General features: G+C 64.5%; 54 protein-coding genes (1 of these 54 cut by a window edge). 28 read left to right on the forward strand and 26 right to left on the reverse strand.

Features of this window, described 5'->3' with window-relative positions:
* From EJ078_RS18425 to EJ078_RS18450, 6 genes are all read left to right on the forward strand, one after another.
* A partial coding sequence (locus tag EJ078_RS18425) for an FCD domain-containing protein (RefSeq protein WP_208720764.1) occupies positions 1-378 on the forward strand: 378 nt, incomplete at its 5' end.
* A gap of 56 nt (positions 379-434) precedes the next feature.
* On the forward strand, positions 435-1598 hold the full coding sequence (gene dgoD / locus EJ078_RS18430) for a galactonate dehydratase (RefSeq protein WP_245299514.1): 1164 nt from the start codon (positions 435-437) through the stop codon (positions 1596-1598).
* Between the two features lie 2 nt (positions 1599-1600).
* Positions 1601-2377, forward strand: a complete 777-nt coding sequence (locus tag EJ078_RS18435) for an SDR family oxidoreductase (protein WP_066990055.1) — start codon at positions 1601-1603, stop codon at positions 2375-2377.
* Positions 2378-2462: 85 nt separating this feature from the next.
* Positions 2463-3455 (forward strand): substrate-binding domain-containing protein, encoded by a 993-nt coding sequence (locus EJ078_RS18440; RefSeq protein ID WP_245458862.1) that lies wholly within the window; start codon positions 2463-2465, stop codon positions 3453-3455.
* 64 nt (positions 3456-3519) lie between these two features.
* Positions 3520-5040 carry a sugar ABC transporter ATP-binding protein gene (locus tag EJ078_RS18445; protein WP_127403895.1) on the forward strand — a complete coding sequence of 507 codons (1521 nt, stop codon included), beginning with the start codon at positions 3520-3522 and terminating at the stop codon, positions 5038-5040.
* Positions 5037-6026, forward strand: a complete 990-nt coding sequence (locus tag EJ078_RS18450) for an ABC transporter permease (RefSeq protein ID WP_127403894.1) — start codon at positions 5037-5039, stop codon at positions 6024-6026. Before EJ078_RS18445 ends, EJ078_RS18450 begins: the two co-directional genes overlap by 4 nt.
* A 12-nt stretch (positions 6027-6038) precedes the next feature.
* On the opposite strand, the gene EJ078_RS18455 is transcribed toward EJ078_RS18450, so the two are convergent.
* From EJ078_RS18455 to EJ078_RS18465, 3 genes are all read right to left on the reverse strand, one after another.
* A complete protein-coding gene (locus EJ078_RS18455) occupies positions 6039-7394 on the reverse strand; it encodes a glutamine synthetase family protein (RefSeq protein WP_067319031.1) in 1356 nt (451 codons plus the stop codon).
* A gap of 287 nt (positions 7395-7681) precedes the next feature.
* A complete protein-coding gene (locus EJ078_RS18460) occupies positions 7682-8380 on the reverse strand; it encodes a GntR family transcriptional regulator (protein WP_066990043.1) in 699 nt (232 codons plus the stop codon).
* 205 nt (positions 8381-8585) lie between these two features.
* Positions 8586-9395: a helix-turn-helix transcriptional regulator gene (locus EJ078_RS18465; protein WP_095783587.1), complete on the reverse strand. Its 810-nt coding sequence runs from the start codon at positions 9393-9395 to the stop codon at positions 8586-8588.
* A 118-nt stretch (positions 9396-9513) separates the two neighbouring features.
* On the opposite strand from EJ078_RS18465, the gene EJ078_RS18470 reads away from it, so the two are divergent.
* The 5 genes from EJ078_RS18470 (at position 9514) to EJ078_RS18490 (ending at position 14317) form a co-directional block, all read left to right on the forward strand.
* Complete coding sequence (locus EJ078_RS18470; RefSeq protein ID WP_067319026.1) at positions 9514-10650, forward strand: ABC transporter ATP-binding protein; 1137 nt, start codon at positions 9514-9516, stop codon at positions 10648-10650.
* Positions 10631-11794 (forward strand): spermidine/putrescine ABC transporter substrate-binding protein, encoded by a 1164-nt coding sequence (locus tag EJ078_RS18475; protein WP_095800622.1) that lies wholly within the window; start codon positions 10631-10633, stop codon positions 11792-11794. The genes EJ078_RS18470 and EJ078_RS18475 overlap by 20 nt, the downstream gene beginning before the upstream one ends.
* Before the next feature lie 74 nt (positions 11795-11868).
* Positions 11869-12732 carry an ABC transporter permease gene (locus EJ078_RS18480; protein WP_095800661.1) on the forward strand — a complete coding sequence of 288 codons (864 nt, stop codon included), beginning with the start codon at positions 11869-11871 and terminating at the stop codon, positions 12730-12732.
* Positions 12732-13544 carry an ABC transporter permease gene (locus tag EJ078_RS18485; RefSeq protein WP_095800621.1) on the forward strand — a complete coding sequence of 271 codons (813 nt, stop codon included), beginning with the start codon at positions 12732-12734 and terminating at the stop codon, positions 13542-13544. Before EJ078_RS18480 ends, EJ078_RS18485 begins: the two co-directional genes overlap by 1 nt.
* An 11-nt stretch (positions 13545-13555) precedes the next feature.
* Positions 13556-14317, forward strand: a complete 762-nt coding sequence (locus EJ078_RS18490; RefSeq protein WP_066990027.1) for a glucose 1-dehydrogenase — start codon at positions 13556-13558, stop codon at positions 14315-14317.
* A gap of 19 nt (positions 14318-14336) precedes the next feature.
* Here EJ078_RS18490 and EJ078_RS18495 read toward each other — a convergent pair whose 3' ends face one another.
* Positions 14337-14777: a GFA family protein gene (locus tag EJ078_RS18495; protein WP_127216895.1), complete on the reverse strand. Its 441-nt coding sequence runs from the start codon at positions 14775-14777 to the stop codon at positions 14337-14339.
* Positions 14778-15276: 499 nt separating this feature from the next.
* Here EJ078_RS18495 and EJ078_RS18500 point away from each other — a divergent pair, with 499 nt between their 5' ends.
* On the forward strand, positions 15277-16650 hold the full coding sequence (locus tag EJ078_RS18500) for a glutamine synthetase family protein (protein ID WP_127403893.1): 1374 nt from the start codon (positions 15277-15279) through the stop codon (positions 16648-16650).
* Between the two features lie 2 nt (positions 16651-16652).
* Entirely contained in the window at positions 16653-17945 is a 1293-nt protein-coding gene (locus EJ078_RS18505) for an FAD-binding oxidoreductase (RefSeq protein ID WP_164757349.1), read from the forward strand.
* A gap of 81 nt (positions 17946-18026) precedes the next feature.
* Here EJ078_RS18505 and EJ078_RS18510 read toward each other — a convergent pair whose 3' ends face one another.
* The 6 genes from EJ078_RS18510 to EJ078_RS18535 form a co-directional block, all read right to left on the reverse strand.
* Positions 18027-18533: an L-2-amino-thiazoline-4-carboxylic acid hydrolase gene (locus EJ078_RS18510; protein WP_127241440.1), complete on the reverse strand. Its 507-nt coding sequence runs from the start codon at positions 18531-18533 to the stop codon at positions 18027-18029.
* Positions 18530-19309, reverse strand: a complete 780-nt coding sequence (locus EJ078_RS18515; RefSeq protein WP_127403892.1) for an ATP-binding cassette domain-containing protein — start codon at positions 19307-19309, stop codon at positions 18530-18532. Before EJ078_RS18515 ends, EJ078_RS18510 begins: the two co-directional genes overlap by 4 nt.
* On the reverse strand, positions 19306-20184 hold the full coding sequence (locus tag EJ078_RS18520; RefSeq protein WP_127217526.1) for an ABC transporter ATP-binding protein: 879 nt from the start codon (positions 20182-20184) through the stop codon (positions 19306-19308). Before EJ078_RS18520 ends, EJ078_RS18515 begins: the two co-directional genes overlap by 4 nt.
* Positions 20181-21011: an ABC transporter permease gene (locus EJ078_RS18525; RefSeq protein WP_127404163.1), complete on the reverse strand. Its 831-nt coding sequence runs from the start codon at positions 21009-21011 to the stop codon at positions 20181-20183. The genes EJ078_RS18520 and EJ078_RS18525 overlap by 4 nt, the downstream gene beginning before the upstream one ends.
* Positions 21008-21994, reverse strand: a complete 987-nt coding sequence (locus tag EJ078_RS18530) for an ABC transporter permease (RefSeq protein WP_208720765.1) — start codon at positions 21992-21994, stop codon at positions 21008-21010. Before EJ078_RS18530 ends, EJ078_RS18525 begins: the two co-directional genes overlap by 4 nt.
* A gap of 116 nt (positions 21995-22110) precedes the next feature.
* A complete protein-coding gene (locus EJ078_RS18535) occupies positions 22111-23721 on the reverse strand; it encodes an ABC transporter substrate-binding protein (protein WP_127404165.1) in 1611 nt (536 codons plus the stop codon).
* Between the two features lie 342 nt (positions 23722-24063).
* On the opposite strand from EJ078_RS18535, the gene EJ078_RS18540 reads away from it, so the two are divergent.
* Both EJ078_RS18540 and EJ078_RS18545 read left to right on the forward strand, forming a co-directional pair.
* The gene (locus EJ078_RS18540; RefSeq protein ID WP_127216777.1) at positions 24064-25254 is read left to right on the forward strand and encodes a Xaa-Pro peptidase family protein; all 1191 of its coding nucleotides are present in this window, start codon (positions 24064-24066) and stop codon (positions 25252-25254) included.
* A gap of 183 nt (positions 25255-25437) precedes the next feature.
* Positions 25438-25845 (forward strand): nuclear transport factor 2 family protein, encoded by a 408-nt coding sequence (locus EJ078_RS18545; RefSeq protein ID WP_067318995.1) that lies wholly within the window; start codon positions 25438-25440, stop codon positions 25843-25845.
* A 142-nt stretch (positions 25846-25987) separates the two neighbouring features.
* On the opposite strand, the gene EJ078_RS18550 is transcribed toward EJ078_RS18545, so the two are convergent.
* The 3 genes from EJ078_RS18550 to EJ078_RS18560 are packed head-to-tail and all read right to left on the reverse strand — an operon-like array spanning position 25988 to position 28487.
* Positions 25988-26410 carry a cupin domain-containing protein gene (locus EJ078_RS18550; protein ID WP_067318993.1) on the reverse strand — a complete coding sequence of 141 codons (423 nt, stop codon included), beginning with the start codon at positions 26408-26410 and terminating at the stop codon, positions 25988-25990.
* Positions 26411-26414: 4 nt separating this feature from the next.
* Positions 26415-27278, reverse strand: a complete 864-nt coding sequence (locus EJ078_RS18555) for a phosphoenolpyruvate hydrolase family protein (protein ID WP_127216776.1) — start codon at positions 27276-27278, stop codon at positions 26415-26417.
* Between the two features lie 12 nt (positions 27279-27290).
* Positions 27291-28487 carry a Tm-1-like ATP-binding domain-containing protein gene (locus EJ078_RS18560; RefSeq protein WP_127847300.1) on the reverse strand — a complete coding sequence of 399 codons (1197 nt, stop codon included), beginning with the start codon at positions 28485-28487 and terminating at the stop codon, positions 27291-27293.
* A 118-nt stretch (positions 28488-28605) separates the two neighbouring features.
* Between EJ078_RS18560 and EJ078_RS18565 the strand changes: the two genes are divergently transcribed.
* The 7 genes from EJ078_RS18565 to EJ078_RS18595 all read left to right on the forward strand — a co-directional run bounded on the left by EJ078_RS18565 (position 28606) and on the right by EJ078_RS18595 (position 35316).
* Positions 28606-29295, forward strand: a complete 690-nt coding sequence (locus EJ078_RS18565; RefSeq protein ID WP_127847301.1) for a TetR/AcrR family transcriptional regulator — start codon at positions 28606-28608, stop codon at positions 29293-29295.
* Positions 29296-29647: 352 nt separating this feature from the next.
* Positions 29648-30964, forward strand: a complete 1317-nt coding sequence (locus tag EJ078_RS18570) for an extracellular solute-binding protein (protein WP_066989980.1) — start codon at positions 29648-29650, stop codon at positions 30962-30964.
* A gap of 67 nt (positions 30965-31031) precedes the next feature.
* Complete coding sequence (locus tag EJ078_RS18575; protein WP_095780122.1) at positions 31032-31937, forward strand: sugar ABC transporter permease; 906 nt, start codon at positions 31032-31034, stop codon at positions 31935-31937.
* A 1-nt stretch (position 31938) separates the two neighbouring features.
* Positions 31939-32895, forward strand: a complete 957-nt coding sequence (locus EJ078_RS18580) for a carbohydrate ABC transporter permease (protein WP_066989974.1) — start codon at positions 31939-31941, stop codon at positions 32893-32895.
* Positions 32892-33113, forward strand: coding sequence for a hypothetical protein (locus tag EJ078_RS18585; protein WP_066989971.1), 222 nt, complete (start codon positions 32892-32894; stop codon positions 33111-33113). Before EJ078_RS18580 ends, EJ078_RS18585 begins: the two co-directional genes overlap by 4 nt.
* A complete protein-coding gene (locus tag EJ078_RS18590; protein WP_127216769.1) occupies positions 33110-34213 on the forward strand; it encodes an ABC transporter ATP-binding protein in 1104 nt (367 codons plus the stop codon). Before EJ078_RS18585 ends, EJ078_RS18590 begins: the two co-directional genes overlap by 4 nt.
* Positions 34213-35316: an ABC transporter ATP-binding protein gene (locus EJ078_RS18595; RefSeq protein WP_127404033.1), complete on the forward strand. Its 1104-nt coding sequence runs from the start codon at positions 34213-34215 to the stop codon at positions 35314-35316. Before EJ078_RS18590 ends, EJ078_RS18595 begins: the two co-directional genes overlap by 1 nt.
* A gap of 33 nt (positions 35317-35349) precedes the next feature.
* On the opposite strand, the gene EJ078_RS18600 is transcribed toward EJ078_RS18595, so the two are convergent.
* Both EJ078_RS18600 and EJ078_RS18605 read right to left on the reverse strand, forming a co-directional pair.
* Entirely contained in the window at positions 35350-35781 is a 432-nt protein-coding gene (locus EJ078_RS18600; RefSeq protein WP_095800605.1) for a DUF4437 domain-containing protein, read from the reverse strand.
* Positions 35782-35891: 110 nt separating this feature from the next.
* Positions 35892-36857, reverse strand: coding sequence for an AraC family transcriptional regulator (locus tag EJ078_RS18605; protein WP_067318977.1), 966 nt, complete (start codon positions 36855-36857; stop codon positions 35892-35894).
* Positions 36858-36994: 137 nt separating this feature from the next.
* Here EJ078_RS18605 and EJ078_RS18610 point away from each other — a divergent pair, with 137 nt between their 5' ends.
* The gene (locus tag EJ078_RS18610) at positions 36995-38209 is read left to right on the forward strand and encodes an MFS transporter (protein ID WP_127404034.1); all 1215 of its coding nucleotides are present in this window, start codon (positions 36995-36997) and stop codon (positions 38207-38209) included.
* 61 nt (positions 38210-38270) lie between these two features.
* On the opposite strand, the gene EJ078_RS18615 is transcribed toward EJ078_RS18610, so the two are convergent.
* A complete protein-coding gene (locus tag EJ078_RS18615; protein WP_095823532.1) occupies positions 38271-38618 on the reverse strand; it encodes a GFA family protein in 348 nt (115 codons plus the stop codon).
* A gap of 112 nt (positions 38619-38730) precedes the next feature.
* Between EJ078_RS18615 and EJ078_RS18620 the strand changes: the two genes are divergently transcribed.
* Positions 38731-40026: an amidase gene (locus EJ078_RS18620; protein ID WP_127847302.1), complete on the forward strand. Its 1296-nt coding sequence runs from the start codon at positions 38731-38733 to the stop codon at positions 40024-40026.
* Between the two features lie 18 nt (positions 40027-40044).
* Here EJ078_RS18620 and EJ078_RS18625 read toward each other — a convergent pair whose 3' ends face one another.
* Genes EJ078_RS18625 through EJ078_RS18640 form a run of 4 tightly spaced genes read right to left on the reverse strand, consistent with a single transcriptional unit; the run spans position 40045 to position 43863 of the window.
* Positions 40045-41022 carry a hydroxyacid dehydrogenase gene (locus tag EJ078_RS18625; RefSeq protein WP_127215385.1) on the reverse strand — a complete coding sequence of 326 codons (978 nt, stop codon included), beginning with the start codon at positions 41020-41022 and terminating at the stop codon, positions 40045-40047.
* A gap of 5 nt (positions 41023-41027) precedes the next feature.
* Positions 41028-41744 carry a FadR/GntR family transcriptional regulator gene (locus tag EJ078_RS18630; RefSeq protein ID WP_067318961.1) on the reverse strand — a complete coding sequence of 239 codons (717 nt, stop codon included), beginning with the start codon at positions 41742-41744 and terminating at the stop codon, positions 41028-41030.
* A 2-nt stretch (positions 41745-41746) separates the two neighbouring features.
* Positions 41747-42916: a mandelate racemase/muconate lactonizing enzyme family protein gene (locus tag EJ078_RS18635; protein ID WP_127215386.1), complete on the reverse strand. Its 1170-nt coding sequence runs from the start codon at positions 42914-42916 to the stop codon at positions 41747-41749.
* Positions 42917-42975: 59 nt separating this feature from the next.
* A complete protein-coding gene (locus EJ078_RS18640) occupies positions 42976-43863 on the reverse strand; it encodes a sugar phosphate isomerase/epimerase (protein WP_066989944.1) in 888 nt (295 codons plus the stop codon).
* A 399-nt stretch (positions 43864-44262) separates the two neighbouring features.
* Here EJ078_RS18640 and EJ078_RS18645 point away from each other — a divergent pair, with 399 nt between their 5' ends.
* The 3 genes from EJ078_RS18645 (at position 44263) to EJ078_RS18655 (ending at position 47594) form a co-directional block, all read left to right on the forward strand.
* Positions 44263-45318: a sugar phosphate isomerase/epimerase gene (locus tag EJ078_RS18645; RefSeq protein WP_127215387.1), complete on the forward strand. Its 1056-nt coding sequence runs from the start codon at positions 44263-44265 to the stop codon at positions 45316-45318.
* Positions 45319-45470: 152 nt separating this feature from the next.
* Entirely contained in the window at positions 45471-46658 is a 1188-nt protein-coding gene (locus EJ078_RS18650; protein WP_127215391.1) for a Gfo/Idh/MocA family oxidoreductase, read from the forward strand.
* An 84-nt stretch (positions 46659-46742) separates the two neighbouring features.
* Positions 46743-47594: a sugar phosphate isomerase/epimerase gene (locus EJ078_RS18655; protein ID WP_127215388.1), complete on the forward strand. Its 852-nt coding sequence runs from the start codon at positions 46743-46745 to the stop codon at positions 47592-47594.
* Between the two features lie 405 nt (positions 47595-47999).
* On the opposite strand, the gene EJ078_RS18660 is transcribed toward EJ078_RS18655, so the two are convergent.
* The 6 genes from EJ078_RS18660 to EJ078_RS18685 form a co-directional block, all read right to left on the reverse strand.
* The gene (locus tag EJ078_RS18660; RefSeq protein ID WP_095823528.1) at positions 48000-49016 is read right to left on the reverse strand and encodes a zinc-binding alcohol dehydrogenase family protein; all 1017 of its coding nucleotides are present in this window, start codon (positions 49014-49016) and stop codon (positions 48000-48002) included.
* Between the two features lie 68 nt (positions 49017-49084).
* Entirely contained in the window at positions 49085-50050 is a 966-nt protein-coding gene (locus EJ078_RS18665) for an ABC transporter permease (protein WP_127215389.1), read from the reverse strand.
* The gene (locus EJ078_RS18670; RefSeq protein WP_095800596.1) at positions 50047-51600 is read right to left on the reverse strand and encodes a sugar ABC transporter ATP-binding protein; all 1554 of its coding nucleotides are present in this window, start codon (positions 51598-51600) and stop codon (positions 50047-50049) included. The genes EJ078_RS18665 and EJ078_RS18670 overlap by 4 nt, the downstream gene beginning before the upstream one ends.
* A 154-nt stretch (positions 51601-51754) precedes the next feature.
* On the reverse strand, positions 51755-52750 hold the full coding sequence (locus EJ078_RS18675) for an ABC transporter substrate-binding protein (protein ID WP_067004132.1): 996 nt from the start codon (positions 52748-52750) through the stop codon (positions 51755-51757).
* A gap of 191 nt (positions 52751-52941) precedes the next feature.
* Positions 52942-53940 (reverse strand): aldo/keto reductase, encoded by a 999-nt coding sequence (locus EJ078_RS18680; RefSeq protein ID WP_095800595.1) that lies wholly within the window; start codon positions 53938-53940, stop codon positions 52942-52944.
* Positions 53941-53983: 43 nt separating this feature from the next.
* A complete protein-coding gene (locus EJ078_RS18685; protein ID WP_067004128.1) occupies positions 53984-55489 on the reverse strand; it encodes an altronate dehydratase family protein in 1506 nt (501 codons plus the stop codon).
* Positions 55490-55736: 247 nt separating this feature from the next.
* Between EJ078_RS18685 and EJ078_RS18690 the strand changes: the two genes are divergently transcribed.
* Positions 55737-56437, forward strand: the 5' portion of a protein-coding gene (locus tag EJ078_RS18690) for a GntR family transcriptional regulator (protein WP_067318943.1). The gene runs 202 nt beyond the window's last position; 701 of the gene's 903 nt are visible here — the first part of the coding sequence; the start codon lies at positions 55737-55739; its stop codon lies beyond the right edge, outside the window.

The following is a 56437-nucleotide window of genomic DNA, read 5'->3' on the forward strand; positions in this document are numbered from 1 at the left end:
CGCGCCAGCGCCGCCGATCTCGCCGAAATCGAACGCGCGGTCGTCGGCATGCGCGACAATATCCCGGGCGACCTCAACGCGGTCTGCCAGGCGGACCTTGCCTTCCACAAGGGCGTCATCGCCGCCAGCCATAATGTCGTGCTCAAGGGGCTGGTTGGCATGCTGGAAGCTGCCCTGCGCGCCACTTTCCTGGTCACCAATCCGTTGATGGAGGCGCAATCGCGCGCGCTGTCGGCGCATGTCGCGGTGCTGGAGGCGATCCGCGTCCGCGATACCGCCGGCGCCCGCGGCGCCATGAACAGGCTGCTTGACATCGCCGCCGACGATCTTCACGCCAGAGGTGACGTTTCCGGCTTGACGCCATTTTTTATCATATGATATTTCAATTTCATATGATCTAATTAGCGTCATGGGAGGTGTTGCGCTTGAGGATCGTGGCCATCACCACGCGCGTCGTGAACGCGGATATGCGCAACTGGGTGTTCGTGCGTGTCGAGACCGACCAGCCGGGCCTCTACGGTTGGGGCGAGGCGACGCTGGAATGGAAGACCCAGGCCGTCGTCGGCGCCGTCAATGACCTCGCGCCGCTTCTGGTCGGCCGCGATCCGCGCGACATCGAGCAGGCGGTGCGCATCCTCAAAAAGCACTCGTTCTGGCGGCTCGGCGTCATCGGCATGTCGGCGGTTTCCGGCATCGAGCTGGCGCTCTGGGACATTTTTGGCAAATGGCTCGATCAGCCGGTCTGGCGCTTGCTCGGCGGCAAGGTGCGCGACCGGGTCAAGGTCTACACGCATCTCGGCCTCGGCGACATGCGCGCCGTCTACGAAACGTTGGAGACCGAGCCGTTGGTGCGGCGCGCCTCCGAAGTGGTTGCCACGGGCTATCGCGCGCTGAAGGCCGTCTTCATCCCCTACAGCCACTATCATGCGCCGCTCGTCGAGGTCGACAAGGTCGGCCGCCTAATGGAGGCGCTGCGCAAGACAGTCGGTCCCGAAGTCGAGATCATGGTCGATTTCCACGGCCGTCCCGCCTCGGCCTCCACCGCGCTCGCCTATATCGACGCGCTTGCGCCCTACCGACCGATGTTCGTCGAAGAGCCGCTGCCGCCGGGCGAGACCGGCGCGCTGGCGCAGCTCGTCGCCAAATCGCGCGTGCCGATCGCCACCGGCGAGCGGCTGATCGATCGTCCCGAATTCGACGACCTTTTCCGGGCAAGGGCGGTCGACATCGTGCAGCCGGACATCTGCCACTGCGGCGGCCTGCTCGAGGCGAAGAAAATCGCCGCCATGGCCGAGGCGGTCTCGGTCGGTGTGGCGCCGCACAATCCGCTCGGTCCGATCGCCGGCGCGGCGGCGCTGCATTTCGCGGTCTCCACGCCCAATCACCTGATCCAGGAAGAGATGGTCGGTGCCGTGCCCTGGTATTTCGAAGTGGTGAAGGGGCCGATCCGCATGATCGACGGCTGCTGGCAGGTGCCGGATGCGCCCGGGCTCGGCGTCGAGGTCGACGAAGCGGTCGCCGACCGGCATCCCTACAGGCCGGAGGTCATGCACACCACCAATGCCGTCCTTGCCGACGGCACCATCGTGGACTGGTGACCATGGCCGGGCGACTGAAGGACAAGGTGGTGATTGTCACCGGCGCCGGGCGCGGCATCGGCGAGGCGACGGCGCGCGCGATGGCCGCCGAGGGTGCGGCCATCGTCGTGGCCGAAAAGGATGCGCTCAGCGGAAAGAGCGTTGCCGCGTCGCTGGTCGAAGCCGGCGCTCGGGCGCTGTTCGTGGAGACCGACGTCGCCGATATCGCATCCTGCAAAGCGATGGCCGAGCAAGCGCTTGCCACCTTCGGCCGCATCGACGTGCTGGTCGCCAATGCCGGCATCAACGTCTTCCACGAGCCGCTGGAAACCACGGAAGAGGAATGGCGGCGCTGCTTTGCCGTCGATCTCGACGGTGTGTGGTATTCGGCGCGCGCCGTGCTGCCGGCGATGCGGGCTCAGACGCAGGGTTCGATCGTGGCGATCGCTTCGTGCCATTCTTTCGCGATCATCCCCTCGACCTTTCCCTATCCGGTTGCCAAGCACGGACTGCTCGGCCTGGTACGATCGCTCGGCGTTCAATACGCGGCCGAAGGTGTTCGCGTGAACGCGATCGCACCCGGCTACATCGAGACGCAGATCGCGGTCGACTACTGGAACACCTTTCCTGATCCGCAGGCGGAGCGCCAGCGCACCTACGACCTGCACCCGCCGCGCCGCATCGGGCGGCCGGAGGAGGTGGCGATGACTGCCGTCTTCCTCGGCTCCGACGAGGCCCCGTTCATCAACGCGGCCTGCATCGTCATCGATGGCGGGCGCTCGGTTCTCTACCACGAATGAGGTTTCGCACCGGCGGCCGGTCGCCGGAAACGTCTTCAAGCAAAAAGGACTCCCGCCGGCCGGGATCGATATTGAGGAGGAAACCATGAAACGCATGATCAGGACGTGGCTTGCTGTGGCCGCGACCGCAGCCGTCGCGCTGACGGTCCATGGCGCCGGCGCGCAGGACAAGATGAAGTTCGGCTATATCAACAAGATGGGCGACCATCCCTGGTTCGTCCGCGAGGTGAAGGGTGCCAAGGACAAGGCCACCGAGCTCGGCGTCGACCTGCTTGTCCAGGACGTTCAGTTCGACGCCAACCTCGCCGTCACCACCTTCGACACCTATGTCGGCGACGGCGTCAAGGGCATCGCCGTGGTGGTGCCGGACCGCTCGCTCGGCCCGGTCGTCGCCGACAAAGCAAAGGCCGCCAAGATCGGCCTGATTGCTGTCGACGACGACATCGCCTTCGCCGACGGCACGCCGGTCGCCTATGTCGGCATGAACGCGCTCAACATCGGCAAGCAGGTCGGCGGCGAGATTGCCCGCATCGTCAAGGCCGAAGGCTGGGACAAGGACCTCTCCAAGGTGCGCGTGGGCTCGATCGAGGACCAGAAGGCCGACACCTGCATGCGCCGCAACAAGGGCGCGGAGGAAGCGCTGGTCGCGGCAATCCCGGAGATCAAGTCGCGCATCGTCTCGATTCCCTATGACAACACGATGGTTAACTCGATCGATGTCGTGTCGACGACGCTGACGGCCAATCCGGACGCCGAGAAGTGGATCTTCTACTCCTGCAATGACGACGGCGTGCTCGGCGGCGTGCGCGCCACGGAGAATGCCGGCATGAAGCCGGAGAACGTCATCGGCATCGGCATCGACGGTTCCCGCTCCTGCGAGGCCTTCGGTTCCGGCAAGCCGACGGGCTTCCGCGGCACGATGTGGCTGGACAGCGCCAAGCACGGCGCCGCCGCTATCCAGGCGCTCTACGACCAAGCTACCGGCAAGGAGATGCAGAAGGACTATTTCCAGGACGCCACGCTGATCAGCGGCGAGAACTTCGCCAAGTTCAAGGACACTCTCGGTTGCAAGTCCTAGGCTGCCTTTCGGGCTCGGGGCGGATGGCCTTTGGGCGGGCGGCTTCAAAGGGAGTCTCCCGCCCATGACCGTGCCCGTCGTTGCCGTCGAAGGCGTCAGCAAGCGCTTCGGCGCCGTGCAGGCGCTGCGCGACGTGTCGGTCGCTTTCAACGTCGGCGAGATCACCGCGCTGATCGGCGAGAACGGCGCCGGCAAGTCGACGCTGATGCGCGTGCTGGAGGGCGAGCATCGGCCGGATAGTGGCCGGGTCCTGGTCGACGGGCAGCCGGTGCAGCTCAGCTCGCCGCGCGCCGCACACGGCTCGGGCATCCGCGTCATCCACCAGGAGCCGGAGATCATCCCAGAGCTTACGGTGGCGGAAAACATCTTCATCGGCGACATCAAGGCGCGAGGCGCAATTTTTCTCGACCGCGCTGATCTCGAAAGGCGCAGTCTCGACCTATTGCGCACCTTTGGCGTGGTCGACGTGCTTTCGCCCGGGCAGCGCTGCCATGGCCTGAGCCCGGCGCTGAGGCAGCTGATCGAAATCATGCGCGCGCTGCGGCCGGGCGCGCGGCTGCTTGCCTTCGACGAGCCGACCTCGTCTTTGACGGAGGACGAGGCGCAACGGCTGTTCCGCGTCATCCGGCGCCTGAAGGCCGATGGTGTCGCGGTGATCTACATCTCGCACCGGCTGCGCGAGATCATCGAGCTTGCCGATCGGTGCGTGGTGATGCGCGACGGCAGCCGCGTCGCCGACGAACCAATCGCGGCGCTCGACGAGCAGCGCATGGTGCGGCTGATGGTCGGCAGGCCGGTAAGCGACCTGTTCAACCGAAAAGTGCGTGCGCTCGGGCCGGTCCGGCTGGCGCTCGAAGGAGTCACGACACGCCGCGTCGACGGGATCAGCTTCGAGGTCAGGGCAGGCGAGATCGTCGGCCTGGGCGGATTGGTCGGCGCGGGACGGACGGAAGTCGCGCGCGCCGTCGTCGGCCTCGATCCACTGCTCTCCGGGCGGATGGCCGTCGGCGGCCGGCCTTACAGGCCGCGCGAGCCGGCGGATGCGGTTGCCGCCGGAATCGGGCTGGTGCCGGAGGACCGCAAGCAGGAGGCCCTGCTTTTGATGCAGGCGGTGCGCGACAATGTCAGCCTCGTGGTACCCGACAAGGTGTCGCGCTACGGCTTCTTCAGCCGCAGGCGCGAGCGCGCGCTGGTCGTCCGCCATGTCGCCGAGCTCCGGGTCAAGACGCCGTCGATCGAGCAGGCCGTCGGGAAATTGTCCGGCGGCAACCAGCAGAAAGTCGTCTTCGCGCGCTGGCAGGCACGGGGGCCGGCGGTCCTGATCCTCGACGAGCCGACGCGCGGCATCGATGTCGGCGCCAAGGCGGAGATCTACAGGCTCATCGAAAGCCTGGCCGACCAGGGCCTCGCCATCCTGCTCATCTCCTCGGAGATGCCGGAGCTGCTCGGCCTTGCCGACCGCATCCTGGTCATGCAGAGCGGCAGCATCAGCGGCGAGCTGCCGTGGCAAGAGGCGAGCGAGGAGGCGGTGCTGGCACTGGCCATGCGCTCGGACAAGAAAGCAATCGAAAGGAGGGTGTCGTGACCGATACCGCGACCGCCGGACGCGAGCGCGCGCCGGCCGGCCTGTTTGGCCGCATCGGCGCGCAAAACATCAGCCTGCTGATCGCTCTGGTCGTGCTGCTGGCGATCTTTGGCGTGTTGAGGCCGGACGTCTTCTTCACGCCGCGCAACCTGATCAACATAGGCCTCGCGGTCACCATTCTCGGCATCCTGGCAATGGCGCAGACCGTCGTCATCGTATCGGGCGGGCTCGACATCTCGGTCGGGTCGATCGTCGGCCTGAGCACGATGGTGCTGGCCGTCGCCGCCCAGGAAACCGGCTCGATCCCCGCCGGCATCCTCGCCGGCCTGCTCGCCGGATTGCTGGCAGGCGCAGTCAACGGGCTGATCATCGTCTACGGGCCGGTCAATGCGGTGATCGCGACGCTTGGCACGATGTCGGCCTTCCGCGGCCTCGCCTATCTGATGAACAACGGCAATTCCATACCGATCACCGGCGACAGCCTGCGCGCGCTGGGCATCGGCACGCTGTCCGGGCTGCCCTTCGCCATCTGGCTGCTGATCGCGGCGATGGCGGCTTTCATCGTTTTCACCCGTGAGACGGTCGTCGGCCGCAACATCTACGCGCTCGGCGGCAATCCGACGGTGGCGCGGCTCGCCGGCATCCCGATCCGCCGCTACCAGATCTCGATCTATGCGATGAGCGGCTTCGCCGCGGCGGTGGCGGGTCTGGTGCTCGCCAGCCGCACCATGTCCGGACAGCCCGCCTCCGGCAGCCAGGGGCTGGAGCTCGAGGCTATCACCGCCGCGATCCTCGGCGGCTGCGCGCTGCAGGGCGGCAAGGGCACGATCATCGGCGCCATGTTAGGAGTGCTGATCATCGGCGTCCTCAACAACGGCATGATCCTGACCTCCGTGCCGACCTTCTACCAGCTGCTCGCCAAGGGCGCGCTTTTGATCCTGGCCGTCATCGTGCAAGAGCGCCAGCGGGCCCGGTCGGGAGAATAGCCCCGCGCGGGGTTAGACGCTTTCGAGATAGGTCTCGATCTCGAAGTCGCTGACATTGAGCGCGAAGGTGTTCAGCTCCTGGCGCTTGCAGGCGATGAAAGCGTCGCGCAGCACGGCCGGGAAGATTTCGGCGACGCGCTTGCCGGTCTCGAAGGCGGCGATCGCCGAGGCCCAGTCAGGCGGCAGCTTGGCAAGCGTCAGGCCCTGTCCCTCGCCGCCGGTCGGCTCGCCGGGCGACAGCTGCCGCTCGATGCCCATTAGCGCGGCACCCAGGATCGCCGCCAGCACCAGATAGGGATTGGCGTCGGCCCCGGAAACGCGATGCTCGATGCGGCGCGCGGCAGACGGGCCGCCTGGAATGCGGATCGCCACCATGCGGTTTTCGTAGCCCCAGGCGACAGCCGTCGGCGCATAGGACCGTGGCCGCAGCCGGCGATAAGAATTGAAATGCGGCGCGAACACCAGCGTGCTTTCGGCCATGGCCGCGAGCAGGCCGCCGACGGCGTGGCGCATGGTGTCGGAGCCCTGGTCGCTGCCGTCGTCGAAGATGTTGCGGCCGTCCTTGTCGAGCACGCTGAAATGAACATGGAAACCGTTGCCGGCGCGCTCGCCATAGGGCTTGGCCATGAAGCAGGCGGCAAAGCCGTGCTTGCGCGCGATGCCCTTGACCGTGCGCTTGAAAAGCACGGCGTCGTCCGCGGCGCGCAAGGCATCCGGAACGTGGTTGAGGTTGATCTCGAACTGGCCGACGCCGTTCTCGGCGATCGCCGTATCGACCGGAATGCCCTGCATGCGGCAGGCTTCGTAGATGTCGTGGATGAAGCCTTCGAAATCGTCGATTTCGTCGATCGAAAGCGCCGCATCGGAATCGAGACGCCGGCCGGTGACCGGCGAGACAGGACCGACCGGACGCTGCGATGTCGGATCGACGAGATAGAATTCAAGCTCGGTCGCGGTAACCGGCGTCAGACCAAGCGCTGCGTAGCGGTCGAGGATGCGGGCGAGCGCGCGGCGGGGATCGCCGAGATAGGGTGCGCCGGCCTCGTCGGCGAGCCACAGGGGCAAAAGCGCCGTCGGATGCGCCGTCCAGTTGACGGGCAGGATGCCGCGTCCGGTCCAATGGCAAAGCCCGTCGGCGTCACCGGTCGAGAAAACCTGGGCGTTGCCTTCGATGTCCTCTCCCCAGATGTCGAGCCCGATCAGCGAATAAGGCATGCGCAGCTTGCCTTCGAGCGCCTTGCGCGCCTGCTCGACCGGGATGCGCTTGCCGCGCATGATGCCGTTCAGGTCGCACACCGCGGCCCGCAGGCTCTGGATGTCGCTTCTGCTTTCAAGCCAGTTCAAAACGTCCGCAATTGCATCGCCCAATTTCCAGCCCCTGTTCTTTCGGAGGTGCTGCAGCCGTTCCGGCTACGATATCCATTCGACAGCTTGTGAGTTTATGAAGGTCGCCACGGATGGTTCCAGGCGATGTTCCTTCATTTTTTCAATTCACTAGCTGGGATATCGGGCGGCATTTTGGGTCCATAGCTGCGATCTGCGATCGCAACATAGCTGGCCGCTAGGGGAAAGCCAAGGGGGCATTTGCGCGGTCAACGGTGAGCTGGCTGCCGGTATCGTGATGGCCGAGGGCAATCCCTCGATCTACGCTGGCATTAGTGCCGCAATTCAGGAAACTTGATCTGTTTGAGAATGTGCGTCGCGCCCTCGTCGATGTCGCGCACGATGGCCGCGCGGGCTCGTTCGCCGTCCTGGACCTCGATCGCCGCCACGACCTCTTCATGATAGTCGATGCCGAGAATGCCGGCGAGGTCGTCCTCGAAGCCGATGCGCAGGTTGCGGAGAAAGGGGCCCACCTGCATCCACACGGTCTCGATGAGGAAGATCATCTGCTCGTTGCCGCAGTGGCGGTATATCGAGAATTTGAAGTCGTGATTCTTGCGCAGGTAGTCGTCGATGTCGCCGCTGCGGGCGGCCTGGGTGAGTTCGGCGCAATGACGGCGGATGGCGCGCAGGTTGTTGCCGTTGATGAGGCCGGTGGCGAGCTCAGTGGCCGTGCCTTCCAGGACCGTGCGCACGTCGGTGAGCTGCTGGAAACGGTCCGCCGAAATCATCGGCACCTCGACGCTGCCGTTCGGCATCGGGCTCAGCGCCCTGAGCGCCTGCAGCCGCATGAAGGCGCTGCGCACCGGCATGTCGCTGGTGCCGAGCTCCTTGGCGAGCTTGCGCGAGGTCAGCTTCTGGCCGGGCTGGAGCTGACCCGACATCAGCGCCCGCACCAGTTCCAGATAGACTTTCTCATGCAGCGGTACTGTGTCGAGGGCAGTCAGTCCGAATTGTGTTTTGTCGGCCATTGGCTATGCGCTACTTCGTCCGTCCCTGAAATCTGGTTTAGCCGCTCTGTCTGCAACCACGACACTTGGCCGGCGGCCCTCGATCGCACGATAGACGGTTAACGCGCGGCGCCGCAAGTGAGGCAGGGGCGGCCTTCCCTGCCTGACCCGAACGGCGCCCCTGGGCATGCGCGCCGTGGAGCGGTTCCAGTTAGCTGGAGACGCACTATCCGATGCGCGCGTCGATGATCTCGACGAAGCGCGCGAAGAGGCCGGCCTGCGACCTGATCTTGAGCTTGCGATAGATGTTGCGGCGATGGACCTTCACGGTCCCTGGGACGATCCTGAGTGCCCTGGCGATCGATTCCGTCGAGTGACCCTGGAGCACCAGGTCGACGACCTGTTTCTCGCGCGAGGTCAGCGACAGGCTCTTCCAGATGTGGGCGCGATCCAGCTCATTGGTCACCGCCGCAGCTTCGCCCGGCGGCGCAACCGTGGTCTCTTCGGCAGGCAAGGCTGGCCAGCGCTGTCGGCAGAAGCCGACCACCGCGGGAGCCATGTCGCGCAACAGCCTGGCGTCGGCTGTTCCGAACGGCCCCGAGGCGCGCAGCCGCATCAGCGACAGCACTAGCGCATCCTTGCCGGCCAGCGGAACGAAGAAGCCGACCTCCTCGGCGAGCCGGGTCTGGCTGTAGTACGAGCGGTAGTACTCGCTGGCATAGAAGCGGTCCGGCGCCAACTCGCGCATGCGCCAGAAGCCTTCCCTGCGCTCGACCGCGGCGTGATGGAAGGGGTCGAGCAGATAGGGCCCTTCCTGATAGAGCGCGACGAAGATGTGGCTTTCGGCCGGCGAGAAGGTTTCGAACAGAAGCGGCGGCCGCGCAGCACCCCGATAGCCGAAGACGACGCAGTGATCGAAGCGGACATGCCCGCGCAGCCAGCCGACGATCGCCTTGCCGAAATGATCGCCGGTCTCGCGCGCCGCGGCAATCACGGCGCCGAGCGCGTTGTAGTCGTCGCTGCGGGAGGCGCTCAATTCATACCCCTCGAAATGCTAAAATCAATTAAATATACCACCCGCGAGGTATATACTAGGCGCCATTGGCTCTGCTAGCTTTGCAAAGATTGCCTCACGCTGTCGCTGGAGCCGTGGCTTGACTGCAGTGCCCGATATCGAGTTTCGCGCGGTCACCAAGCGCTACGGCGCCGTCACGGCGGTCAGCGGCATCGACCTTGCCATCCCGCCCGCGGCCTTCGTCGCCCTGCTCGGACCATCCGGCTGCGGCAAGACGACATGCCTGCGTATGATCGGCGGCTTCGAGCAGCCGAGCGACGGGCAGGTGCTGATCCGCGGCCGCGACATGGCCGGAACGCCGCCTTACCGGCGTCCGGTCAACATGGTGTTCCAGCAGTACGCGCTGTTTCCGCATCTCGATGTCGAGGAGAACATCTCCTACGGACTGCGCCAGGCAAGGCCGCGTCTGTCATCGCGCGAGATCAGCCTGAAGGCAGGTGAGGCGTTGGCCATGGTGCAGCTTGCGGGCTACGGACGCCGCAAGATTCACGAGCTTTCCGGCGGCCAGCAGCAGCGCGTCGCGCTCGCCCGGGCGCTGGTCAACAAGCCTGCGGTGCTGCTGCTCGACGAGCCGCTGGCGGCGCTCGACAAGAAGCTGCGCACAGACATGCAGATCGAGCTGCAGAACCTGCAGCGCGAAATCGGCATCACCTTCGTTCTGGTCACCCACGACCAGGAGGAGGCGCTGTCGATGAGCGACTTCGTGTGCGTCATGAATGGCGGCCGCGTGGTGCAAATCGGCCAGCCGAGCGAGATCTATGACGAGCCGGCCGATCTGTTCGTCGCCGATTTCGTCGGCAAGACGAATCTGCTCAGCGGCAAGGTGGCCGGGCTCTCCGGCGACCTCGTCGATGTGGCGCTCGCCGACGGCACGGTGATTTCGGCGCGCAAGCGGGTACCGCTCAGCCGGGGCGAGGCCGTATCCGTCAGCCTTCGGCCGGAATCGCTCAGCCTCTCGGCGCCCGGAGGCGGCGGCCTCAAGGGCATTGTCCGTAACCGCATCTTTCTTGGCTCGACCGCGGAATACGCGATCGAAGTGCAGGGCATTGGATCATTGCTTACCAAGGCCGATCACGTGACTGGCCGGGGCAACCTTTTCAAGCCGGGCGAACCCGTCGCCATCGGCTTCGCCGCCGGAGCGCCGCTGGCGTTTCCGCAACCTAAGAACAACGGGACCAACCAGAGGGAAGACCAACATGTCAAAATCCTATCGTGACGGACTGCCGATAAGCCCCGAAAAATTCGTCGACCAATTGATGCGCCTGAAGCGCGGCTCGATCAGCCGGCGCGACTTCCTCGGCCTCACCGGCCTCGGTGTCGCGACCGCGGTGATGGCGCGCGAGCTCGGCATCAGGCCGACACCGGCCTTTGCTGCCGAGAACCTCGGCGACCGCATGTCTATCGCCACCTGGCCGAACTATCACGACCCGCAGACCTTCGAGAACTTCAAGGCCGAGACGGGCGTGGCCGTCGAGGTCAACGTCTTCGGTTCGAACGAAGAGATGCTGGCCAAGCTGCAGGCCGGCGGCTCGGGCTGGAGCCTGTTCGTGCCGACCAACTACACCATCTCGACCTATAAGAAGCTCGGCATCATCGAGCCGCTGGACATGGCCAAGCTCGGCAATTTCGACGGCAGCAAGGAAGATGCCCGCTTCACCGCGGAAGGCACGATCGACGGCACGATCTACGCCGTGCCGAAGAACTGGGGCACGACCGGCTTTGCCGTCAACACCAAGAAGCTCGCCAAGCCGATGTCGAGCTGGAAGGAATTCTGGGACACGGCCATGGCGGAAGGCGACGGCCGCACCATGGTGCATGACTACCAGCTGACCACGATCGGCAATGCGCTGAAATATCACGGCTACTCGTTCAACTCGCTGAAGCAGGACGAGCTCGCCAAGGCCGAGGAACTGCTGCTCAAAGTCAAGCCGCATCTCTTCGCGGTGTCGAGCGACTATCAGCCGTCGATGCGCTCGGGCGACGCCTGGATGACGATGTGCTGGACCAATGACGGCGCGCAGCTTCATCGCGATATTCCTGAGATCGCCTATGTGCTCGGCAAGGAGGGCGGCGAGATCTGGACCGACTTCTACGCCATCCCGAAGGACGCGCCGAACAAGCCGGCCGGCTATGCGCTGCTCAACTACCTGATGAACCCGAAGGTCGCCGTCAAGGAGCATCTGGCCAATGGCGCGCCTTCGACCGACGCGCGGGTCAATGCGCTGCTGCCGAAGGAGGTGCTCGAGAACCCGATCCTCTATCCGGCCGCCGAACTTCTGAAGCCGCTCGAGTTCGGCGCCGCCGCGACGCTCACCGATCCGGGCCGCGCCGAGCTGATGGCGCGCTTCAAGGCCGCGTGAATCAGGGCACCAACTCCGGTCAAGTTCTTACCGCCGGCGGGCAGAGGCCCGTCGGCGCCGAAGCGGCTTTTTCAATGCGCGGCAGTCTCCTTCGCAAAAATCTCCTGACCGCCCTACTGCTCGCTCCGGCGACGCTGTGGCTCGTCGTGTTCCTGGTCTTGCCGTTCGTCGCCATCGCCATCTTCAGCGTCGGTGAGCGGGCGCCCGAGGGCGGCTACCAGGCAGCGTTCACCGTCGCTCAATATGCCAACCTGCCGGCACGGGCGACCGCCTTCTGGAACACGATGGTGCTGGCGCCGGTCGGCGCGCTGGCCTGCCTCCTCGTCGCCTATCCCGTCGCCTACTACCTGGCGCTGCGCGCGCCGCAGCGCTGGCGGCTGATCCTGCTCGCGCTGATCGTCATCCCGTTCTGGACCAGCCTTCTGATGCGCACCTATGCCTGGATGTACATCCTTGGCGGGCGCGGCATTCCCGCCCTGCTCGCCTATATAGGCATCGAGGATCTCAGGCTGATCAACACGCCTGGCGCGGTGCTGCTCGGCATCGTCTATGGCTATCTGCCGCTGATGATCCTGCCGATTTATGTCAGCCTCGAACGGCTCGACCGGCGGCTGCTCGAGGCGTCCGCCGATCTGGGTGCTACGCCGCTATCGACCTTCCTCGGCGTCACGCTCCGGCTGTCGCTGCCGGGCGTGATGACCGGCTTCTCGCTGGTGATGATCCTGCTGCTCGGCGAGTATCTGATCCCGACGCTGCTTGGCGGCGGCAAGGTGTTCTTCATCGGCAACGCCTTGGTCGACCTCTTCTTGCAGTCACGCAACTGGCCGTTCGGATCGGCGATTGCCATCACGCTGGTGCTGGTCTCGGTCGTGGTGCTGATCATCGCCAACCGCCTCTCGACTCGGCTTTCGGGCGCCCGCCGCGTGGACCTGATCTGATGCGCGCCTTCGTCGTTGCCGTCTTTGCTTTCCTCTATCTGCCGATCGCGCTGGTCGTGCTGTTCTCGTTCAATGCGGGCCACCACGCCAGCGAGTTCACCGGCTTCTCCGAGCAATGGTACGGCAAGGCGCTGTCAAACCCGTTCCTTGTCGAGGCGCTGAAGAACAGCCTGTTCATCGCCACCACCAGCGCGCTGCTCGCGGCCTTCTGCGGCACGGCCGCGGCGCTCGGGCTGCAGCGTGTCGGCGCGCGGACAAGGGGCGTGTTCGACGCGTTGCTGGGTGCCGCGATCGTTGTGCCGGGCGTCGTCATCGGCATCTCGACGCTGGTGGCCCTGGTGCAGCTCTTCGCCGTCGTTAACCCGTTCCTCGCTTCGGTTTGGCCGACCGACCAGCCGCCGCGCCTGGCGCTCGGCTACGGCTCGATCATCGCCGCGCACGGCCTGTTCTCGATGGCGCTGGTTACGATGATCGTCGGCACGCGGCTCAGCAGCCTCGACCGCAACCTGGTCGAGGCCTCGAGCGATCTCTATGCAACACCGCTGACGACGTTCCGCTCGGTCGTGCTGCCGCAGATCATGCCGGCTGTGATTGCCGGCTTCCTGCTCGCCTTCACCTTCTCCTTCGACGACTTCATCATCGCCTTCTTCGTCGCCGGCGCGCAGACGACCTTGCCGATCTATGTCTTTGCCTCGATCCGACGCGGGGTGACGCCGGAGATCAACGCCATCGCGACGATCGTGCTCGCCGCCTCGGTGCTGCTCGTTCTGCTCGCGCAATGGCAGCTCGGCCGACGAAAACCATCGCCTTGAAAGACAGATCCATGATTTTGAAAGATCGCATCGCCGTGGTGACGGGCGCCGGGTCGGGCATCGGGCGCGCCGGCGCCATGATCATGGCGCGGGAAGGGGCTGTCGTGGTGATCGCCGACCGGGATCCGGCGGCAGGCGAGGCCACGGCGGCCGCTATCCGCGCAGCCGGCGGCCGCGCCGAAGCGGTTGCGACCGATGTCGGCAACGACACTGCGGTCGAGGACCTCATAGCGGGAACGCTCGGCAAGCACGGCCGGATCGATATCCTGCACAGCCATGCCGGCATTCAGGTCGGCGGCACGCTGACGGAAGTCAGCACCGACGGCATGGACGCGTCGTGGCGGATCAATGTGCGGGCGCAGTTCCTCGCGGCGAAGACCGTCATGCCGGCGATGATCGCGCAGGGCGGCGGCGTCATCCTCAACACTGCGTCCAATTCCGGCGTCTTCTACGATCGCGAGATGATCGCCTATGCCACGTCCAAGCATGCGGTGGTGGCGATGACCAGGCAGATGTCGCTCGACTACGCCAAACACAATGTGCGCATCAACGCGCTCTGTCCGGGCTGGGTCGACACGCCGTTCAACGAGCCGTTCATCACCCAGATGGGTGGCCGCAACGCAATTGAAAACTATGTACGTACCAAGATTCCGATGGGGCGCTGGGCGAGCGCGGAGGAGATCGCCGAGGCAATCCTGTTCCTGGTCTCCGACCGCTCGTCCTTCATGACCGGCCAGGCGCTGGTCGTCGACGGCGGCGAAAGCATCGGCTGAGGCGCGCTTGGCGAGCGATCTACCGGTCGACGGGATTTCCAAATGCCGGATCGCGGCGTCGCGAGTAGGTGTCGATACGCGGCAGATCGTCGGAAAATTCCAGCCAGGGCAGACGCAGCCGCCAATAGGCGTGGGCTTGTGGCCGAAACCGCTCCGGATGGTCGAAGAAGTCGATGGTGACATAAAGCTCGTCGTTCAGTCCCTCGTCGCGATAGGCGATCGAGGTGCCGCATTTCTCGCAGAAGCTGCGGACGATGCCCCGGGTTTTCGAGAATTCCCTGGGCTGGCCGCGGGTCAAGCGAAACTGGTCCGGCCGGTAACCGATCCAGATGGTCAGCGGGCTTCCGATCGCCCGGCGGCAGTCGTCATCATGGTCGAAGCAGATCCAGAACGGATCGCCCTGCATCTCGGCCGCGATCGCCCCGCAAAAACATGCCCCCGTTTCGATCGTGCTTTCCATCCCATCGCTCCTGATCGTGCTGAATTCCGTCGGCCGCGCTGTGCGCCGGTGGCGTGCTCAGTGGGAACATCAAAACCGGCAGCGAGTTCCTTTGGCCGTGCAACGCGCGGAGTGGTCCCAGCGGGTGGGCTTGCGCCGGAAGCAACGATCGGTCAAACCATAGGCCAGGTTCCTTGAAGAGGTTTGCCGTGCAAATGGAAAAAAGCCGCTCCGGCTCTCGGCTGTTTTCAATTTCGGCCGCAAGAAATCGTCTTTCAGCGGGGCATCACTAGTCATGCGCTGTTGCCGGCACGAGAATCTGCAACGCGCGGAGGAGACCAAGGTCGGTTCGCATGTCGTTCGGGACGGCTGGACCGAGGGGGTATGCGGAGTGCTCGATCCGGCCTGTTGGCCGGCCATCAGGCGGGCGTCCGTCGTTCAGATCACGTAGCTTACTCAGCGCTCAAACCGAAACGGACGTGCCCGCCGAAGCGATTTCTCCTTCGTACGGACATGACCGATGCCTGACAAACTGAATTGCTCATTTCCCAGCGCCGATCCGCAAAGCTGGCTGACCACGCATGGAATAGGCGAGGTCGAGTGCCTGGTGCCCGATGTCAACGGTGTGCTGCGCGGCAAGGCCTTGCCGGCGGCCAAGTTCCTGAAGTCGCTCGAGGACCGTGCGCTCTACCTGCCCAGCAGCGCTTTCCTGGTCGCGATCGACGGCCGCTATTCCGGCTCCATCGATGAAGGGTTCGCCTATCAGGACCCCGACATGCGCATGGTGCCCGACCTGTCGACGCTCAGCGTTGCGCCGGGCGGCGGAGCCGGCAAGGCCTATGTCTTTGCCGATACGTTTCACATGGACGGCCGGCCGTGGATGGCTTCGCCGCGCCATGTGCTGAGGGCCGTGCTCGATCTTTACCGCCGGCGCGGCTGGCACGCCGTGATGGCGCCGGAGCTCGAATTCTACCTCACGGCGCCAAATCCCGATCCGGATCGGCCGCTGACCGCGCCAGTCGGGCGCAACGGACGGCCCGAAAGCGTGCAGCATCCCTACGACATGCAGGCGCTGGAGGAGTTCGAAGCGGTGACGCGTCACCTTTATGACCACGCCGCGGCCGCCGGCCTGCCCCTCGACACGCTGATCCACGAATCCGGCACGGCGCAGCTCGAGATCAACTTCCTCCATGGCGACCCGCTGGCGCTGGCCGACAAGGTGCTGTTGTTCAAGCGCATGGCCAGGCAGGCGGCGCAGGCGAGCGGTATGCACGCCACCTTCATGGCGAAGCCGATCGCGACGCAGGCCGGCAGCTCGATGCATCTTCACATGTCCATCGTCGACGAGCGCGGCGAGCCCCTGTTTGCCGGCAAAGACGGCGAGGACACAGAAATGTTCGCGCACTTCATCGGGGGCCTGCAGAAACACGTGCCTGAAATCATGCCGCTGTTTGCACCGAACGTGAACTCGTATCGCCGCATCCGGCCGGGCCACAGCGCGCCGGCCAATATTGAATGGTCGCATGATAACCGCTCCTGCGGCTTGCGGGTGCCAATGGGCGGGCGCGCCGCGCGGCGGGTGGAGAACCGGCTGCCCGGCGCCGACGCCAATCCCTACCTCGCCATGGCCGGCTCGCTCATCGCCGGATATCTCGGCGTCGAGGAGAAGCTGGCCCGCTCGCCGGAGGCCTTCGGCAACGCCTATCGCAGCCAGAGCACGCTGCCGAAGACCATGGAGGAAGCGCTCGACCGTTTCGCCGCCTGCGAGCCGGTGCGGGTGCTGCTCGGGGAGGATTTCTTCCAAACCTATCTGCGCGTGAAAAGCGTAGAGCTCGACCTGTTCCAGACCGTGGTGACGTCGTGGGAACGCGACCATCTGCTGCTCAAGGTGTGACCATGGCTTCGACGGGTTTCAATTCCGGTCTTGATATCGGCAAATCCTATTATGTGGCGACTGCCAATCCGGCGCCGGACCATCCGGCGCTTACCGGCGATGCAGAAGCCGACCTGGTGGTCGTCGGTGGCGGCTGCACCGGGCTTTCGGCGGCGCTCCATGCGGCCGAACGCGGCCTTAAAGTGGTGCTGCTCGAAGGCGGCAAGATCGGCTGGGGTGCCTCTGGGCGCAATGGCGGCCAGATAATCCCCGGTCTGCGCAAGGGCGCCAAGGAGCTGGTCAGAGCGTTCGGGCCGGAGCGGGCGAAGGCGCTGTTCGACCTCGCCTTCGAGGCGCGAGGCTTGGTGCTCGACATTATCGAGCGCCACGGCATCGAGTGCGACTTGCGGCTGACCGGCCATCTGGTCGGCGCGGTCAACGGCTCCGACATGCGCGAATTCGAGGAAGAGGCCGAGTGCCTCGCCAAAGTGATGGACTTCCCGCATGTCGAGATCCTGTCGGCGGCGGAGGCGCGGCGCATGGTCGATATGCCTTATCTCGGTGCATCCTTCGAGACGCTCGGCGGACACATGCATCCGCTGAACTACACGCTGGGGCTCGCTGGGGCCGCTTCTGCCGCTGGCGTCACCATCCACGAGAACTCGGTCGCCGTCCGGCTGGAGCGCGAACCCTTTATCCGGGTGTTCACCGACAAGGGCTCGGTCCGTGCCAGGCATGTGGTGCTGGCCGGCGATGCGCTGCTCAACGGGCTCGAGCCGCGCGTCAACAGCCGCATCATGCCGATCGGCAACTACATCGTCGCCACCGAGCCGTTGGGCGCGCGCAACGTCATCCCGTCCAACGCCGCGGTTTCGGACACGCTTTTCGTGGTCAATTACTACCGCATGTCCGCGGATGGCCGCCTGCTGTTCGGCGGCGGCGAGCGCTATACGCCCTCGCCCCCCGCCGACATTGGCGGCTTCGTGCGGCCGCATATGGAAAAGACCTTCCCACAGCTTAGGGGGTGCCGGATCGACCATGCCTGGGGCGGGCTCGTGTCTGTGACGACGTCGCGCCTGCCGCATGTCGGGCATTATGGCGAGGTCTATTTCGCGCATGGCTATTCCGGCAAGGGCGTCATCCTGTCGACGCTGTCGGGCAAGCTGCTCGCGGAAGCGATCACCGGCGACGCCTCGCGGCTCGACCTGTTCTCGACGCTGACGCCGCTGCCGTTCCCCGGCGGCACGGCGCTGCGCGGGCCGCTCTATGTGCTCGGCATGCTGTGGTATGCGATGCGCGATCGACTCAGGCGTTGAGCGCCGACTTTCCCGTCGGTGCCAGCGACGAATCCGGCGCGGAACTGCACGTCTTCGGCCGAAAGTCAAATCGTCGGCTCGCTAGGTGTCGCGATTGGTCAGCGCGATGTGGCAGCAGCCGGAGCCGTGGCCCGGCGTCCAGGTCACGTTGGCGAAGCGCACGCCGGTTGCTTCGAACAGTCCGCGGTCGAAGGCGCCGGCGATGCGGCAGAGCGTGGCAAGCTTTTCCTCGCCGACGCCAGCCTCGATCCAGGCATCCTTCAGCGGGCAGCGCTTCACCTTGAAAGCGATGCGGTCCGGCCTGCGCTCGACGTCGGTCGGATACATGCGCCCGCCATCCGGGCTGACGGAAAGGAACGCCTCGCCGATCGCCAGCGCATCATTGGGGCCGAAACCGGCGAAAGCGGCCGCTGCAACTTCCCGGCCTCGCTTTTCGATGGTGCGGATCATTAATGCTTCGGCCTTCTCGGCGCCAAGCTCGGCGGTCAACTCATCGAGGAAGAGGCGATAGAGATCGCCCCGGTAGCGAAAGGCGGAGTCGAGCTCGCGCGACAGTTTTTCGGCAATGGCTGCGTCGGAGTCGGTCATGGTGTTTTGATCCTATTCAGCCTCGGGGTTGCCGCCACCAGCGCCTTGCCGACCGCCGATTGCGGGCTGGCGATGACGGTGCGGGCGTCGCCGCTCTCGGCGACCCGGCCGGCATCGAGGAGAACGATGCGATGCGCGAGGGCGCGGATTACGCCGAGATCATGCGAAATGAAGAGATAGGCGATCCGTTCCTGTCTTTGCAGGTCGAGCAGCAAGTCCAGGATCTGTCCGCGCACCGAAACGTCGAGCGCCGAGACCGCCTCGTCGAGGACGATCAGCGACGGTCGGGTGGCGATGGCGCGGGCGATCGCTACCCGCTGGCGCTGGCCGCCGGAAATCTCGTGGATCGCGCGCGCGGCAAGGCCGGCATCGAGGCCGACCCGCTCCAGGAGGGCTGCGATGCGGCGCGGGCGCTCCGAGCGCGAGGCGATGCCGTGGATGCGCAACGGGTCGTCCAGCGCACGCGCCACGGTGGAGCGCGGGTTAAAGGCGGCGAGCGGATCCTGGAAGACCATCTGGAGGCGGGCACGGCGGGCGCGCAACGCGGCGCCCGACAAGTTAAGGAAGTCTGTGCCCTCGAATTGGATGCGCCCGGCGTCGGGCTCGAGCAGGCGCAGCACCAGCCGCGCAACGGTCGACTTGCCACTGCCGGACGGACCGGCGAGGGCCAGCGTTTCAGCCGGGCCGATCTCAAACGAGACATCGTCGACGGCCGCAAAGGGTTTGCCGCCGCGGCGATAGCGCTTGGAGAGATTGGAGACGGCGAGCACGGTCATGCCGGGGCGCCTTGCCGGTCAAGAAGCGGCCTGGCGTCGAGACCGAGATGGGCATCGAGCAGCGTGCGCGTATAGGCATGGCGCGGCGCGTTAAGGATCTGGTCCGTGTCGCCCAATTCGACCAACTCGCCATGACGCAGCACCGCGATGCGTTCGGCGAGCGTGGCGGCGAGCGCGATGTCGTGGCTGATGAAGGCGAGCGTCAGGCCGTCCTCGTTGACCAACCCGCGGATCAGGGAAACGATCTCGGCCTGGACGATGGTGTCGAGCGCGCTGGTCGCCTCGTCGGCAATCAGCAGTTTCGGGGCGGCGGCGATGGCCGCTGCGATTGCAACGCGCTGCTTCTGGCCGCCGGACAGCTGGTGCGGATAGGCGCGCAAGACGGCTTCGGAGTCGGGCAGGCGGACGCGCTCGAGCAGGGTTTTGGCTTTGGCATAGGCCTCGCGCCAGTTGAGGTTGAGATGCGTGCGTGCGACCTCGGCGATTTGCTTGCCGACCGGCATCACCGGGTCGAGGCTGAAGGAGGGGTCCTGGAAGACGAAGCCGATGTCGCGGCCACCAATGGGCTGAAAATGCGGAGGCTGGCGATCCTGCGCACCCCCCTCTATCCCGCCGGACGACTGGACGGAGGGGGGTGTGAGGGAATGAGACGATCGAGGTTTCTGCCACTCGATCGAACCTCCAACCTCGGCCGCTTCCGCCAACAATCCCGCAACCGCCAGCGCCAGCGTGCTCTTGCCCGAGCCGCTCTCACCGATGATCGCAAGGCGTTCCCCGGCTTCCACATCAAGGCTGATGCCCTTCAGCGCCGTTACCTCGACGCCGTCGCGCCGATACCGCACGGTCAGATCGCGGATCGAAAGCAGCGCAGTCACGACAGGCTCCTGCGTACCGCGGTGCTTTCCACCACGCCCTCGCCGGCGAGGTAAACGCCGAGAACGGTCAGCACCAGCGCGATACCGGGAACGATCGACAGGAAAGGCGCGGTGCGCAAGACAGTGCGGCCTTCGGCGATCATGCCGCCCCAGGTGACGCGGTTGGGATCACCGAGGCCGAGGAAGGAAAGCGCTGCTTCGGTGAGGATGGCGGCCGCGACGATCACCGAGGAAAGCGCCAGCACCGGCGGCAGCGCATTGGGCAGCACCTCGCGAAAGGCAATCTCGAGCGGATGCAGGCCGATGACGCGAGCGCCGGCGACATAGTCGCGCTCGCGGATCGACAGGACTTCCGCGCGCGCCACCCGCGCCGGCCCGGTCCAGGCGCCGAGCGCGATGGCCGCGATCACCACTCCAAGCGAGGGGCCGACGATGCTGACGAAGGCCAGCGCCAGCAAAAAACTAGGCACGGTCTGGAAGGCGTCGGTGATGCGCATCAGCACCTCGTCGATCAAGCCGCCGGCGAAACCGGCCAGCGTGCCCACCACCGCGCCGACCAGAAGCGCAGCTGCGGCCGCCGCTAGTCCAACCGCCAGCGAGGTGCGCGCGCCGTGGAAAAGTTCGGCCAGCACGTCGCGGCCGAGCCGGTCGGTGCCGAGCGGCAGCGACCAATTTTGCAACGGCGGCAGCAAGGCCGGGCCGGCGATCGCTTGCGGGTCGCCCGGAAAGAGCAGCGGCGCTGCCAGCGCGATCGCGACGAGCAAGGCGAGGATGAGTGCGCCGGCGATCGCTTCCGGCGTCTGGAAAAAGCGATGCAGCCTCTTCATGCGACCGCCTCGCCGGCACCGACGCGCGGATCGAGGAAGGCGTAGGCGAGATCGACCAGGAGGTTGATGACGATAACGAGCACGGCGCTCACCAAAATGATGCCGAGCAGCAGCGGCGTGTCGCGTCCGGCGACGGCTTCCTGCGCCAGCCGGCCGAGGCCAGGGACGGCAAAGACGCTTTCGATGACAACGCTGCCGCCCAGCATCTGCGCCGATTGCAAGCCGAGCATGGTGACCAGCGGCAGCAGCGCGTTGCGGGCGACATGCGCAAGCACGATGCGCCGGCGCGGCAAGCCCCTGGCACGGGCGGCAAGCACGAAATCCTGCCGCCAGGCTTCCGCCATGCCGGCGCGCATCATGCGCAGATAGAGCGCGAGATAGATGAAGCCGAGCGCCGAGACCGGCAGCACAAGATGGGTGGCGATGTCGCCGGCCCGCGCCACCCCGGTCTTGGCCGATGCGATGGTCTCGATGCCGCCGATCGGCAGCCAGCGCAGGTCGACGGCAAAGACGACGATCAGCACAAGGCCGAGCCACAACCCCGGCACGGCGTAGAGCGCCAGCGAGCCGATCGACAGGAAGCGGTCGCGAAAACTGCCGGGACGCGCACCGGCATAGATGCCGAGCGCCGAGCCGAGGCCGAAGGAGAGCGCGGTGGCGCTGCCCATCAGGATGAGTGTGGTCGGCAGGCGTTCGAGGATGACGTCGAGGATCGGCCGCGAGAAGGTGACGGACTGGCCAAGGTCGAGGTGCAAGAGCGCCCAGAGATAGTTGGCGAGCCGGGTCAGTTCCGACTGGTCGAGGCCCCAGCGGTGGCGCAGCAATTCGATCATGCCGGCGTCGCCGCCGGTCGAGACGATATAGGCGTCGACCGCGTCGCCGGGGGCAGCTTCGAGCAGCGGGAAGCTGCCGATGACGACGATCAGCAGCACGAAGACGCTGCCGACGAGACGGCGGCGCAGGAGGGTGAGGGCTCGGGTCATGGCGACGCCATATCAGGGCCAACCCTTGGATGCCGCGTCCGGCAGGACAGAGGGGGGCGCGACGGAACTCTCATTCTCAAAGCTCAGCACCCAGGCAGGCAATCCGCAAGTGCGGATCAACCCGCCAAAAAGGTGTCCGCCCAGTTCGATACCGCCCAGCGCGGGTTGTTGGCGATGTTGCCGACAGTGTCGCGGGCGACGGAAATGAAGCTCCACTCGGCGACGTTGATCAGCGGCAGGTCGGCCGCCACCATTTTCTGGAATTCCTTGTAGAGCTCGGTGCGGGCGGATGTGTCGAGCGTCTCTGACGCTTTGGCGATCAGCGCATCCAGGTCGGCGTTCTTGTAGCCGCCCTGGTTGGAGAAGGGCACGCCGTCGGGGATGCCGCTCTGCACCAGGATGGTGGTCGAGATCGCCGGGTCGCCGCGGAACACCGGCGGGCCGACGGCGAGGTCGAAGGCGTGGTCGGTATAGACCGCCTTCATATGGGCGGCCGAGTCGCTGTTGACGATTTGGGCGTCGATGCCGATTACGGCCAGCGCCTGGCGCAGGTAATCGCCGAACTGCTTGGTCTCATTGAAGTACGGCGCCGGCAGCAGCTTCAGTGCAAAGCGCTTGCCGTCGTCGGCCCGTTTGTAGCCGGCCTCGTCGAGCAGCTCGTTGGCCTTGGCGACGTCGAAGGGGTAGATCGGGACGTCGGCAGTGTAGAATTGCGGATCGTTCTTCGGCACCGGACCGGTTGCGGTCGCGGCGTAGCCGAGGAAAATTGTCTTGACGACGAAATCCTTGTCGATGGCATGCGCGATCGCCTGCCGCACTTTCAGGTCCGCCAGTTCCTTGCGGCGATGGTTGATCTCGACGACGAGCTGGTAGGTGAGCCCCTCATAGCCCTTGGTGATGACCTTCAGGCCCGGCACCTTTGAGATGCGGTCGAGGTCGGCGAGCGGCACGGCGGAGAAGGCGGCGAGCTGGATTTCTTCCGCCTCGAGCGCCGCAGCCGCAGAGGTTCGGTCGGGCAGCACCTGGTAGACGATCTCGTCGAGATAGGGCTCGTCCTTGTCCCAATAGGCATCGTTCCGCGCAAGCCGATAGTACTGGCCGGCCTTGTATTCGGCGAATTTGAACGGGCCGGTGCCGACCGGAGCGTTGTTGGCCGGGTTGTCCTCGATCTTGCCCACCTCATAGACGTGCTTCGGCACGACGCTGCTCAATGCCGGCAGCGCGTTGCGGATCAGCTGGAACGGCGTCGGCTTGGCGAATTTGAACACGGCCGTCAGCTTGTCGGGCGTGTCGACGGCTTCAAGGTCCTTGAACACCGTGCGGCCGAGATTCTGCAGAGGCTTCCAGACCTGCAGCGCGGAGAAGGCGACGTCGGCGGAGGTGAAGGGCTTGCCGTCATGCCATTTGACGCCGTCGCGCAACTTGAAGGTCACCGACCGGCCGTCGGCTGCGCCTTCCCAGGAAAGCGCAAGGCGCGGCTGAAGCCCGTCCTTGCCGTCGAAGGAGGCCTCGGCCAGCGCCTCGACCACCTTGCTGGAGATGAAGAAGACGCCGTTGGAAGCGACAATAGCCGGATTGAGGTTGCGCGGCTCGGAGTCGGCGGCCACGATCAACCTGCCACCCTTCTTCGGCGTCTGCGCCCGGCCGATGGCCGGCAAGGCGGTCGAGGCCAGAAGCAGTGCCGAGCCGGCCAGCAGGCCGCGGCGTGAAATCGGCAATCCGGACATCCTCAAGCTCCCCTCTTCACCCGCGACCGGCGCGGGCAACCTCAAAATCAGCGGGATTATGGCCCTTGGCAAAGGTTTCGCCAGAGACGGATTTGGCGCATGCTGGCTTGGCTCTGAAATTTTCGTCCGCTGGACCAGTTATATTCGGGCTGCGGTCGCGGCTATCTGGTAGGACCAGACTAAGCCGTACGCGGCCTCAAGCCAAGTAGGAGAGGGCGGGATCAGCCGGATACTGTCAATTCTGGCTGGACCAAAACGGTCAAGATGGTGCAGATTTGGCCGCAAACGGCAGTTTCATCATGTTTGACTGCTTGAGCGGCCGAGGAAATCAGGGAGGGAAAGATGAACATCGCTCCGGGCAAAACCGAGGCCAGCGGCATCCCGTTCGACCAGGTTCGGGTGGACCGGCTGATGGAGGAGGCCGGCATCGATGTGCTTTTCGCCACCTCCAAGCACAACACGCAATATCTGCTCGGCGGCTACAAGTTCATCTTTTTCGCGGCGATGGACGCCATCGGCCATAGCCGCTACCTGCCGATCGTCCTCTATGAAAAAGGCGGGCCGGAGCATGCGGCCTATATCGGCAACAAGATGGAAGGCGGCGAGCACGAGAACCATCCGTTCTGGACACCGACATTGCATGCGGCCTGCTGGGGCACGCTCGACGCCGCCAACCTTGCCGTCGAGCATCTGCAGAAGATCGGCAAGGGTGCTGCCCGCATCGGCATCGAGCCTGCTTTCCTGCCGTCGGACGCTTACTCGCTGATCCGCAAGGCCTTGCCGGATGCAAAGCTGATCGATGCCACCGGCATGCTGGAGCGCATGCGCGCCGTCAAGACCGAGGCCGAACTGGAGAAGCTGCGCATCGCCTCCGAACTGATCACCGATTCGATGCTGGCGACGATCGCCTGGGCGCGCGAGGGCACGACCAAGACCGACATCATCGAGCAGTTACGGCGCGAGGAGACCAATCGCGGCGCGCATTTCGAATATTGTCTGCTGACACTGGGTGCCAGCCACAACCGTGCCGCCTCGAGCCAGACGTGGAAGCAGGGCGAGGTGCTGTCGATCGATTCCGGCGGCAACTATCACGGCTATATCGGCGACCTCTGCCGCATGGGTATTCTTGGCGAACCGGATGCCGAGCTCGAGGATCTGCTGTCCGAAGTCGAGTCGGTGCAGCAGGCCGCGTTCTCCAAGGTCAAAGCCGGCACGCTCGGCGGCGACATGATCGCGCATGCCGAGAGCGTGCTGAAGGCTTCCAAGGTCGCGGCCTTCACGGATTTCTTCGCTCACGGCATGGGGCTGATCACGCATGAAGCGCCGTTTTTGATGACCAACCATCCGGTCACCTATGAAGGCACCTATGCGGCCAAGCCGCTGGAAAAGAACATGGTGCTTTCGGTCGAGACCACCATGCTCCACCCGACGCGCGGCTTCATCAAGCTCGAGGATACCGTGGAGGTGACCGACACAGGCTATGCGATGTTCGGCGATCGCGGGCGTGGCTGGAACAGGGGCGGGGTCGCCTAGAGCGCGTTCGGGAAACCAATCACTCCGAATGACCGAGTTCAAACCTCGGGCGGCTTCTGCGGATTGATGGGAAACAAGCTTCGTCGTGCGCGCCCGCCGTCCTGGGTGTATCTTGCTGACTTGAGTTGTGGCCCGGCGCCTCCTACCAGACCGATTACGTCGGGCCGGTAGCAGGAGGAAGTTATGGCAGACGTAACATCAAGAAATCAGAACTCCGAGCTCATTCGGCGGGGTTACGCCGCCTTCAACTCCGGAGACATGGACACGCTTGCGCAAATCATCGACGAGAAATGCACGTGGCACAGCCCGGGAAGGAATCCGATCGCCGGGGACTACAAAGGCCGTGAGGCGACTTTTGCCCAGTTCGGCCGTTATGGCGGGCAAACCCTTGGCACCTTCAGGGCGAATCTTCTGCATGTCATGGAAAGTGAGGACGGACGTGTAGTCGGCGTCCATCGCAATACCGGGGAACGCAACGGCAAACAGCTTGATGTGCTCTGTTGCATCGTCTTCGACATCAGGGCCGGCAAGGTAGTCGATGGCCGGGAACACTTCTACGACCTCTACGCCTGGGATGCATTCTGGGCTTAGCCTGGAGGTGCTGTTCGCGGCAACTCGCACGAGACTGTGCGCGATGTCTCCGCACACCTGTTTGCTGTAGCCCCCATACATACCTGGAGAGGTGATTGCGAAGCAAACCGGTGGGCGAATAACGCCCGCAAGCGATTTGCCATCAATTGCTTGCCTCTCGCGGCAGCAGCTTGAAATCCGGCAGGTCACGCAGCGCCAGCTCCGGGCCGGCCGGCGAATAGACGACGAAAAGCTGCATCGGCTGATCGCCCGTGTTGAGCGTCGAGTGGAAGCGGCTTTCCGGCACATAGACGGTGCAGCCGGGACCGACCTTGGCGACCACCGGATTGCCCTTCTCGTCCTCTACCATCTGTTCGCCATGGCCGGAAATCACGAAGATGATCTCCTCCGCGCCCGGGTGGTTGTGGCGGGTGTGCCCCTTGCCGGGCGGCAGGTCGACGACGCCGCCGGAGAAGCGCTCCGCGCCGTTCACTTCCGGCGCGACCGTGAGGGCCAGCTTGCCCCAGTCGAAGCCGAAGGCGCTGACCTCCTTCGGATAAACGAACACCTTGCTCTTGTCGGCCATTGCCTCATCCCTTGCTAGTTGATGGCATTTTCGCTTTGCCGATTGCCGCTGCCTTGAAATCCGCCGTCTGCCTGGCGATCGCCGCCTCGGCCGGCAGCCGTTCCATCGAGCTTGCGCCGTAGAAGCCGTGCAGTCCTTCGCAGCGCTCGAGTATGTAGCGCGCGTCATGGGGCATGGAGATCGGCCCGCCATGGCAAAGCAGGATGACGTCCTTGCGCACCGAGCGCGCAGCGTCGGCAATGGCGTCGATCTCCTCGACGCAGGCATCCAGCGACTTCGCCGAGGTCGCGCCGATCGAGCCGCCTGTGGTCACGCCCATATGGGCTACGACCACGTCGGCGCCCGCCTTGGTCATGGCGCGCGCCTCGTCGGGGTTGAAGACGTAAGGCGTGGTGAGCAGGTCGAGCTTGTGCGCCTCGGCGATCATGTCGACCTCGAGGCCAAAACCCATGCCGGTCTCCTCGAAACTCTGCCGCATGGTGCCGTCGAAGAGGCCGACGGTCGGAAAATTCTGCACGCCGGAAAAGCCCATCGTCTTCAGTTCGGCGAGAAACAGCGGCATGATGACGAAGGGGTCGGTTCCGTTGACGCCGGCCAGCACCGGCGTCTTCTTTACCACCGGCAGCACCTCATAGGCCATTTCCTTGACGATCTCGTTGGCATTGCCATAGGCGAGCAGGCCGGCGGCCGAGCCGCGCCCGGCCATGCGGTAACGGCCGGAATTGTAGATGATGATGAGATCGATGCCGCCGGCTTCCTCGGCCTTGGCCGACAGGCCGGTACCGGCACCGCCGCCGACGATCGGAACGCCATCGGCGATCATCTTGCGGAACCTTTCCAGTATGGTTTTGCGCGGGATGGCGGCCATGTTTGTCGGATCTCACTTCTTGGCGATGTCGAGGAAAGCCTCGGCCGCGGCCTTGGCGAATGCAGGATCGTTGATGTGCAGCGGCAGGCGCGTCACGATACGGTTCCCGGTCGGCTTGATGGTGTGCTCGATGGCCTCGAACAGCGCCGCATCGGCTTGCGGATCGAAGAAGGCGCCGCCTTCGACATCGAGCGCCGACACGCCTTTTTCCGGGATCAGGAAGCGCACCGGGCCGTCGCAACGGGCGAGGCGGCCGCCGATCCATTCGCCGATCCGGCGGCTCTCCTCGGCGGTAGTGCGCATCAGCGTGACATTCGGATTATGCTCATAGAACAGCCGCCCGCGATATTTGTCGGGGATGGTCGGCGGCGCCCAGAAGTTCACCATGTCGAGCGCGCCGACCGAGCCGACATAGGGCAGTTTCGTGCGAGCAATGGCGCCGAAGCGATCCTCCGTCGCCGACAGCACGCCGTCGAACAGCAAATCGCAGACCTCGGTTGTGGTGATATCAAGGACGCCGGCGAGCAGGCCGCTATCGGCAAGCTTCTCCATCGAGCGGCCACCTGTGCCGGTCGCATGGAAGACCATGCAGTCATAGTCGGCGCGCAAGCGCTCGACGATTGCCGTGACACAGGGCGTGGTGACGCCAAACATGGTCAAGCCGAGCGCCGGCTTGCCGGCAGTTGACGGGGCCGGCCTCGCCGCCATGCCGGCGATCGCCTGGGCGGCGTTGTGCAGAACGACGCGCGACAGACGATTGAGGCCGGCCATGTCGGTTACCGACGGCATCATGACGATGTCGGAGACATCGACGTAAGGCGCGGTATCGCCGGAGGCCAGCGTCGAGACCATGATCTTCGGTAGGCCGAGCGGTAGGGCGCGCATGCCGGCGGTGACAATCGATGTGCCGCCGCCGCCGCCAATGCCGATCACGCCGGCGACGTCGTCGCGCGATTGGATGAAGCGGATAAAGGCGACACCCATGCCGGCAACGGCGAGTCCGCGGTCGTCAGTGCCGAGCACGGCGCCGGCTCCATCGGGATGATGCGCGGCGACCTCGCTTGCCGCGACATCCACCGGGACGGTCGCGCCGCGTGTGCCGATATCGACGCGGACGACCGAGCCGCCGCCGGCGGCGACGGCGTCGGCCAGGAAGGCAAGCTCCTCACCCTTGGTGTCGGCGGTGCCGACCACATAGATATGCTTCATTCGCCTTTCCCCGTCGTCTCCTCGGTTAGCCGGCCTACTCGGCGGTGCGGCCTGCCGCTTCGGGCCTGGCGCTCGGTCCGGCCATTGCAATTTTTTGAGACGCGCGTATCGTATTGATATGGATGTCTCACGTCAACAAGCCGCTTCCGATGACGCCGAGCAGCTGAGAGCCGGGAAGGGGGCCCGCGCCCGTACCAGGCGGCTGATGCTGGAAACGGCGACGCGGCTGATGCAGTCCGGCGTGACGCCTTCGGTCAGCGAGGTTGCAGAGGCTGCGGAAGTGTCGCGCGCGACCGCCTATCGCTACTTTCCGAGCCAGGCCGCGCTGGTGCAGGCGGTCGTCGACGAGGGGCTCGGACCGATCCTGACCTGGAAATCGAATTCGAAAGATCCGGAACAGCGGGTTGCCGAACTCTTCGCCTCCGCCATGCCGCGCATCGAGGCTTTCGAGGCGACGTTCAAGGCGGCGCTCAAGCTTTCGCTCGACCAGTGGGCGAGACGGCAGGCTGGCACGCTAGGCGCCGAACCGGCTTTCAAGCGCGGCCATCGGATCGACCTCCTGAAGGACGCGATCGCTCCGCTCAAGGGTCAGCTCAAGCCGCGCCAGTTCAAGCGTCTTGCCCAGGCGCTGTCGATGATGTTCGGTGTCGAGGTGCTGATCGTGCTGAAGGATATTTGGGGGCTGGACAGCCGTGACATGATGGCGGTCGCCGAGTGGGCGGCGGGCGCGCTGGTGCGCGCGGCGGTGGCGGAATCAGGAGCGAAGGCGACTGGAGGTTCGGCATCAGCCGAAATAGACATGTCCTGAATCTGGTTCGACCAGATTGGAGAGGATGTCAACAACAATGACTGCAATACATCGCAGGAGACAAGGTCTCCGCATATCGAAGAGTAGGAAAAATTATAGAAAACAGAGGGATATCGCTTTGAGCGGCTTGTGGAACCGTTTTGGACTGCACAAGAAAGAACTTGACGTCCCTCTTGAATTGGTAATACCAGATCAGGACGCGTAAAGCGGAGCGAAGGTGAAGGTTGCGATCGATTTTTCCGGCCGGGCGAGGAGGCCCGAACCGGAAAATGCCGTCACAGGAGGAACTGCCAGGGCCGACCGCTATGCCGGCCCGCATGACAAGGTAGAAGGCGCACAAGGGAGGAAAACTATGCGCAAGATAGTGACCAGCGTGATCGCTGGTATTGGGCTGGCGCTTGCCTGCGGGACATCCGTCCGCGCGCAAGACAAGGAACTCACCATCTTCTGGGCGGAATGGGATCCGGCGAACTATCTGCAGGAACTCGTCAACGACTACACGGCCGAGACGGGCGTGAAAGTCACGGTGCAGACCACGCCGTGGCCTGATTTCCAGACCAAGGCCTTCACCGAGTTCAACGCGCATGGCGACGCCTACGACATGGTGGTCGGCGACTCGCAATGGCTGGGCGCCGGCTCGACGCAGGGCCACTATGTGGATCTGACCGACTTCTTCAACAAGCATAAGCTTGGCGATGTGATGGCGCCCGCGACCATCAAATATTATGCCGAGTACCCGGGCGGTTCCGGCAAGTACTGGGCGATCCCGCTGGAAGGCGATGCGATCGGCTGGTCTTACCGCAAGGACTGGTTCGAGGACCCGAAGGAGAAGGAAGCCTTCAAGGCGAAATACGGCTACGACCTCGATGTTCCGAAGACCTATGCGCAGCTGCGCGACATCGCCGAGTTCTTCCATCGTCCGGACCAGAAGCGCTACGGCGTCGCGATCTACACCGACAACTCGTATGACGCGATGGCGATGGGCGTCGAAAGCGCGATCTTCAGCTATGGCGGCGATCTCGGCGACTACGCGACCTACAAGGTCGACGGCATCACCAATTCCAAGGAGGCCGTCGCCGGCCTCGAAATGTACAAGGAACTCTACAAGTTCACGCCTCCCGGCTGGGGCAAGACGTTCTTCGTGGAGGACAACCAAGCCATCACCGGCGGGCTCGCCGCGATGAGCATGAACTTCTTCGCCTTCTTCCCGCCGCTGGTGAACAAAGCCACCAACCCCTATGCCGACGTGACCGGCTTCTTCGCCAACCCGGCCGGTCCGGACGGCAAGCGCTTCGCCGCTCTCGGCGGCCAGGGCATCTCCGTCGTCTCGTACTCGAAGAACAAGGACGAGGCGATGAAATTCCTTGAGTGGTTCATCAAGGACGAGACCCAGAAGAAGTGGGCCGAGCTCGGCGGCTATACCTGCAGCCAGGCCGTGCTGAAGTCGGAGGCCTTCCAGAACGCTACGCCGTATAACAAGGCCTTCTACGACACGATGTTCATGGTCAAGGACTTCTGGGCAACGCCTGAATATGCCGAAGTGCTCGATCAGCTGAACCAGAACATCTATCCGTTCGTGGTCGGCGGCAAGGGCACCGCCCAGGAAGCGCTCGACAAGACCGCCGCCGACTGGAAGGCGACGTTCACCAAATACAACCGCTACAAGTAGGCGTCACAGTCAGAATGCCGGAGGAGGGTTTCCCCTCCGGCATTCCTGTTTTCAGGGAGAACGACCGTTGGCTTCGGTAGCCCTTACCAATCTTGATCCAGCATCCAGGGCCGCCGCGCGAGGCTGGTCGGATCTGACCATCCGCAACATGTTCATCATCCCGACGCTGGTTTTCCTCATCGTCTTCAACATTTTTCCGCTGATCTATTCGCTCGGCTATTCCTTCACCAACTTCGCCGCGAACCGCAGCGAGCCCTGGCAATTCGTCGGCCTGCAGAATTACCGCGAGCTGCTCAGCGACGATCACATCTGGTCGAACTTCGTCATCACCGCGAAATATGTGATCGTGTCGGTGGCCGGGCAGATGATCGTAGGCTTCGGCCTCGCGCTTCTGCTCAACCGCAGCTTTCCGATGAAGGGCCTGATCACGACCTTGCTGTTGCTGCCGATGATGATGTCGGCGGCGGTCGTCGGCCTGTTCTGGCAGCTGCTCTACAGCCCGTCCTGGGGACCGATCAACTACGTCTTCGGCCTCGGCGACTTCGCCTGGCTCTCCAATCCCGACAGCGCGCTCTACGCCGTCGCGATCACCGACATCTGGATGTGGTCGCCCTTCGTCATGCTGCTGTCGCTCGCCGGCCTGTCGGCGGTGCCGCAGCACCTCTACGAAGCCGCCGCGATCGACCGCGCCAGCTGGTGGTACACCTTCACCCGCATCACGTTGCCGCTGGTCTCGCCGATCCTTTTGATCGCGCTGATCTTCCGCACCATGGAAGCCTTCAAGACCTTCGACATCGCCTACACGATGACGACTCAGCCGACCGCCGAGCTGATCGCGATCCGGCTCTACAAGCAGGCCTTCCAGCAGTGGGACACCGGCAAATCCTGCGCGCTCGCCTACATCGTGCTGATCATGGTGCTGGCCATTACCAACCTCTACGTGAAGTATCTCAACAAGGTGAAGGAGCGCTGAGATGGCCGCCGTCCGCACTTCTTCCGAGGTCGCGCTCAACCGTGTAGCCATCGCCGCGGTGCTGATCGCCACGCTGGTCTTCCTCGCACCGATCTATTGGATCGCCTCGACGGCATTCAAGCCGAAGGAGCTCGCCGTCAGCGTGCCGCCAACCGTGCTGTTCGAGCCCGAGGTGACGCCGTTCGTGCGGCTCTTCACCAAGCGCGTGCAGATGCAGAAGACCGTCGACCCGCAAGTCTACGAAGCCGCGCCCTGGTGGGAAAAGCGCATCTACGACGGCGGCGAGCGAGTGCTGAAGGTCGGTAAGGACGTGCAGCTTTCGCAATATCCCGACCGGTTCATGAACAGCCTGATCGTGGCGGTGGTCAGCACCGTTCTCGCCGTCGGCATGGGAACCTTCACCGCCTACGGCTTCTCGCGCTTCAAGATCGCCGGCGAGGCGGACCTTCTGTTCTTCATCCTCTCGACGCGCATGCTGCCGCCGGTGGTCGTCGCCATCCCGATGTTCCTGATGTACCGGGCAGTTGGCCTCAACGACTCCCATATCGGCCTGATCATCCTCTACGTCGCCTTCAACCTGTCCTTCTCGGTCTGGCTGATGAAGGGCTTCATGGATGAGATCCCGAAAGAGTATGAGGAGGCAGCACTTGTCGACGGCTATACGCGCATGCAGGCCTTCTTCAAGATCGTGCTGCCCGAGGCCGCAACCGGCATCGCCGCCACCGCCGTGTTCTGCTTCATCACCGCCTGGAACGAGTACGCTTTCGCGCTGATCATGACCAACCGGCGCGCCCAGACGGCGCCGCCCTTCATCCCGTCGCAGATCGGCTCCGGCCTGCCGGACTGGACCACGATCGCGGCGGGCACGTTCCTGTTCCTGCTGCCGGTTGCGATCTTCACCTTCCTGCTGCGCAACCACCTGCTTCGCGGCGTGACTTTCGGAGCGATCCGCAAATGAGTTTTCGCGCCGTCAACGAGAAGTACCTTTTGCCGGCATCGCAGATCCTCATGGTGCTCGGCATCGTCGCGCTCTGCCAGCCATGGAGCCTCAGCCTGCATTCCTATGGGGTGACGATCATCCTGATCGGGTTGATCGGCTTCAACATCACGTCGAAAATCGCACCGGAGCAGAGAGAGGAAACCGGCGCCGTGACGCATGAGGGGGCCGGGCAGTGACGCAGATCGAACTTCGCGGCATCGAGAAATTCTTCGGTGCGGTCCAGGTCATCCATAATCTGAACCTCGCCATCGCCGACAACGAGTTCATCGTGCTGCTTGGACAGTCGGGCTGCGGCAAGACGACGACGCTGCGCGCGATTGCCGGGCTCGAGACGATCGATAAGGGCGACATCCTGATCGACGGCAAGGCGGTGCAGCATCTGAAAGCCGCCGACCGCGACATCGCCATGGTGTTCCAGTCCTTCTCGCTCTATCCGCATATGACGGTGTTCGAGAACATCGCCTTTCCGTTGCGGGCCACGCGCATGAGCAGCGGTGAGGTCGACACCTCGGTGCGCGAGATCGCACGGGTGTTGCGGATCACCGACCTGCTCGACAAGAGGCCGTCTGCGCTTTCGGGCGGCGACATGCAACGCGTGGCGATCGGCCGCGCGCTGGTGCGGCGGCCGAAGGCGATGCTGATGGATGAGCCGATCGGCGCGCTGGACGCCAAGCTGCGCGAGGAAATGCGGGCCGAGATCAAGCGGCTGCACATCAAGCAGGGATCGACCACGATCTATGTCACCCATGATCAGATCGAGGCGATGAGTCTGGCCGACCGCATCGTCATCATGCATGAGGGCTTCATCCAGCAGGTCGGCACGCCGGACGAGGTCTACTCGCATCCGGCAAACCTGTTCGTGGCGCAATTCGTCGGCAGCCCGGTGATGAACATCGCCGAGGCGAGCGTCGCCGATCAGGCCGGCGCCGCCTCCGTCACCGTCGGTGGTGCGCCGGCGGGTTTCGAGTTCCCGCGCGAGCTCCTCTCCAGGCTCAACGGGCATTCCAATGGTGGCTTGACGCTCGGCATCCGTCCGGAAGGCGTGCTCGTCCGGCATGATGCCGCTCCCGGCTACGTGCCGGTGGAAGCGCAGATCATCGAGCCGCTCGGCTCCTTCGACATTGTCGACCTCAAGGTCGGCTCCAAGATGCTGCGCGCCCGCACCAAGGCAGGCTACGTGTCGGGTCCGGGCGAGAAGGTTCATGCCCGCATCGACCCGGAACAGGCGCATTTCTTCGACACGGCAAGCGGCAAGTCTCTGGGAGTAAGGCTGTAATGGCCCATATCGAACTGAAGAACATCACCAAGAAGTTCGGCGGCCATACCGCGCTGACGGGTCTCAACCTCAATATCGCCGATGGCGAGTTCTTCGTGCTTTTGGGCGAAACCGGCGCCGGCAAGACGACGACGCTCCGGATGATCGCCGGCCTCGAGAAACCGACCGAGGGCCAGGTCTTCATCGACGGCGTCGACGTCGCCGACTGGAGCGCGGCCGAGCGCGACGTGGCCTTGGTGCTGCAGCAATATTCGCTCTATCCGCGCTACACGGTGCGGCAGAATCTCGAGTTTCCGCTGAGGCCAAAGATTCGCCGGCTGCCGGATGCCGAGATCAAGGACCGCGTCGCGCGCGCCGCCCGCACGCTGCGCATCGAGCATCTGCTCGACCGCAAGACCGACCGGCTCTCCGGTGGCGAGATGCAGCGCGTCTCGATCGGCCGCGCGATCGTGCGCAAACCACGCGTGTTCCTGATGGACGAGCCGCTGTCGGCGCTCGACGCCAAGCTACGCGAGGCGCTGCGCACGGAGTTGAAGAACCTGCAGATGCAGCTCGGTGCCACCTTCCTGTTCGTCACCCACGACCAGATCGAAGCGATGTCGATGGGCGACAAGGTCGGCGTGCTGAACCATGGCCGCATCGCGCAGACCGGCACGCCGCAGGAGATCTACAACAATCCCCGCGATACCTATGTCGCAAGCTTCGTCGGCTCGCCGCCGATGAACCTCATCGACGGCACGCTGGTCGACGACCGCGCGGTGATGGCGCCGATGAGTTTCGAATTGCCGGTTGGCGGGGGGGCCAGGGCTTCTTGGGGGCTAAAGACGGGGGGCGCGACCGACGGTCGCCCGCTCGTCTTCGGCATCCGTCCGGAGGACGTCTATCTGGAAGGCGGCGCGCCGGTCGAGGCTAAGGTCCACGATGTCGAGAACCACGGCGTCGAGAAGATCGTGACGCTGAGGGTCGGCGACACGATGCTGAGAGCCACCGTGCCGGCGAGAACCGCCGTCGAAATCGAGCAGCCGGTCCGCTTTGCCTGGAACGCGGACAAGGTGGTGCTGTTCGATAAGGGCAGCGGGGTGAGCCTGCGGCACGCCGGATAGCGGGCGGACCGGCCGATTGCTGTCGGCTTGCACTTACTTCGGCAGATAGGTCTCGTAGGGCGTGTCGTTGATCAGCAGGATCACGCATTCGGTGTCGGACAGGCAGGCATCGTCATGCATCTCGTTGGCTTTCTGGGTCCAGTAGGAGCCCGGCGGCAACTCGACCCTGGTCGCCTCGCCGCCCTGGATCTGCCAATGCGCCCAGAGCCCCTTGATGACCACGGCGCGATAGTCGGCGGTGTGCGCGTGGACCGGTGCGCGCCAGTTCCCGGGAACTTTGAGCAGCGTGCCGGCCGCGCCCTCGGTCCGCGAGCCCCATAGCGGGCCGAGGCGCTGCGGCTGGTCCGGCGCTTCGACGACATAAGGGATCTTGTCGGCCGTCAGATAGCTGTCTTCAAGGCCGAATGCCTGCCCCGGAGAGATGGTGAGCGCGGCGAGCGCAAGCGCTGCGAGTTGATTAGCCATGAGCGGTTCCTCCTCGGCTCAGCTTAGGCAATCCCTGTCGGTGAAGAATGACGCGTCGTCCAAAAGACTTGGCAATTCCTCCAGCGTGGTAGCGTCCTGAACGCCGGCTGTCAGGATTGCTCGCCGCCGCCATTGCGCAGATGGCTCGGCGCGACACCCATCACCCGCTTGAAGGCGCGGCTGAAGGAAGCTTCCGAATCGTAGCCCAGTTTCGCCGCCACGACAGACACCCGCATGCCGTCGCGGGCGAGCCATTGCCGCGCCTGATGCATGCGCACGCGCAGCACATATTTGGCCGGCGTCTCGCCGACCACGGTGGCGAAGCGCTGCGCGAAGGCGGAGCGAGACGCGCCCATCAATCGGGCCAGGGCCCCGACCGTCCAATCCCGGTCGGGCTGCAGATGAATAGCGGCGAGCACCTTGCCGACGTCAGGATTGCGCACCGCGGCGATCCATCCGGTCGCGTCGCCGCAGCCGTTCTCTACCCAGGAGCGGATGATTGTGGCGGCGAGCACGTCAGCCAGGCGGGCGAGAATGCCGCCCGAGCCGACCCGGTCCATCGTCACCTCGCCAGCCATCGCATCGAGCAGATGCTGGATGCCCGGCGCGTTCGCCATCAGCTTATGCGCCTGCATCAGGTCGGGCATCATGTCGAGCAGCGGATGCGAGCCGTCGAGATTGAAATGCATGCTGCCGCAAAACAGCAAGGTCTTGCAGCCGTCGCAGCCGTTGGAGACGTCATAGATGTTCTCGCAGACCGGCTCGATCGTGTAGCGGCCGATCGGCACGGGCGGAACGCCCGGCGCGCTCGCCAGCACATGCTCATCGCCACGCGGGATCAAGAGCGCGTCGCCGACAGAGAGCTCGATCCATTCCTTGGCCGGTGAGAACAGCCAGCAGCCCTGTTGGCCGATGAAATGGAACCGCGCCGCCTTCTGCGCGGGGAAGGAAACGGCCCACGGTTCGCCCAGCACGCAGCGGCCATAGTCGACGCCGTCGAGCCGCAATCCGCGCAGCATGTCGGTCAGCGGATCGCCGGACGCCGGGAATGTGGTTTTGGACGAATTGTAATTCATTCCGGCGTTTCTAGCATGGAAACTCCAGCCGGTCACTCCCTATGTTGCACTGCAGCGTCGCGCGCCAGGCCTGTAACGGGTGGATCCCGAACTGGCGGTCTTCCAAATGGCGCCGCAAAACAGATCGGAGATTTCCCATGACCGAACCCGCCACAGGCGTCATCGATGCCGATGTTCTCGATAGAACCGAAGCCGAGGAGCGAAGCGAGCCTGTATGGGGCGCGGTGGTCTCGCTGGCGCTCGGCGTGTTTGGCTTGGTGACCGCCGAATTTCTGCCCGCTAGCCTGCTGACGCGGCTGGCGCAGGATCTCGGCGTCAGCGAAGGCGCCGCCGGCCAGGCCGTGACGGCGACGGCCGTCGTCGGCGCGATCGCAGCACCCACGATGGCCATCGTCACCAAGCGGCTGGACCGCAGGCTGGTCATGTGGCTGCTCACCTTGCTTCTGATCGTCTCCAACCTGCTTGCCGCCTTCGCCTCCTCGCTCACGATGCTGCTTCTTGCCCGCGTGGTGCTGGGCGTCGCGCTCGGCGGCTTCTGGTCGATGTCGGCCGCCATGGCGATGCGACTGGTGCCGATGCGGCTGATGCCGCGCGCAATGTCGATCATCCTGACCGGCGTATCGGTGGCGACCGTCACCGCGGCGCCGGTCGGCGCCTATGTCGGCGACATCTGGGGCTGGCGTACGGCCTTCATGATCGCGGCGGTCGTCGGCGCGCTGACGCTGCTTGTACAGCTTGCCACCATCCCCAGCCTGCCGCCGACGGCCGTGGCGAGCTTTCGCACGCTGATCGAGGTATTGAAGCGGCGGACGATCCGCATCGCCCTGCTGGTCGTGCTGCTCGTCGCCTCGGGACAGTTTGCCGGCTTCACCTATGTGCGGCCATTCCTGGAGACGGTGCCGGTCATGCCGATCGAGACCATCTCGCTGGTTCTGCTCGCCTATGGCATCGGCGGCTTCTTCGGCAATTTCGCTGGCGCTTTCCTGGCCGAGCGCAATCTGAAGCTTGCGGTCGGACTGGCGCCGCTGCTGATCGCGCTGTCGGCGCTTGCCATGCTCACCATCGGCGCTTCACCGGTGATTGCGGCAATCGCAGTTGCGGCATGGGGCTTTGCCTTCGGCGCGGTGCCGGTCGGGCTGCAGACTTGGCTGGTGCGCGCCGCTCCCGACCAGGCCGAAAGCGCCGGCGGCCTGATGGTCGCGACGTTCCAGGTGGCGATCGCGCTGGGCGCAGTCTTCGGCGGCCTGCTGGTCGACCATGCCGGCGTCGCCAGCGCATTCGGCTACGGTGCCATGGCAACGCTGCTCGCAGCGCTGGTGACTTTCGCCGTCGGGCCGAAACAGGCTGAATAACCTTGGACGCCGACAAGCCAGCCGGTACGGCCGGCTTGTCGGCAGGGCGATGCAGTCTGGGCTAAGCCGAGCGGCCGTCGAACTCGAAAACCTCGATAGCGGCGAGATCGATGCCGTCGAGGCAATTGATGTTGATGTAGGCGCTGCGCTCGCTGCCTTGACTGACATCCTCGGCGAAGGGATGGATGCCGCAGGTCCGGCAGAAGCGATGCGCGATCGAGCCCTTGCCGAAGGTGTATTTGCCGAGGTCGTCGCCCCAGGCAACCAGGCGCATGCTGGCGTGTGGCACGGCCCAGAGCAGCGCCCCCTTGCGCGCGCAGATCGAGCAGTTGCAGCGCACCGCGCCGCCGAGCTCGCCTGCGACCTCGAAAGCCACCTTGCCGCAGTGGCAACTGCCTTTGTACAGCATCAGTCTCTTCCTATCGCTGGCAGGTGCAAAGGCACCCTTGCCGGGTTATCCATCCGCTAGCCAAATTGGCTGCCTTAAAAGACGTTGCATCCTTGCGGAGTCCGACATCTACATGCAATCCGTGCGCGACCGTCTCGAAATCATCCTGTCACGTCTTGCCAATCGCGCGGCTGACGAAAAGGTCTACGTCAAGCAGTATGCGCAGGCGGCGCTCGCCGCAGCGGATGCAGCCGACGCGCGGCAAAGAGCCGGGGTCTGCCTCGGGCCGCTCGATGGCGTGGTCGTGTCGATCAAGGATCTGTTCGATGTCGCCGGCGAGCCGACCCGGGCAGGCTCGGCGACGCTCGCCGGTGCTCAGCCCGCCGCGCAGGACGCGGCGATCGTGCGCCGGCTGCGCCAGGCGGGCGCAGTGATCCTCGGCAAGACCAACATGACCGAATTCGCCTTCACCGCGATCGGCGACAACCTGCACTACGGCACACCGGGCAATGCGGCGGATGCCAGCCTGATCCCGGGCGGTTCTTCATCGGGCGCCGGCGTTGCGGTGGGCGAAGGCAGCAGCCAGATCTCGATCGGCTCGGACACGGGCGGCTCGGTTCGCATCCCGGCCTCGCTCAACGGCGTCGTCGGCTTCAAGCCGACGGCCCGGCGCGTGCCTTTGGACGGCGCCTTTCCGTTGTCGGCGACACTGGATTCGATCGGGCCGCTCGCCCGCAGCGTCGGTGATTGCGCGGTTGCCGACGCGATCATGGCGGGGGAGGAGCCGATGGCGCTTCAACCGATCCCGCTCGCCGGTCTGCGCATCGGTGTTCCGCGCGGCCGGCTCTTTGATGACACGCAAGCCGACGTCGCCGCGGCCTTTGAGGCGTGCACCAGCCAGATGGAGCGGGCAGGGGCGCGCGTTGCCGATCTATCGATCGATGACCTCATTGGCGGGATGCGCGCGGCGACCATGCGCGCCTCGATCGCGTCGATGGAGGGTGCGGAGGTGCATGCCGACTGGCTGGCGACCGGGGCCTCGGTGCCCGTCGACCCACATGTCAGCGGGCCTTTGTCGCGCGCGCGGACGGTTCCCGCTTCCGCCTATATCAGGACAATCCGTCGCCGGGCGGAACTGGTCGCGGCCATGACGGAACGGCTGCAAGCGGTCGACGCGCTTGCTCTGCCGACCGTGCCGATGGTCGCGCCGTCGATCGTGGCGATGGCCGGCGACGAAGCGCTACGCGACAGGACGGAAGGCTTGCTCCTGCGCAACACGCAGGTCGCCAACCAGTTCGATCTCTGTGCAATCTCGCTGCCGATGCCGGGCACCAAGCTGCCGGCCGGGCTGATGCTGGTGGCGAGGCATGGGCACGACCGACGTCTGCTCGGAATTGCTGCCGCGGTGGAGGCTTTGCTGAGCGGTTGAGGTGGTGCAGCGGCGCAATCAGTCGGCCGGAAAGCGCCGACGGTAACGCTCGATCACTTCCGGATTCCGCAGGTTGACCGGCAGCTTGTCGGCAAGCACCAGCAAGGCCTCGTTCGCAGTGCCGACGCCCATGCGCATCATCGATTCCTCGGTGATGCCGGCCATATGCGGAGTGATGATCACGTTGTCAAAGCTGAAATAGGGATGGCTCGGCGGCAGCGGCTGGGTCGCAAAGACGTCGAGCGCCGCACCGCCGATGCGGCCTCTTCGCAGCGCTTCAATCAGCGCCTCGTCATCGACCACCGGCCCGCGCGAGACATTGATCAACAGCGCATTGGGCTTCATGCGGGCGATGCGCTCGCGGCTGATCAGGCCGCGGGTCTCCTCAGTCAGCGGGCAGCAGAGCACGATGATGTCGCTCTGCTCGACCAGCGCGTCGATCGACAGGAAGCCGACGCGCTCGGGCGCCGGGCGCAGGCTGCGCGTCGTCGCCACGACCTTGAGATCGAAGCCGTGCGCGGCGATGTGGCCGACGGCCTGGCCGACGGCCCCAAGGCCGACGATGCCGATCGTTTTGCCGGCGAGCTCGCTGGTCGAATTGGCATGCTCGCGCCCGGCGAGCCAGCCCTTGGCGCGCAGGTCGCGATCCATCATGCGGAAGCGCCTGAGCAGCGCCAGCGCCGTGAACATTACATGTTCGGCCACCGAGCGGGCATTGACGGCCGGCACGTTCGCCACCAGCACGCCGGCGGCGGTGGCCGCCTCGACCGGGATCATGTCCAGTCCCGCGCCATGGCGGATCGCGGCGCGCAACAGGGACGCGCCCGCGAACAGCTCCGGCGGCAGCGGCGCTCGGACGATGACGATGTCGGCGTCTTTCGCCTCGGCAGCCAGCGTTTTTGCATCGAGCGCGGAGGCGACGACCAGCCGGCCGGCTCCCGCCAGCATGCTTGTCGCGCGCGGATGTAGCGGGTGCGTCGACAGGATCTTGCGCATGAAGCTCAGGCCCTTTCGAGCGCCGCGCTTTTCGGCTCGGTCCAGCGACCTTCGATGATCCCCTTCCAGTAGCTCTCGGCGCCTTGCAGGTGCGCACTCATCAGCGCCTGGGCGAGGTTGCCGTCGCGGCGCAACAGCGCCTCGTAGATCTGGATGTGTTCGGCATGCGAGCGCATGCTGCGCTCCAGATCGTTGAAATAGATCGGCAGGCGCTGCTCGCCCATCAGGTAGTAGACGCTGCAGATGTTGTGAAAGACGCCGTTCTTGGTCGCTCGCACGATCTCGAGGTGGAACTCGCGGTCTTCCTTGGCGAGGCCTTCGCCGGCGGCGATGCGCTCCTCGGAAGCCTTCAGGATCTCGCGCAGCCGCTCGAAATTCTCCTCGGTGGCGCGTGAGCAGGCAAGCTCGGCCGCCTTGATCTCGTGGATCTTGCGCAGCTCGACGGTCTCGTAGATCTGCACCGGATCCAGCGGCAGGCCCGCGCGGGCGAAAAGCGCTAACGCTTCCACGCTCGCCTGCTTGGTATCGATATAGATGCCGGACTTGGCGCGGCGCTCGACGATGCGCATCGCTTCGAGGATGGCAAGCGCCTCGCGGATCTGGCCGCGGCTGACGGCGAAATGCTCCGCCAGCTCGCGCTCCGACGGCGTGCGGCCCGACTCCTTGTCCGAGTTGGAGAACAGATAGGCGGCGAGTTCCGCAAGAAGGTTCTTTTCTTTCATCGTCAAATGCGTAGCGCGTGCGCCTCCAGGAATCGCTCCGAAACGGTGAAACCCAATCCGGGCTTTTCAGGGATCGCTATCATACCGTCCTTTGCTTCGACAGTCTCCTCGACGAGATCGTGGATCATCGGATTGGCGCCCAGCGAATACTCGACGATGAAGGTCGCGGGGGAAGCCGCGCAGACATGCAGTCCGGCGAAGAAGCAGGGCGCGCCGGCCCACAGATGCGGCGCGAAGCGCAGGTTGAAGGCGCTGGCGATGGTGCCGATCTTCATCGCCTCGCTGATGCCGCCGCAGAAGGCGGGATCAGGCTGGAAGATGTCGGCCGATTTCAGCACGGCCAGATCGCGAAAGGCATAGCGGGTCGCCTCGCTCTCGCCGGTGGCGATGGGGGTAGAACCGGACGCGCGCACCTCGGCCATACCGTGCTTGTCGTCGGCGATCACCGGCTCCTCGAACCAAGCCAGATCGAGATCGGCGGTGAGGCTGATGAAGCGCTTGGCCTCGGCGACGGTGTAGGTGCCGTGCGCGTCCACCATCAGTTCGACGTCAGGACCGATCGCTTCCCTGGCGGCGCGGACGCGCGCGGCCGAGATATGCGGGGCGCCGTCCATGGCGCCGATGCGCATCTTCAGCGCCTTGAAACTGCCTTTGGCGATATAGGATTTGAGCTGGTCGCCGATGGTATCGGCTGGCGCCCAGCCGCCCGAGGCATAGGCTTGCATGCGCTCGACCTTGCGGCCGCCGAGCAGCCGCCAGACCGGCTGCCCCAGCGACTTGCCGAGGATGTCCCAAAGCGCGATGTCGACCGCGCTGATCGCCGCCACGCTCATGCCGCGCCGCGCCAGCTGGGGCATGGCATGGCCGGCATGGGCCGCCGTGTGGTGTCGCACGCCGTTGTAGAGCATCTCCCAGATGATGCCGATATCGGCCGGATCGCGGCCGATGAGCTGCGGCGCAATCTCGTGATTCAGCATGTGGACCAGCGCGCCGTAGCTGCCGGCGCTGCCGGCGGCGTTCTTGCCCTCGCCCCAGCCGACCAGGCCGTCATCGGTCTCGACGCGCAGGATGGCGGCGTCGAACGTCGTCACCTGACCGAAGTCGCTGCGATGCTGCTTTGCGACTTCGATCGGTATGCGAACCCACCAGGCCTGGACGCTTTTTATACGCATCTTGATCCCCGGCCCGCCGCCCGGGCAGGACGGTAGGGCTAAGCTCCAAATCGGACCGTCTACTTGATCAGCGGCAGCAGCGTTTCGGCGGTGATCCGCATCTGATCGGTGTAGAACTTCTCGGTGAGCACGCTGGAGCCGTGATCCTGGATGAATTTGAGCTGCTCGGGCGAGATGTCGACCGGGTTGCGCTCCACCATCTCCGGATAGGGGGCGGCCGGCGTGCGGTCGACCGGCGCGACGAACTCGTTGGTCAGCGCGCCGTCATAGCCGATCTCCTTCAGCGTGCCGACGATCTTCGGCCAGTCGATCTGGCCGAGACCCGCGGCGAAGCGGTTGTTGTCGGCGACATGGAAGTCGTAGAGGCGCTTGCCGACCTGGCGGATGGCGTCATAGACGTTAAATTCCTCCATATGAATGTGGTAGGCGTCGAGGCAGACGCCGCATTCCGGGCTCACCGCATCCGCGAGCGCGAGCGCCTGGGCACCACGATTGAAGAGGTAGGTCTCGAAGCGGTTGAGCGGCTCGACGGCGATCTTGACGCCGACCTTCTTGGCATGCGCGAAGCATTCGCGCGTGGCGTCCACCACCCAGCCCCACTCTTCCGCCTCCGTGCCGTCGGGCACCACCTTGCCGACGGTGGCGGGAACCAGCGTGATGATCTCGCCGTCAAGCTCGCTCACCATGGTCAGCACGTCCTTGACATATTGTACCGATCGCTCGCGCTGGCCCTGGTTCTTGGCAGCAAGGTTGCGTTCGCCCAGCATCAGCGTCACCGAACCCCAGCAACGGATGCCGTGCTCCTTCAGGAGCGCGCGCGTTTCCTTGGTCTTGTACTGCTCGGGCTCGCCGGAAATCTCGATCGACTCATAGCCGAACTTCTTGATGCGCTTCAGCGTCACCTCCAGCGGCTCCGCCCGCATCCAGTTGTGCGTCGAAAGATGCATGGTCTGTCCTTCCCAGAATTCGCCTGTCACGTTTTTCGCGACGTTCTCCACCGAGCCCGTCGCATGATCTCCTCCCCACGGCGTTCCAGTGTTTTTCTCGAAACTGGTTCGACCAATTGGGCCTGACAGAACCTCTACAGCAAATTCACAGTAACGGCAAGGAGACCACTTATTGGGCTCAACTCATCAGTCAATGCTTTGATTTGAATAGATTAAGATACCTTTCGGCAATCGTGTGGATCGCATTCCAGCTGTTTCTGGCCGCTTGACCAAACAGCCGTATTTGGTAATACCAGAATGCCGCTGCTTGTCGGCGCCGAGACGAACGGTCGAAGAGGCTAGCCCTCGCTTCAATCGGCGCTATGCTTGGTCCATGAAAACGAGAGAGGGAGGATGCCGATGCCGACGACGATGAAGGGTCCCGGCCTGTTTCTGGCGCAGTTCGCGGGCGACGCCGCGCCGTTCAATTCGCTGGCTTCGATCACCAAATGGGCGGCCGGGCTCGGCTACAAGGGCGTACAGATCCCGACCTGGGACGGACGCCTGTTCGATCTGAAAAAGGCGGCGTCATCGAAAACCTATTGCGACGAGGTCAAGGGCATCTGCACTGAAGCCGGCGTCGAGATTACCGAACTGTCGACGCACCTGCAGGGGCAATTGGTGGCGGTGCATCCGGCTTACGACGCGCAGTTCGACGGGTTTGCGCCACCCGAGGTGCACAACAATCCGAAGGCCCGGCAGAAATGGGCGGTCGAGCAGATGGAATTCGGCGCCAAAGCATCGAAGAATCTCGGCCTCAAGGCGTCGGTAAGCTTCAGCGGCGCGCTCGCCTTCCCGTACCTCTATCCGTGGCCACAGCGGCCGCCTGGGCTGATCGAGGAGGCGTTTGCCGAGCTTGGCAAGCGCTGGAAGCCGATCCTCGACGTCTATGATGAGAACGGCGTCGATATCGGCTACGAGATCCATCCAGGCGAGGACGTGTTCGACGGCGCGACCTTCGAGATGTTTCTCGACGCGGTCGGCGGCCACAAGCGCTGCAACATCAATTACGACCCGTCGCACTTCCTGTTGCAGCAGCTCGACTATCTCGAGTTCATCGACATCTACCACGAGCGGATCAAGGCCTTCCACGTCAAGGATGCCGAGTTCAACCCGACGGGGCGGCAAGGCGTCTATTCGGGCTATCAGGGCTGGGTGAACCGTGCCGGGCGTTTCCGTTCACTCGGCGACGGGCAGGTCGATTTCAGCGGCATCTTCTCCAAGCTCACCCAGTACAACTACGGTTCCTGGGCGGTGCTGGAATGGGAATGCTGCCTCAAGCATCCCGAGGACGGCGCGGCCGAAGGCGCACCCTTCATCCAGCATCATATCATCCGGGTCACCGAAAGGGCCTTTGATGATTTCGCCGGCGGCACCAGCGACAAGAAGCTGCTGCGCGCGATGATGGGGATTTAGCACCTTTATCCTCCCCTCGAGGGGAGAGTGGCCCAAAGGGCCGGGCTGGGTCGGTTTATGCCGAGATCCACGCCCGGCGACCCCACCCGATCCGCTGTGCGGATCGACCTCCCCTCAAGGGGGAGCTAACCAACATGAGGGAGAACGAAAGCATGGTCGGCGCATCGAAATCGGAAACGGGAGGCGGCCCGATCCGCTACGGCATGGTCGGCGGCGGGCAGGGCGCTTTCATCGGCGCGGTGCACCGGATTGCGGCGCGCATGGACAACGACTTCGTGCTGGTGGCCGGCGCGCTGTCGTCGGACCCGGCGCGCGCGAAGGCCTCGGCCGAAGAACTCGGGCTCGATCCGTCACGCAGCTACGGCTCCTATGCCGAGATGGCCAAGGCCGAAGCCAAACGCCCGGACGGCATCGAGGCAGTGGCGATCGTCACGCCCAACAATGTGCATGTGCCGGCGGCCAAAGCCTTCCTGGAGGCGGGTATCCACGTCATCTGCGACAAGCCGCTCGCGACCTCGCTCGCCGAGGCGAAGAAGCTTGCCGCACTGGTCGAGAAGGCTGGAAAGGTGTTCGTGCTCACCCACAACTACACAGCCTATCCGATGGTGCGGCAGGCGCGCGAGATGGTGGCCAAGGGCATGCTCGGCGACATCCGCATCGTGCAGTCGGAATATCCGCAGGACTGGCTGACCGAAGACCTAGCCGCGACCGGTCAGAAGCAGGCCTCATGGCGCTCCGACCCCAAGCAGGCCGGCGCCGGCGGCGCGCTCGGCGACATTGGCACGCACGCCTACAACCTCGCCCGCTTCGTCTCGGGGCTCGAGCTGGATTCCCTTTCGGCCGACCTCGACGCCTTCGTGCCGGGACGCCAGCTCGACGACAACGTCAATGTGCTGTTGCGCTTCAAGCCGGTCGGCAACAAGCATCCGGCCAAGGGCATGATCTGGGCGAGCCAGGTGGCGCCCGGCCACGAGAACGGGCTGAAGCTGCGCATCTACGGCTCGAAGGGCGGGCTCGAATGGGTCCAGGCCGACCCGAACTATCTTTGGTACACGCCCTTCGGCCAGCCGAAGCAGTTGCTGACCCGGGCGGGCGCCGGCGCGATGCCGGTAGCGGCGCGCGTCAGCCGCGTGCCCTCCGGCCATCCGGAGGGCTATCTCGAAGGCTTCGCCAATATCTACCAGGAAGCGGCCCGCGCCATCCGCGCGGCGCGCAAAAAGGGCGGCAAGCTTGCCAAGGATGTCGCCTTCCCGACGATCGCGGACGGCGTCGAAGGCATGGCCTTCATCGAGGCGTGCGTGAAGTCTTCGAGGAAGAACGGGGCGTGGACGAGGCTATAAAGGCGGGCTCGGCGACGGCACGGGCCGGATGAGGGGGATTGTGACCCGCTAGCGCAAGTGGTTGGCCGCAGAGGAGGGGTGTCGATGAAAATCGGCATGTGCATGTTCTTGTGGACGACGAGCGTCTCGAAAAAGCACGAGGCGCTGCTGAAGGACATCAAGGCAACCGGCTTCGACGGCGTCGAGATACCGGTCTTCGCGGGCGAACCGGATGACTACAAGAAGCTCGGCGAGATGCTCGATCGCATCGGACTGGAGCGCACCGCGGTCTCCGCGATGGGAGATCCGGCGATGAACCTGATCTCTGCGGATGCCGCGACGCGCAAGGCCGGCATCGATTACATGAAATGGGCGATCGACTGCAGCGCGGCGCTCGGCGCGGACAGGCTGAGCGGGCCGCTGCATTCCACGCTGGGCGCCTTTTCCGGCAGCGGGCCGACAGCGGCCGAGAAGAAGCGCTCGGTCGCCTCGCAGCGGGCCATTGGCGATCATGCCGGCAAGAGGGGCGTCACCATCGGGCTTGAGGCGCTGAACCGCTTCGAGTGCTATCTGGTCAACACGATGGACGACCTGTCCGAGCATGTCGACGTGATCGACCGGCCGCACATCAAGGCGATGTACGACACCTTTCACGCCAATATCGAGGAGGCCGATCCGATCGGCGCCTATACGCGCAATCGCCGGAACGTCGTCCACATCCACATCTCGGAAAACGACCGCGGCGTGCCGGGGCGCGGCAACATCCCCTGGAAGGAGACTTTCGCGGCGATCCGCAAGAGCGGCTATGACGATTGGCTTACGATCGAGTCGTTCGGCCGGTCACTGAAGGATCTGGCGGCAGCGACCAAGGTGTGGCGGGATTTCGCAGAGAGCCCGGAGGCAGTTTATCGCGAAGGGTATCGGCATATCAGAGATGGGTGGAAGGCTGCCGCTTAAACGCCCTCTCCATTCGTCATCCACGGGCGGAGCGGGAGCGAAGCGGACGCCGAGACCCCAGGATCCATTCCGTGACGTCGACGCTCCGCCACGATGCAATTCTGCACCGGCTGCATTCTACGGCTTAGGGAACGGCATTACTGTGTTCATGCGAAGGCTGTCTTGTCTCGAATGATGGCATTGAGGACGACCAGGAGCTTCCTTGCAACGGCGATGATGGCCAGTTCTTGGACCCTGAGCGGGCTGCGAGGTTTGTGCGGCATCGAGACGATCGGTCTTGGCGCGCCGTTTTGTCGACTTCGCATAGTGGTGGGTGTGTGCCGGGTTGTGCGGCGAGAACGGCACGCCGGACTTGGCCAGCGCATGGCGCAACAACCGCGTCATCCACGGGCGGGTCGGGCCTCCCTATCCGACCTCGATAACCGCTTTGATCAACCCGGATTTTTCGTGCGCCCAGCGCGCTAGATCGCGCGGCGTATCGGCAAGGGTCGTGCGGTGGGTGACGAGTTTCTCCAGCGGCACGGCGCCGTTGCGGATCGAGGCGGCGACATGGTCGAAGTCTGCTCTGAGCGCATTGCGGCTGCCGACCAGCGTCATCTCGCGCTTGTGAAACTCGGGATCGGAGAAGGTGATGTCGTCCTTGACGACGCTGACCAGCACCAGCGCTCCGCCATGCGCGACATGGGTGAAGGCGGACTGCACCGACTGCGTGTTGCCGGTGGCGTCGAACACAAGGTCGAAGCCTTCGCCGTCGGACGCCTGCCGCACCAGATCGGCAGCCGGCGCTTTCGAGCCGTCGAGTGCGGCAAAGCCGAGCTCGCTTTCGGCGAAATCGAGCCGTTCGGTGCTCATGTCGAGCAGGCTGACATCGAGGCCGGCGATGCGGGCGAACAGTGCCGTGCCAAGGCCGATCGGACCGGCGCCGATGACCAGCGTGCGCTGGCCGGGCGCACTCAGCGAGCGCCGCACGGCGTGTGCGCCGATGGCCAGGAATTCGACGGCGGCGGCATCGGCCAGCGATAGGCCATTTGCTGGATAAAGGTTTTGCGCCGGCACCAGGATCTCGTCGCACATGGCGCCGTCGCGATGGACGCCAAGCACCTCGATCTGCACGCAGCAGTTCGGCTTGCCGTGCCGGCAGGCAACGCATTTGCCGCAGGCGAGATAGGGGTTGATGATCACCGGCTCGCCGATGGCAAGCTCGACGCCTTCACCTCGCTCGACGACCGTGCCCGAGACCTCGTGGCCCATGATGCGCGGATAGGCGAGGAACGGGTGCTTGCCTTCGAAGATGTGATAGTCGGTGCCGCAGATGCCGACATGGCTGACTGCGATGCGCGCCCAGCCGGGCGGCGGCGCGCCGGGTTCGGCGCGGTCTTCGAGAACAAGGTCGCCAGGCGAGCGGCAGACGACGGCTTTCATGCGCTGATCCAGTGTTTAAGGGGCGTGGGCCCCGCTCGATCGGGGCCGGCGCGTCATTTCAGGAACGATTACTTGCCGCGACGGCGCAGGCCGTCGAAGTAGACGATGACGATGATCAGCAGGCCGGTGATGACGCGCTGCCAGAAGGTGTTGACGTTGAGCAGGTTGGCGCCGTTGTTGATCGTCGAAAGAATGAAGGAGCCGATCAGCGGTCCATGCACCGAGCCGATGGCGCCGAACAGCGAGGTGCCGCCGATCACCGACGAGGCGATAGCCTGCAGCTCATAGGTGTCGCCCTGGGTCGGGTTGCCGATGCCGATGCGCGAGGCGAGCAGCACACCCACGAAAGCCGCGAGCAGGCCGGACAGGATATAGGCCATGAAGATGGTGCGCGGCACGTTCACGCCGGAAAGGCGCGCTGCCTCCGCATTGGAGCCGACCGAGAACAAATAGCGGCCCCAGCGCGTGTGGTGCAGGAACACGTAGGACGGTATGGCGACCAGGATCACCATCCAGAACAGATAGGGGATGCCGAGAACCGAGCCGCGCGAGAAGGCCTGGAAAGGGTCGCTGTTGATCGAGATCGAATTGCCGTTGGTCATCAAGAGGCCGATGCCGCGCAGCGACGTCATCGTGGCCAGGGTGATGATGAAGGGCGGCAGGCCCATCTTGACGATGCCGAAGCCGTGGAACAGGCCGATGGCGACGCCGGCGAGCAAGGTAATGAGCACAGCCGCCCAGATCGGCCAGCCGGCATTGATCAGAAGCGCTACAATGACGGTGGTGAAGCCGACCACGGCACCGACCGAGAGGTCGATGCCGCCGGTGATGATGACGAAGGTCTGGCCGACCGCGAGGATGGCGATCAGCGAACCCTGACGCAAAAGATTGGTGATGTTGAGCGTCGTGGCGAAGGAGGGTGTGGCGACCGCCAGCACGATCCACATCAAAAGCAACAAGCCGAGCAGCGTCAGCCCGAACAGGGCGTTGTAATTGCGCTTCGGCTTTTCGGCGGGGATCGCCTCGGTGCTCATTTTTGTCCTCCCGTCTTTTCTTGTTTCTCGGCCAGCGCTTGGCCCAAAATGTCCTCATGGCTGGCGGTGCGGAAGCCATGCGTGGCGACCAGCTTGCCGCGGCGGAACACATGCAGCGTGTCGGCGAGCTCGTAGACTTCCGGCAGGTAGGACGAGATCAGGATGATGCCGGCGCCCTTGGACAGAAGCGTCGAGAACAGCCGGTAAATCTCGGCCTTGGTGCCGACATCGACGCCGACCGTCGGCTCGTCGAAGATGAACAGCTTGGCGCCATGCGCCAGCCATTTGCCGATGACGATCTTCTGCTGGTTGCCGCCCGACAGGCTGGAGGCCAGCGCGTGGCGGGTCGGCGTCTTGATCCTGAGATCGGCTATCTGGCGATCGGCCTCGGCCTTCTCGCGCGAGCCTGAGATCAGAAGATTGCTCGAGATGCGCTTGTAGATCGGCAGGTTCAGATTCGTGCCGACCGGCAGGTTGAGGCAGAGGCCTTGGTCGCGGCGGCTTTCGGGGGCGAGGGCCATGCCGAGCCTTATCGCGTCATGCTCGGAGTTGACTTGCACCTCCTTGCCTTGCCACAGGATCTGACCGGCCGACTTCCTGTGGCGGCCGTAAAGCGTGGTGACGAACTCGCTGCGGCCGGCTCCGATCAAGCCGTAAAGTCCGACGATCTCGCCCGCGCGGACAGTCACCGAGACGTTCTCGAAACCCTTGCCGGAGAGATTCCGAGTCTCGACGATCGTCGCGCCCGGCGTGAAATGCTCCTTGTGGTAGATCTGCTCGATCGAGCGGTTGATCATCAGCTTGACCAGTTCCGGCTCGCTGGTCTCGGCTATGTTGCGCGTGCCGACGAGGGTGCCGTCGCGCAGCACCGAAACACGGTCGGCAAGCTCGAACACCTCCTCCATGCGGTGGCTGATATAGATGATGGTGACGCCTTCGCCTTTCAGACGGCGGATCAGCTTGAACAGCTGGTCGGCCTCCTTGCGGGTGAGGTAGGCGGTCGGCTCGTCGAAGATGAGGAACTTTGTCCCGCGTACCGTGGCGCGGGCGGCGGCGATCAGCTGCTGCTGGCCGATGGTGAGGTCGCCCAGCATGACATGCGCGGGCAGGTCGAAGCCGAGCCCATCGATGATCTTCTGCGCTTCTTTCACCATGGCGCGCTGCTGCAACAGACCGAAGCGGGAATTCTCCTCGCCGAGGAACATGTTGGCGGCGACGGTGAGGTGGCGGCAAAGCACGACCTCCTGGTGGACGGCATTGATGCCGAGCGCCATCGCCTCGTGCGGCGTGGCCAGCGCCTCGGGTTTACCTTCCCAGACGACTTCGCCGGAGGTGCGCGGCATGACGCCGGTTAAAAGCTTTATCAGCGTCGATTTGCCGGCGCCGTTCTCGCCGACGATGGCGTGGATCTCGCCCGACTTGAAGGCAAGGTCCACCGGCTTCAGCGCATGCGTGCCGGGATAGCGCTTTTCCAGGCCTTTCAACTCGAGGATGGTCCTGCCCGGTTTCAGCGTGGGGGGCGGGTGCAGTTCCTGCGCCGTCGACGTCATAACAATCCTCCCAGATTGATCCAACCGTTGGATACGCAGCGATGCGTCTGGCGCGCATCTAGAAGGCAGAGCCTAAAGTAAGCCGGCGGATTTCCAAACTGTCCGCGGCGATGTTTCCGGGGCGGCGAAGCCCCGGAAACGAATGTCGCGAAGATCAGTTGAGCTTCGGGTTGAGCAGCGCGTCGATCTTCGGATCCTTCATGTTGTCCTTGGTCACGAGATTGGCGCCGGTGTCGACATTGGCCTCGACCTTCTCGCCCTTCGAGGCGGCTAAGGCGGTCTTGATGCCGTCGTAGCCCATCCGGTATGGATCCTGGACGACGAGGCCGGAGATGACGCCGTCGTTGAGGAACTTGATCAGCTTCTCGTCGCTGTCGAAACCGATCAGCGCCACCTTGCCGGCGAGGTTGTTCTCGGCGATCGCCTGGCCAACGCCCTGCGCCATGATCAGGTTCGAGGCGAAGATGCCCTTGAGGTCCGGATTGGCGGTGATCAGGTCGGTCGCGATGTTGAGGCCGGTGGTGGCCTGACCGTCGGCATATTTGTCGGCGACCAGTTCGAGGCCGGGATATTTCGCCTTGAGCTGTTCCTTGAACCCTTGCGCGCGCTGCTCGAGCGAGCCGGCGCCGGGCAGCGCGGTGATCAGCGCAACCTTGCCCTCGACTTTGCCGCCATTGGCGGCGCCGATCGCGGCAGCGAGACCGTCAGCCGCGACACGGCCGCCCTGGACGTTGTCGGTGGTGAGGAAGGAGGTGAAGGCCTTGGATTCGGCGCTGGAGTCGATGCCGATGACCTTGACCTTGGTCGCCGCCTCGTCGATCGGCTTGCCGAGCGCCTTGGCCTCGGTCGGCGCGATCACGATCGCGGCCGGATTGCCGGCGACGGCGTTCTCGAGGATCGAGATCTGACCGTTGACGTCGGTTTCGGCCTGGGCGCCGAGCTCCGGCACGTTGATGCCGAGATCCTTGCCGGCCTTGCGGGCGCCGGCCAGCACGATTTGCCAGTAGAACGAAGTCGTGTCCTTGACGATGATTGGGATGGTCACGTCGGCCGCCGAGGCGGGTGCCGAATGCATCGCACCGGCGAGCATTGAGGCGGCGGCTAAAGCCACGAAGGCGCGGCGGTTGAGAAGGCTGGTTACGAATTTCATTAGGTTCCTCCCTAAAATCGCCCGGTGAAGGTTCGGAAGCTCCATCTGGATAGGCGCAAGCCAAACAGAACTTTATCAATAAAAAACATTTGCTCGATTTTGATAGTGCATTGCCCTGATCGATGCAAGCGGTGTCTCATGCCGTTTGCGTGATGGCGTGGCAGCTGATCGGTCTGCTGGATCTCCGCATCTCAGCCAAGCTGCTGGACGATCGTATAAGGATCGTATTTGGCAAATTCCGCCGCCGCTACCTTGACATCCAGCAGTTCGAGATTGCGCGTCAGATTAGCGGGCTTGGCGGTGCCGGTCAGCACCGAGGCAACGACAGGCTCGTGCAGAGGGAATTGGAACGCGGCAGCGGCCAGCGGATAGCCACCTCCGATGGCGATGCGCTCCATTGCGCTGACGCGGTCGAGAATATCCTTGCTCGCCGGCAGATAGTCGAAATGCGCGCCATGCACCGGTCCCGTCGCCAATATGCCCGAGTTGAAGACGCCGCCGATGATCAGCGAGGTCCGCCGCTCGCGGCAAAGCGGCAGCAGGTCGGCCTCGGCGCTGCGATCAAGCAGCGAATAGCGGCTGGCGAGCAGGATGCAGTCGAGCGGCGCGCGGCGAAGCACGTCAAGGCAGATCTGGACCTCGTTGACGCCAAGACCGTAGGCGGAAATCGTGCCGGACGATTTCAGCTCCTCCAGCGCCTTCAGCCCGCCGTCCATCAGCTGACGGAAATGCAGCTTCGTCTTCTCGACGCCATGCGTGTAGACGCCGATGTCGTGGACGAACAGGATGTCGATCTTGTTGAGGCCGAGCCGCGCGTAGGAAAAATCCACTGAGCGCATGATGCCGTCATAGGAATAGTCGTAGTCGAGCGCGAAGGGTAGCGGATCGACATAGGAGTGATCGGGAACCTGGTCCTCCGGCACCGGCCGGAACAGGCGGCCGACCTTGGTCGAGAGCACATAGGAGGAGCGCGGCTTCTCACGCAGGAAATCGCCTGTGCGCCGCTCCGACAGGCCGAAGCCGTAGAAGGGCGCGGTGTCGAAGTAACGCAGCCCGCCGTCCCAGGCCGCTTGCAGCGTTTCCATTGCGGGCTCGCGCGGACAGGCGCGATAAAGGCCGCCGATGGCGGCGCCGCCGAAGCTGACTTCGGTGACTTCGAGCGCGGTCGCGCCGATCCGGCGTTTGTTCATCAAAGCCTCCCTTTGCCGTTCGACCGGCGGTCGTTTCGACTATTTAGAGCGTCGCGCCGAGATGCCAGGGCACGAACTCGTTGTCGCCGTAGCCGAACGCCTCGCTCTTGGTCTTGCGTCCGGACGCCGTCTCGATGATCAGCTCGAAGATCTCGCGGCCCATGCCGGCGATCGTCTTCTCGCCGGAAGCGATGACACCGCAATTGACGTCCATGTCCTCTTCCATCTGGTGGTACATGGTCGAGTTCGTGGCGACCTTGATCGACGGCGTCGGACGGCAGCCGAAGCAGGAGCCGCGGCCGGTGGTGAAGACGATGACATTGGCGCCGCCGGCCACCTGGCCGGTGGCCGAGACCGGATCGTAGCCGGGCGTGTCCATGAACACCAAGCCGCTGCCGCTGACCTTCTCGGCGTAACCGAAGACGCCGTTGAGCGGCGTCTGACCGCCCTTGGCAACAGCACCCAGCGATTTCTCCAGGATCGTGGTCAGGCCGCCGCGCTTGTTGCCCGGCGAGGGATTGTTGTCGATCGAGGCGCCGTGCTTGGCTGTATGGTCCTCCCACCATTTCACAAAGCCGTCGAGCTTGGCTGCGATCTCGGGCGAGGCGGCGCGATAGGCAAGCAGATGCTCGGCGCCGTAGATCTCGGTCGTCTCGGACAGGATGCCGATGCCGCCGCAGCCGGCCAGAATATCGACCGCCGCCCCCAGCGCCGGATTGGCGGTGATGCCGGACATGCCGTCCGAGCCGCCGCATTGCAGGCCGACGACGATCTCGCTGACCGGGATCGGTTCGCGCTGCAACTGGCCGACCTCCTCGGCGATCTCGGCCAGCACGCCCATCGCCCGCTCGACGGATTTGCGCGAGCCGCCGGCCTCCTGGATGTTGAAGTGCCGCTTTCCCGCCGCGACGCCCTTTTGGCCATAAAGGGTGAGCTGGTTGACCTCGCAGCCCAGACCGACCATCAGCACGCCGCCGAAATTCGGGTGGCGAGCATAGCCGGCCAGCGTGCGGTGCAGCACCATCATGCCGTCGCCGGTGGCGCTCATGCCGCAGCCCTGGCCGTGGACGATGGGCACGAAACCGTCGATGCCGGGATATTTCGGCAAAAGCGTGCGATTGGCCTCGTCGGCGATCGCATGGCAGACGGTGGACGAGCAATTGACGCTGGCGATGATGCCGATGAAGTTGCGCGTTCCGGCGCGACCATCGGCGCGGCGATAGCCCATGAAGGTGCGCTTGCGGTCCGCTTCGGTGGCGTGCTCGGCCTCGCTCGGCGGCACCACCGGCAGGCGGCCACTCTCGAACACCAGATTGTGCGAGTGGACGTGCTCGCCCGGCGCGATGGCTTGAGTGGCGCGGCCGATCGCCTGCGCATATTTCACCACCGCTTCGCCCGCCGCGATCGGCTTGATCGCCACCTTGTGCCCAGGGTCGATCGCCGCCACCGCAACCGCGCCGCCGGGCAGCGCCGCACCGATCTCGATGCGGCCATTGGCGACCGCGACATTGTCGGCGGGGGAAAGAAGAATGGTGCTTGCGGCGTTCACGGGCGGCTGTCCTGGGTAAACCTGGGAGTGTGGGCGGATTGACATGCGCCCGTTTGAGGATAATGTCTTTTATCGTGAAAAAACATTTTTGCGTCAATTGTTTTTTCATCGCGCGCCGCGCCCTTGGGTGCGTGGCCGCCCGTTAGATAAAGCCGGCGAAATTCGTTCCGCATTTCGGAGGCTTGCGCTAGGAACACCGATCATATTGCGCTTCCGGCCGGCTGCCGCAAGCGTTGGGGATACGGGCATGTCGAAGAGCAACAACGTCTACAAGGACGCCTTCAACCGCGGACTGCGGCTGCTCGACGAAACCAGGAGCCTGCCGTCCGAGCCCGAGCTCGGAACGCTGCTCGGCGTCAGCCGCACCACGGTGCGCAGCATTCTTTCGCGCATGGAAGAAACCGGGCTGATCGCCTGGAACAAGCGCAACAAAACGGTGCTGCGGGCGCCGAAGGCGGAAGATTTCTTCCCCGAGGAAGAGACCGACTCGCTGGCCGAGATCATCGAGCGCTCCTTCATGCGCCGGCTGCTCGCCGGCGGCGCGGAAGCGGGCATGCAGATCAACGAGCTCGAGCTGGCGCGCGAGATCGGCGTCGGCACCACCAGCGTGCGCGAATTCCTGATCCGCTTCTCGCGCTTCGGCCTGATCGAGAAGCGGCGCAACAGCCATTGGGTGCTCAAGGGCTTCACCCGCGCTTTCGCGCTTGAGCTGACCGAGATCCGCGAGATGTTCGAGCTGCGTTCGGCGGCTGCCTTCGTCGCGCTGCCGCAGGATAGCGCGGTCTGGGCCGATCTCGACCGGCTGGAGATCGAACATCGCCAACTGGCGAGCGAGATCGCGACGCGCTTCAACGAATTCTCCGAGCTCGATGAGCGCTTCCACCGGCTGATCCACCGCGCCTCGCACAACCGCTTCATCGTCGATTTCTACGATGTGATCGCGATGAT

The sequence above is a fragment of the Mesorhizobium sp. M1A.F.Ca.IN.022.06.1.1 genome, from assembly GCF_003952605.1.
In the GTDB taxonomy this organism is placed as follows: Bacteria; Pseudomonadota; Alphaproteobacteria; order Rhizobiales; family Rhizobiaceae; genus Mesorhizobium.

Coding starts and splice junctions, on each gene's coding strand:
- EJ078_RS18675 (WP_067004132.1), bottom strand. CDS start 52,750: ATGAAATTCGTAACCAGCCTTCTCAACCGCCGCGCCTTCGTGGCTTTA.
- EJ078_RS18460 (WP_066990043.1), bottom strand. CDS start 8,380: ATGGCCGACAAAACACAATTCGGACTGACTGCCCTCGACACAGTACCG.
- EJ078_RS18540 (WP_127216777.1), top strand. CDS start 24,064: ATGAACATCGCTCCGGGCAAAACCGAGGCCAGCGGCATCCCGTTCGAC.
- EJ078_RS18560 (WP_127847300.1), bottom strand. CDS start 28,487: ATGAAGCATATCTATGTGGTCGGCACCGCCGACACCAAGGGTGAGGAG.
- EJ078_RS18490 (WP_066990027.1), top strand. CDS start 13,556: ATGATTTTGAAAGATCGCATCGCCGTGGTGACGGGCGCCGGGTCGGGC.
- EJ078_RS18525 (WP_127404163.1), bottom strand. CDS start 21,011: ATGAAGAGGCTGCATCGCTTTTTCCAGACGCCGGAAGCGATCGCCGGC.
- EJ078_RS18680 (WP_095800595.1), bottom strand. CDS start 53,940: ATGAACAAACGCCGGATCGGCGCGACCGCGCTCGAAGTCACCGAAGTC.
- EJ078_RS18480 (WP_095800661.1), top strand. CDS start 11,869: ATGCGCGGCAGTCTCCTTCGCAAAAATCTCCTGACCGCCCTACTGCTC.
- EJ078_RS18585 (WP_066989971.1), top strand. CDS start 32,892: ATGAGTTTTCGCGCCGTCAACGAGAAGTACCTTTTGCCGGCATCGCAG.
- EJ078_RS18615 (WP_095823532.1), bottom strand. CDS start 38,618: ATGCTGTACAAAGGCAGTTGCCACTGCGGCAAGGTGGCTTTCGAGGTC.
- EJ078_RS18645 (WP_127215387.1), top strand. CDS start 44,263: ATGCCGACGACGATGAAGGGTCCCGGCCTGTTTCTGGCGCAGTTCGCG.
- EJ078_RS18670 (WP_095800596.1), bottom strand. CDS start 51,600: ATGACGTCGACGGCGCAGGAACTGCACCCGCCCCCCACGCTGAAACCG.
- EJ078_RS18505 (WP_164757349.1), top strand. CDS start 16,653: ATGGCTTCGACGGGTTTCAATTCCGGTCTTGATATCGGCAAATCCTAT.
- EJ078_RS18515 (WP_127403892.1), bottom strand. CDS start 19,309: ATGACCGTGCTCGCCGTCTCCAATCTCTCCAAGCGCTATCGCCGCGGC.
- EJ078_RS18445 (WP_127403895.1), top strand. CDS start 3,520: ATGACCGTGCCCGTCGTTGCCGTCGAAGGCGTCAGCAAGCGCTTCGGC.
- EJ078_RS18665 (WP_127215389.1), bottom strand. CDS start 50,050: ATGAGCACCGAGGCGATCCCCGCCGAAAAGCCGAAGCGCAATTACAAC.
- EJ078_RS18570 (WP_066989980.1), top strand. CDS start 29,648: ATGCGCAAGATAGTGACCAGCGTGATCGCTGGTATTGGGCTGGCGCTT.
- EJ078_RS18580 (WP_066989974.1), top strand. CDS start 31,939: ATGGCCGCCGTCCGCACTTCTTCCGAGGTCGCGCTCAACCGTGTAGCC.
- EJ078_RS18625 (WP_127215385.1), bottom strand. CDS start 41,022: ATGCGCAAGATCCTGTCGACGCACCCGCTACATCCGCGCGCGACAAGC.
- EJ078_RS18620 (WP_127847302.1), top strand. CDS start 38,731: ATGCAATCCGTGCGCGACCGTCTCGAAATCATCCTGTCACGTCTTGCC.
- EJ078_RS18510 (WP_127241440.1), bottom strand. CDS start 18,533: ATGACCGACTCCGACGCAGCCATTGCCGAAAAACTGTCGCGCGAGCTC.
- EJ078_RS18545 (WP_067318995.1), top strand. CDS start 25,438: ATGGCAGACGTAACATCAAGAAATCAGAACTCCGAGCTCATTCGGCGG.
- EJ078_RS18600 (WP_095800605.1), bottom strand. CDS start 35,781: ATGGCTAATCAACTCGCAGCGCTTGCGCTCGCCGCGCTCACCATCTCT.
- EJ078_RS18565 (WP_127847301.1), top strand. CDS start 28,606: ATGGATGTCTCACGTCAACAAGCCGCTTCCGATGACGCCGAGCAGCTG.
- EJ078_RS18550 (WP_067318993.1), bottom strand. CDS start 26,410: ATGGCCGACAAGAGCAAGGTGTTCGTTTATCCGAAGGAGGTCAGCGCC.
- EJ078_RS18610 (WP_127404034.1), top strand. CDS start 36,995: ATGACCGAACCCGCCACAGGCGTCATCGATGCCGATGTTCTCGATAGA.
- EJ078_RS18555 (WP_127216776.1), bottom strand. CDS start 27,278: ATGGCCGCCATCCCGCGCAAAACCATACTGGAAAGGTTCCGCAAGATG.
- EJ078_RS18500 (WP_127403893.1), top strand. CDS start 15,277: ATGCCTGACAAACTGAATTGCTCATTTCCCAGCGCCGATCCGCAAAGC.
- EJ078_RS18530 (WP_208720765.1), bottom strand. CDS start 21,994: ATGACCCGAGCCCTCACCCTCCTGCGCCGCCGTCTCGTCGGCAGCGTC.
- EJ078_RS18435 (WP_066990055.1), top strand. CDS start 1,601: ATGGCCGGGCGACTGAAGGACAAGGTGGTGATTGTCACCGGCGCCGGG.
- EJ078_RS18495 (WP_127216895.1), bottom strand. CDS start 14,777: ATGGAAAGCACGATCGAAACGGGGGCATGTTTTTGCGGGGCGATCGCG.
- EJ078_RS18605 (WP_067318977.1), bottom strand. CDS start 36,857: ATGAATTACAATTCGTCCAAAACCACATTCCCGGCGTCCGGCGATCCG.
- EJ078_RS18635 (WP_127215386.1), bottom strand. CDS start 42,916: ATGCGTATAAAAAGCGTCCAGGCCTGGTGGGTTCGCATACCGATCGAA.
- EJ078_RS18595 (WP_127404033.1), top strand. CDS start 34,213: ATGGCCCATATCGAACTGAAGAACATCACCAAGAAGTTCGGCGGCCAT.
- EJ078_RS18655 (WP_127215388.1), top strand. CDS start 46,743: ATGAAAATCGGCATGTGCATGTTCTTGTGGACGACGAGCGTCTCGAAA.
- EJ078_RS18630 (WP_067318961.1), bottom strand. CDS start 41,744: ATGAAAGAAAAGAACCTTCTTGCGGAACTCGCCGCCTATCTGTTCTCC.
- EJ078_RS18475 (WP_095800622.1), top strand. CDS start 10,631: ATGTCAAAATCCTATCGTGACGGACTGCCGATAAGCCCCGAAAAATTC.
- EJ078_RS18485 (WP_095800621.1), top strand. CDS start 12,732: ATGCGCGCCTTCGTCGTTGCCGTCTTTGCTTTCCTCTATCTGCCGATC.
- EJ078_RS18640 (WP_066989944.1), bottom strand. CDS start 43,863: ATGCATCTTTCGACGCACAACTGGATGCGGGCGGAGCCGCTGGAGGTG.
- EJ078_RS18440 (WP_245458862.1), top strand. CDS start 2,463: ATGAAACGCATGATCAGGACGTGGCTTGCTGTGGCCGCGACCGCAGCC.
- EJ078_RS18660 (WP_095823528.1), bottom strand. CDS start 49,016: ATGAAAGCCGTCGTCTGCCGCTCGCCTGGCGACCTTGTTCTCGAAGAC.
- EJ078_RS18535 (WP_127404165.1), bottom strand. CDS start 23,721: ATGTCCGGATTGCCGATTTCACGCCGCGGCCTGCTGGCCGGCTCGGCA.
- EJ078_RS18650 (WP_127215391.1), top strand. CDS start 45,471: ATGGTCGGCGCATCGAAATCGGAAACGGGAGGCGGCCCGATCCGCTAC.